This window comes from Streptomyces sp. NRRL F-525 (genome assembly GCF_000716605.1).
Classification (GTDB): Bacteria; Actinomycetota; Actinomycetes; order Streptomycetales; family Streptomycetaceae; genus Streptomyces.
Window position 1 is genome coordinate 1 of sequence record NZ_JNXE01000036.1, and the last position, 55,449, is coordinate 55,449.

Below are 55,449 nucleotides of genomic sequence, written 5' to 3' on the forward strand. Positions count from 1 at the left end.
GGGTGCGGGTTCGTGGGGGCTGGTCGCGCAGTTCCCCGCGCCCCTGAGGGGGGTGGGGGGCTTGGGATGGGTGGCGGGTGCGGGTGCGTGGGGGCTGGTCGCGCAGTTCCCCGCGCCCCTTAGGGGGTTGCCGCTGAGGGGGTTGGTCGTGAAGGGGGTGGTCGGGAGGGGGGTGGTCGGGAGGGCGGTCGTACCGTCTTCGGCGTTGGCCGCCAGGTCCTCGCCGAACAACTCCTCCGCTCGGGACAGGCGTGTTCCCCGGTAGAGGGTGCCTGGGTCTTGGTCGTGGTCGAGCCAGGTGCGGGTTGCTTCGGTCAGCATGCGGTGGTGGCGTAGGCGTTCGCGGTCCTGTTCTATCCAGTTGTGGAGGCGGGGCCAGCAGGTGATCAGGGCCTCGTGGGCGAGGTGGACGCCGGTCTCGTCGGCGGTGAGGAGGCGGGCTCGGGTGAGGCGTTCCAGGACCGCCGGGATCGCTGGGTTCGGCCAGTCCGACAACTCCGTGCGGGTCAGGGGGCGGCGGGTGTCCGGGGTGCCCTGGCCGGGGACGACCATGCGGAGGAGGAGGTGGCGGGCTGTGGTGGACTCGGTGGGAGACAGGGTGCCGTAGACCTGTTCCGCTGTTGCGGCGATCGCGCCCCTCACCCCGCCTGCCGCCTCGTAGCCGGACAGGGTCAGGAGGCGGCCCTTGCGGCGGCGCCAGGTTTCCGCGAGGGCGTGGGAGAGCATCGGGAGGCCGCCGGGTTCGTCGAGGATCTCCTCCAACAGGCGGGCGGTCAGGGTGCGTTCGACCAGGCAGCCGACCGCCTGGGCCGGGCCCACCACCGCCTCGCGCAACTCCTCCGCCGTCATCGGACCGAGCAGCAGCGCGGCCCGGTGCAGCGCGTCGGCCAGGCCTCGGTGTTCGGCGCAGCGGGCGTAGAAGTCGGCGCGGACGGAGACCAGGACGCGCAGGCGGGTGTCCTCGGCGCGGGCGGCCAGCAGCAGGTCGATGAAACGGGAGCGTTCGGCCGGGTCGTGGCAGAGGGTGAAGATCTCCTCGAACTGGTCGACCACCACCCAGCTCTCCGGTTCGGCGGGGGCGGGGGTGAGGAGGTGGGCGTAGGTGGTGGCGGGGGTCGGGCCGGGGGTCAGGATGCGCAGCCTCGCCGGGCAGGTGCCGGACGCTATCTCCTCCTGGAGGCATGCGATCAGGCCTGCCCGCAGCAGCGACGACTTGCCGCTTCCCGACGGGCCGAACAGGACCGCGAAACGGTGGTCGCGGACCAGCGCGTGGAGGTCGGCGATGACCCGGTCGCGGCCGAAGAAGAGGTGCCGGTCGGCGGGTTCGAAGCGGGCGAGGCCACGGTACGGCGGTGCCGGGCTGTTGTCGTCCGGGTCCGTCGCCTCGGCGGCGCGGTTCGCCTCCGCCTCGGCCTCCTTCCAGCGCGGGCCCCACTCGCCCGGGTCGCCGTCGCAGGCCCGCACGTACCCCTCGACCACGGCGAGCGTCGGCAGCCGTTCGCCGGCCGCGGCCTGGGACAGCGTGGTCGCCGAGAAACCCGCCGCCTTCGCCATCGTCCGGTACGACGGTCCGCCCGCGGCCTGGCGCAGTTCCCGCAACGCGTGCGCGAGCCCCTGCACGGCACCCGCCCCCGGGTCGACCGGTCGCTCGGGACGACCCATGCGCGTACCTCCGTAGACCTGACGAAAGCGACATCCGGAGCGACGACCATACGGATGATCAGGGAACGGCGGGGTTGCCCCTGGGTGACGTGTGGGTGACGCGGGTCCACCCATGTCCTTACAACGGGACTGATCGCCCTGGTGGGAGGGGCGTGGCATCGTCCATACCGGTCCCCGCCGGGGCTCCCGTACGCACATCCGGCGCGCATACGCTGCCCCCGTGACCACTTCCCCCGCCGCTTCGCCCGCCGCGCGCACCGCACTCGACCTCACCGCCGACCTCCCGGTCCCCGACCTGGAGGACTTCTACCGGGACCTGCACCGGCACCCTGAGCTGTCCGGCCGCGAGCACCGCACGGCCGCGAAGCTCGCCGAACGTCTCACCAAGGCGGGCTACGACACCGTCGAGGGCATCGGCGGCACCGGTGTCGCCGGGGTGCTCCGCAACGGCGACGGCCCGACCGTGCTGCTGCGCGCCGACATGGACGCGCTGCCGGTGCAGGAGGAGACGGGGCTGTCGTACGAGTCCTCCGTCCCCGGCGCGATGCACGCCTGCGGGCACGACCTGCACGTGACCTGGCTGGCGGGCGCGGCCCAGGCGCTGGCCGCCGGGCGGGACACCTGGTCGGGGACGCTGGTGCTGGTGGGGCAGCCCGCGGAGGAGACGGGTTCGGGTGCGGCGGCGATGGTGGCCGACGGGCTGTACGAGCGCGTCCCGCGTCCGGACGTGCTGCTCGCCCAGCACGCGGCGCCGGGGCCCGCCGGGTTCTACCCGCACGTGCCCGGTCTGATCATGTCGGCCTCGACGGACATCGACATCGTCGTCCACGGTCTCGGCGGCCACGGCTCCCGGCCCGAGGCCACGGTCGACCCGGTCGTCACGGCCGCGTACCTGGTGACCCGCCTGCAGACGGTCGTCTCCCGGGAGATCGCGGCCCGTGACTCCGCCGTCCTGACGGTGGGCCGGATCGAGGCGGGCACCCGGCACAACATCATCCCGACCGAGGCCCGGATCTCCCTCAACCTGCGCACCCAGTCCGACGACGTGCGGGAGCGGATGATCGCCGCGATCCGCCGTATCGCGTCCGGCGAGTGCCTCGCCGCGGGGTGCCCGCGCGAGCCCGAGGTGACCATCGGCACCAGCCTCCCGACGATGGTCAACGACGCGGACACCGACCGCCGCATCGCCGCCGTGCACACCGAGGTCCTCGGCGCGGGCACGGTCTTCGACCCCGGCCCGGCGACGGGCAGCGAGGACTTTCCCCGGCTGGTGCCGGAGGGCGTCCCGTACTCCTACTGGTTCGTGACGAGCACCCCGGCGGACGTGTGGGACGCGGCGCCCGGCACGGACCTGATGGAGAAGTTCCACGCCGTCCCCAGCAACCACAGCCCGAACTTCGCACCCGACCTGGTGACGGTCGTCCCGGGTGTACGGACCCTGGTGTCGGGCGCGTTGGAGATGCTGACGGTGAAGTAGTAGGCGCGGTCGCCGGGGTGGGCCGTGCGGGATTGGCTCCGCGTCAGGCGATGACCGCGTAGCCGTCGACCTCGATGAGCCATTCCGGCAGGCCTAGCGCCTCGACGCCGAGGTACGTGCTGGCCGGCAGCGGCCACTCGCCGTCGAAGGCCTTGCTGCCGGCGGTGAAGACTGTGTCGATCATCTCGGGGCGGTGGCCCACGACATGGATCGTCATCTTGACCAGGTCCGCCGGGGTGGCACCGGCCGCTTCGAGCGCGGCCCGGAGGTTGCGGAAGACCTGTTCGGCCTGGGCGGCGAAGTCGCCGGGGCCGACGAGCCGGCCTTCGGCGTCGATGGCGACCTGCCCGGCGATGGCCACGAACCGGGTGCCGGTCGCGGCGACGACCTGCGTGTAGAGGTTCATGACGGGCGGGGCGAGCGTCGGGGGGTTGATCATCTCCGCGGACATGTGTGCTCCCAAGGGCGTTGTGGAGAGGGCGAGTTGGGTCGTGGCGGCCGGGACCGTCACCGGTCGGCGCCGGTGAGGCCGGCCCGGTCGAGGGCCTCGCGGGTGGCGGTCGTGAGTTTTCCGGGGTCGTTCTCCTCGGTCGCCCAGGCCACGTGCCCGTCGGGGCGGATCAGCGCCGCGCTGACCTGGGCCCAGGGAGCGTGGTCCCCGGTGAGCGTGCCCGTGCGGGTGACCAAGGGGCCGTCCTCGGTGGTGGCCAGGGGCGTTGCCCGGTCGTCGTGGGGGCCGCGCAGGTCGAGCAGGACGTGGTGGGCGGTCCGGAGCAGGGCGAACACCGTGTCGCCGCCGTCGGTGAAGGCGAGGTCGGGCGCTCGTCGGCCGGTGAGCGGGTGCGCGTCGGCGGTGGGGGCGTCGTAGGCGACGTGCAGGCCGGACAGCCGCTCGGCGAGGGTCCGGCTCAACGACGGCTGTTCGGCGACGAGTTGGCTGAGCAGCGAACGCAGTCGCTGGCCGTCGGGGGTGAACGCGGCGATCAGGGCCGTCTGGGCGCGGGTGTGCTCCAGCAGGTCCGCGCCGACCGGGTGGCGCTCGTCGTGGTACGTGTCGAGCAGGCCCGCCGGCGCCCGGCCCTGGATGGTGGCCGCGAGTTTCCAGCCGAGGTTGGTGGCGTCCTGGACGCCGACGTTGAGCCCCACCCCGCCCGCGGGCATGTGCTGGTGCGCGGCGTCGCCGGCGAGGACCACCCGGCCCTTGACGTAACTCTCCGCCTGGCGGCTGGTGTTGCCGTAGCGGGACAGCCAAGTCGGCGAGTGCAGGCCGAAGTCGGTGCCCGTGACCTGCCGGACGTTCGCCCGCAGTTCCTCCAGGGTGAGGTCGCCGGGCCAGTCGGTGCGGACGTCGGCGGGCACGGTGCCCACGACGCGGTGCAGGCCGCCCGGCAGCGCGACGATCATGACGAGCCCGTCGATGCCGGTCTTGCTGAACGCCGCACCGGGCGGCGGCTCGTCCAGGACGACGTCGCCGAGGAAGCCCAGCACGGTGAAGTCGTCGCCCGGGTAAGGGATTTGGGCGCTGGTACGGACCGTGCTGCGGGTGCCGTCGCAACCGGCGACGTAGAGCGCTTCCTCGTCGTACGGGCCGTCGGGGCCCTCGATGTGCACGGTGACCGAGTCGGGAGTCTCGGTCAGGCCGGTGACGCGGTGGCCGCGGCGGATGTCCGCGCCGGCCGCCCGGGCGTGGATCTCGAAGAGTTCCTCGGTACGGCACTGGAGCAGCGCCAGGGTGAAGGGGTAGCCGGTCTCCAGCAGGCCGAAGTCGAGGCGGCTGTCGAGGACCGCGAAGTGCCCGCTGGGGATGTGCAGGCCCTCTTCGAGGAAGGGCTTCTCCAGGCCGCGGGAGGCCAGCAGCTCGATGGTGCGGGGGTGGACGGTGAGCGCCTTGGACTTCGGATCGGGCTCAAGTCGCGGCTCCACGACGGTGACCGTGATCCCGGCGAGCCGCAGCTCCGCGGCCAGCCAGAGCCCGACGGGACCCGCTCCCGCGATGACGACCTGTTGATTCATGGCGACCTCCCGACTCGTGGCGACCTGCTGGCTCTTGGCGACCTGCGGGCTCATGACGCTCCGATCCCGTGGGCGAACGCGGTCGTCCAGGCCGCCACGGCCCGGCGGCTCGCGCGGATGGCGGGGGCCAGGACGTCGAACATGTGCGGTACGCCGGGTACGAGGTGGAGCTCGACGGAGTTGCCGGCCGCGCTCAGCCGGGCGGCGAACTCCAGCGCCTCGTCCCGGGCCGGATCGACCCCGTCGGCCAGGATGTAGGCGGGCGGCAGGTCGCTCAGGTCCTTCGCCCGGGCCGGTACGGCGTAACCGGCCTCCGGGTCGCTCCCCTGGAGGTAGAACTCCCAACCGGCCGCCGCCCCTTGGCGGTTGAAGAGCTTCGGGTCGGTGACAGCCCGGGCCGACCCGGTCTCCAGGCGGTCGTCGAGGACCGGGTAGCCGAGGTGGAGGTACCTGATCCGCGGCCCCTGCCGGTCGCGCGCGGCGAGGGCCACGGCCGCGACCAGGGCGGCGCCGGCGGAGTGCCCGCCCAGGGCCAGCCTCGTTGCGTCGACGCCCAGGGCGTCCGCCTCGTCGACGACCCAGCGCAGGGCGGCGTAGCAGTCGTCGAACGCGGCGGGGTAGGGGTTCTCGGGGGCGAGCCGGTAGTCCGGGGCGACGACGGCGATGCCCAGCTCCGCGGTCAGCCGTCGGCAGGTGGCGTCCTCCGCGTTGGGCCCGCCGAGGACGAACCCGCCCCCGTGGATCCAGACCGCCACGGGCAGCGGAGCGGTGCTCCGGGACACGGGGGTGTAGATCCGCAGGCTCAGCGCGTGCCCGTCCACGCCCTCCACGGTGATCTCGCGGTCCTCGACGTTCACCTCGCCGTCCGACTTGCCGTCACCGCTGGCCGCGAGCAGGGCCGCGCGGGATCCCTGCACATCGGCGAACACGTCCATCTCCGGCAGCGACTCATAAACCGGAAGAAACTCAGGATCCAGGAACACAGCGCACTCCTCACCTCTCGGGCACTGAACGGTAACGCTCTCTTGTCCAGTGGACAAGAGCGTGCGGCTATATTGTTGGCCACCGGACAAGAGGAGTCGCGAGGGCAGTCGCGAAGGACGTCACGGAGGAAGGCGCACCATGGGCATCAGCCGTACGGCGGTCGTCGACGCGGCACTCGACGTGCTCGACGAGCAGGGCCTGGACAAGGTGACCATGCGCGCCGTCGCGGACCGGCTGGGCGTGCAGCACAACACCGTCCGCTGGCACGCGGAGAACAAGCAGCGCCTGCTCGTCCTCATGTCGGACGCCATCCTCGCGGGACTGGACGTCGACACCCTCCCCCCGCAGTGGGAGGACCGCGTCCGCACCCTCGCCCGCTGGTGCCGGCAAGCCCTCCTGGCCCACCGCGACGGAGCACGCCTGCTCGCAGGTCTCTCGACCACGGAGACCAACACGTACAGGTTGGCCGACACGATGATCCAGACTCTCCTGGACGCGGGTTTCCCACCCCGGACAGCGGCCTGGGCGAACTGGACCGTGTTCTACCTGATCCTGGGCATCACCCAGGAACAACAGGCCCAGTCCGCCGACGCGGCCCACCCCGTGCTGGCCTTCGACGACGACACGTTCCCGGCCCTGCGCAAGGCCTCCGCCTACGTCGTCGCCGGCACCTTCGACGAGCGCTTCGAGTTCGCCCTGGACATGCAGATGACAGCCCTGCAGGTGGAGTTGGACCGCACGGATTCCCCGTGAGCGTCCGGTCTGCCTAGCCCTGCGGCTGGAGTTGCAGCAACTGCTTCCGTACGTGGTCCAGCGCGCCCGCGCGACGCCCCGGCACCCGGCTCCTCAACTCGGCGAGCGTGAGGCCGAGTTCACGGGCGGTCGCGGGGTCGTGGATCTGCCCCCACTGATGATGAGCCCGGTCCACGGCCGCCTCGACGGCAGCTGTGCCGGGCGCCTGCCCGGCGGCCAGCCGCGCCGCAGCCACCGCGAGCCAGGCTCGGCAACTCCGCACCGGATCCCCGGCCAACATCGCCAGATCGGCCCGCACTTCGATCCAGTGCAGCGCTTCTTCGGAACCCGTGCCGTGGGCGCGTACGGCGGCTTGTTCGTGCTCGGCGGCGAGAGCGTCGGCGTCGGCGTGACGACCGGCTTGGACGGCATCCGTGATGGCGCTGTGAGGGTCGGCGCTCTGCTGCCGGCCTGTGCTGTTTCGACTGAGGCCGGCAAAATCCAGCCCGTCCGGCGTTTGAGGACGAGGCCCCTTCAGGGCCGACGGGGGTCTGGGGGCGGAGCCCCCAGGGACGCCCGCCCCCACGCTCCCCGGCACAGCAACACCCGCCGCGGACAACACCACATCCGCATACGCCTCCGCCCCCAGCCTCTCCACCGCCTGCTGATGCAACTGCTCAACCGGCGGCCGCCACCCACTGCGCAGAATCGTCGCGACCGCCTTCATGTACGACGGCACAGCCACCACCCGCCGAGCGGGAGGCGGTGCGATGCGACCGTAAACGGCGTTCGTACGGCCCGAGTCGAGCGGATGCGTGCGCAGCCACTGCCAGGTCTCCGCGTCCGCGTGCAGGTCGAGCAGCAACGTCGTCGTCCCCGGTGCCCGCAACCGCAGCTCCTCCCGGACCCAGGCCCACGGGAACGCGGTGTACCGGACGGTCGCCGGAGTCGTACGCGCCAGCGCCAGATGCGGAAGGTGCTGTTTCCGGTCGAGTTGGAGCTGGCCGGTGACGAACACGGTCAACGGACCCGGTGCCGTGGCGGCGGCCCGCAACCGGGTCAGTACGGCCTGCGGCTCCAACGGGTCGGCGAGTTCGACAACGTTGGCGGTGTCCGCGCCGGACAGCACGGCTGGGTCGACGGCCGCGAGCACGGGGAGTACCGACGCCGCGTCCACCAGGCGCCCCCTGCCCACCGGCGAGGCCGCGAGCAGCAACACCGTTCCAGGCATACGCCCTCCCCCGAACCGTCCAACACAGCGATCACATCATTCACTTCGTACCTCAGCACCGTAACCTCTGCTCAACCTCTGCTGTCGCAAAGGGTGATGTCAGGACCGCCGTACCGCGAAGATCGTGGTGTCGTCGGCGAGATGTCCGCCGCTGTGGCGCAGGGTGCCGTCACGGACGTAGGCGACGAGCCGGTCCGGGTCGGCGAGGTGCGGATCCGCCAACACCCCTTCCGTGACCAGGGACTTGAGCGGGTAGAAGACGCCCGCCCCGTCCCGCGCCTCCGTCACGCCGTCGGTGACCACGAGGAGGGTCTCACCGGGCGCGAGGGTGATCCGGACCGTCGGCGGCGGCCCGTCCATGTGGGCCAACTCGCCCAGGCCGAGCGGGAGTCCGTGCCCGGGCGGCAGCGACCGTACGCCGTGCGGGCCGACCACGAGCGGGGGTTCGTGGCCGAAGTTGACGACCTCGACGGTGTCCGGTTCGGCGACGGGGAAGCTCAGCAGGATGGCTGTCGCGAACCGGTCGATGCGGTCGTCGTCCTCGCGGTCGAGGGCGGCGAGATGCAGCCCGTGCCGGTGGATCCGGGTCTCCAGCCGCGCGGCGACGGTCGCGAGCTCCCGCTCGTGGTACCCCGCCTCGCGGAACGTGCCGAGCAGCGCGGCCGCCGCCTCCACCGCGCCGAGCCCCTTGCCCTGGACGTCACCGACGAGGGCGCGGGTGCCGTGCGGGCCGGGCTGGATGTCGTAGAAGTCGCCGCCGACGCGGGCGAAGGCGTCCGCGGCGAGATAGACGGCCGCGTGGTCGAGGCCGCCCCAGCCGGGCGGCAGCGGGCGCAGCAGCGTGCGGCGGGTGGTCTCGGCGACGTCCCGCATGCGCAGCATCCGGCGTTCGCCGCGGACCCGGACCACACAGGCCAGGACGGCGAGGGCGCCGCCGACGCCGACGAGGATGAAGTCGGGCAGCCCGGTCTGGTACTGGCGCGGCCAGGCGTGGTCGGCGAGGACGTAGGTGGCCAGGCCCAGCACCGCGAACACGGCCGTGCCCCGCACCCCGCAGATCGCCGCGGCGATCCCGGGCACGAGCACGATCCACGAGACGGTCCGGAACTCGCCGCCGGTGTACCAGTCGACCAGCAGGATGCTGACGAGCACCAGCAGCGGGGGTATCCAGGCCACGCTGCGCCCGCGCACCCGCAGCAGATGCTGCCGCCGGATCGCCTCGGGGTCGCCGTCGAGCGGGGAGCGCCCGAGGGCGCCGTAGCGCACCGGTCTGTGTCCGCGGCCGCTCACGGTGTCAGTATGCGACCGACATCCGGGTGCGCGGGTGCTCGTGCCGCTCCAGCTCGTCGACGAAGGCGACCGCGTAGTCCTCGGCGCTGATGAAGCTGCGGCCCTGGTCGTCGGTCATGAACTGGTCCCCGTCGACGCGGAAGCGCCCGGTACGGGTCCCCGGGGCGATCTCGGCGGCGGGGGAGACGTACGTCCAGTCGAGGCCGTCGTCGAGGGAGCGGTAGTAGGCGAGGACGTCGCGGTGGGCGCGGGCCTCCGGGAGGTAGGCCTCGGGGAAGCCGGGCTGGTCGCTGAGGGCCTGGCCGGGGGCGACCTCCAGGCCGCCGGCGCCGCCGACCACCAGGAGCCGTCCGACACCGGCCGCGCGGACGCCCGCCACGAGGGCCTCGTTCAGGGCGAGGAAGGGGCCGCGCGGATCGCTGCCGTCGCGGGGCGGCACGCACGCGGAGGCGACGGCGTCGGCGCCGCGCGCGACCTCGGCCACCTTCGCCGGGTCCGTCGCGTCGGCCGCCGTGGCGGTGACCCCGGGGACGGGCGACTGACCGGAGCGGCTGACCGCCAGGACCTGGTGGCCGCGGGCCGACGCCTCCGTCGCGATCCGGCTGCCGACCATGCCGGTGGCGCCGAAGAGTACGAGCTTCATGCGCCCCAGCGAAACACGCCGCAACGGAGGCCGCACGCCGACTTGCCACCGCCTCCGCCGGGGTGTGCATTGGTAGTACGGGGAGAGAGAGGAGTGCTCTCATGGCTCATGCGGCACCCACGCCCGGCGGAATGACCGGCCAGGGCAACACCACCGGCCGGGGCGGATTCACGAGCAATCTGCCCGACATCTTCGACGCACGCGTCCACCGCGTGGCGAAAGTCGCGATCCCGGTCGTCCTGGGACTCGTCTACGGCTACTGGGCGGCGGCCAACCGTCGCAGCGGCGGCCCCATCACCGGCTGGAACATCCTGTTCGGCTTCGTCACGGCGCTCGCGTTCATCGTGCTGTGCCTGGCGGTGGCGCAGTTCGCGCCGCTGCTGAAGCGCGAACTGCACTCGCTGGTCAAGTCCGCCTTCGCGGGCGCGGCGCTCGGCTTCCTCTACAGCCAGACCGGCGAGAGCGTGCTGCGCTCCGCGGCCATCGGTCTCGCGACCACGGCGGCCGTCTTCCTGGTCTTCTTCTACCGCTACTACACACGCGAGGACGGAGAGGGCAACCGCATCCGCTGACCCGCACGGACAGCAACACGTGGGCCCCGGCACCGAGTTGGTGCCGGGGCCCACGTAGTGCCTACTGCCTCCCTACGGCGCCCAGTTCCAGATGCCGCCGCCGGTCGACGAACCGGAGGAGCTCCAGCTCCACGTGCCCGAGGCGCTCCACGACCCGGAGGCCGAGGTGCTCCACGAGGAGTTGTTGTCGTTCCAGTTCGGGTCGTTGTTCCAGTTGGAGTCGCCCGAGTTGGAGTTGCCGCCGTCGCGCCAGCCCGGACACGGGTCCGAGCAGGACGGCACGCCCTGGCCGCCGGTGTCGACGAACGCGGCGCTGGCCCAGGCCTGCGCGCCGACGAGCCAGTACCAGTCGGGATTCCCGTTGACGCTCTGTCCCCTGACCACGCATTGGACGCGGTCCTGACTGCCGGGTGAGAGCGCGGCGACGACGGGTGAGTGGGTGGTGGGCGACTCCCGCACGTTCAGTTCCGTGCGGGACACGATGGTGCCCCAGATCGGACTGCCGCCACCGCCGCCACCGCCATGTCCTTCGGCGTACGTGGTCGGTGCTGCCGCTGCCGTGGTGCCCGCCGCCGCGACGGCGAGAGTGCCACCGGTGAGCAGGGCCGCGGCCAGAGTCCGCAGGGCCGGAGTGGTGCGCATGATCGGCCTCCTTCTCCCCAGCTCCAGGAAACACCCGTTCGGGTGAAGCCTCCACCCGAGAGCGGACTCCCCAGTTCCGCCAAGGGTTCCGCGACCCGGCCGAGGGGTTCCGCGACCCGGCCCACCCATTCGGTTCGACATTTGACCCATACGCAGTCAAAAACCGCCGACCCGCTCGCACAAGACGCCCCCCGGCCGTGTCCTGGGGAGGTGCCCCCACGTCTCCGGAGCGCCCTGTCGGCCGTCCTCGTCGCCCTCTCCTGCCTCCTCACGCCCTTCGGCGCGCTGGCGGCCTGGGCGGCGTACGGCCTGACCGACTCCGGCCGCTACGTCACGACGATGGCACCCCTCGCCGCGGACCCGGCCGTACGGAACGCGATCGCGGACACGGTCGGCGCGGGCATCCTGCGCGAGGTGCGGATCGGCGGGATCCAGGTCGGCGGAGCCAGGGTCGGCGGGGTCCGGATGAGCGCGACCCAGGGCGTGATGGCGCCGTTCGTGCACGACGCGGTGCGCTCCTTCACCAAGACCCAGGCCTTCCGCGTGGCCTGGGACGAGGGCAACCGGGTCACGCACGACGCCGTCCTGAACGCCCTTCAGGACGAGGGCCGGACCGACACGGTGACCGTCGACCTCGCCCCCGTCACCGCCAGCGTCAAACACCAACTCGCCCACGAGAACCTCCCGTTGGCGAACAACATCCCCGTCCAGCACACCCGGGTCGAGGTACTCCCGGCCGGTGAACTGGGCCCGCTCCGGAGGGAGTTCCACGTGCTCGAGGTCGCCGGCTTCTGGCTACCCGTGGCCGCCGCCGTCTTCGCCGTCACCGGCATCGCCGTCGCCGTACGCCGCCGTCGCGCCATCACGGCGACCGCGCTCGGCACGGCCCTCGGCGGCGCCCTGCTCGGCCTCGCACTCGCGATCGGCCGCCACTTCACCGTCGCCGACCTTCCGGCCGAACTCTCCGGCGCGGCGGGCGGCGCGATCTACGACGCCCTGACCGCGACCCTGCGCAAGGTCGCCTGGCTGCTGCTGGGCGTGGGCCTGACGGTGGCCGCGCTGGCCTGGCTCACCCGATACGCCCGTCCCGTACGGGAGTTCCTGCTCCTGCGCCTCCTGCGAGACCGGCGAGCGTCCGCAACGCCCGCCGCAGATCGGGCACAGCAGCCGACGCGAGCCCAAGTCTGACCGCGTCCGGGGTCACCTTCGGATCCACGCCGAAGGCGGTCCCGGGCGTGACCGCGATCCCGTGCGCCGCCGCGGCGGCGGTGAAGGTGTCGGCCCGCCACGGCGCGGGCAGCTCCCACCAGGCGTAATAGGTCAGCGGATCGGCCCGTAGCGAGAACCCGCCCAACTCCTCGCCCACCAGCCGCTGTCGGGCCGCCGCGTCCGCCCGCTTGGCGTCGACCAGCCGCGCCACGGTCCCGTCGGTCATCCACCGCACCCCGGCCTCCAGCGCGAACCGCCCCGCACTCCACCCTCCCGACCGGATGGCGGCACCCATGGCCTCGACCCGCCCCTCCGGCACGACAAGAAAGCCCACGGTGAGCCCCGGCGCGACCCGCTTCGACAGCCCGTCCACGACATGGACGAGCCCGGGCGCGTAGGCGGCGAGCGGCGCGGGGGAGTCCGGGTGGAGGAACGACCAGATGCGGTCCTCGACAACGGGCAGCCCCAACTCCCGTACGACACCGCCGATTTCACGCTTCCGCGCGTCGCTGGTCGTCACCGAGGTCGGATTGTGGAGCGTCGGCTGGAGATAGAGCGCGGAGAGGGGTGCGGTGCGATGCGCGGCGACGACCGACTCCGGGCGCAGCCCCTCCCCGTCCGCCTCCAAGGCGACCAGCACGACCCCGAGCCGCCCCGCGATCTCCCTGACCAGCGGATACGTCAAGGGCTCCACCCCGACCCGCCCTCCCGGCCGGACGAGGGAGGCGAGGGCCGCGGCGATGGCCTGCCGGGCGTTGCCGCTGAAGAGGACGCGGTCGGGGGCGGGACGCCAGGCGGGCGTGGCGAGCAGATCGGCCGCGGCCTCGCGCGCCGCCGCCGTACCCGTCGCGGCCGCCGGACGCAGGGCCTCGGTCAGCACGTCCGGGCGGAGCAGCGGCGCGAGCGCCGGGGCCAGCAGCTCCGACTGGCCGGGCGCGGAAGGGTAGTTGAGCTCCAGGTTCACCGGCGCGCTGGTCGCCGCCTCGACGATCGCCTGCCCGTACGGCCCCGCCGCCGCGGCCCGCACGAAGGTGCCGCGGCCGACCTCCCCCACCACCAGTCCCCGGCGCACGAGTTCGGCGTAGACGCGCCCCGCCGTGGACCCCGCGATCCCGTGCCGACGGGCGAACGCCCGTTGCGGGGACAGCCGTTGGCCCGGCCGGAGCCGTCCGGAGGCGATGTCGTCCGCGATGCGGTCGGCGATCCGCCGGTAGTCCGCCATCCGCTCTCCCCTCCCTGATCCCTTCCCTGCATTGCATTGCATTGCATTGCATTGCACCGAGGACAAAGATCCTATTGCACCGAGGAGTTGAGCGGACCTAGGGTCGATCACATGCCACCCCTTACTTCCCCTTATCTCCCGCTTGTCCTCATCCACGGCCACCCCTTCGACCACACGATGTGGACCCCGCAGATCGAGGCGTTCTCCCCCGCCCGCCGGGTCATCGCACCCGACCTGCGCGGCTACGGGCCTTCTCCCTCACCGTCCACCGTCACCCGTTTCTCGGACTTCACGACCGACATCGAGGCGCTGCTGGATGACCTGAAGGTGGAGACGTTCGTGCTGGCCGGGCTGTCGATGGGCGGCCAGATCGCGATGGACTGCTACGGCCGCTTCGGGGAGCGCGTCCGGGGTCTGGTCCTCGCCGACACCTTCCCGTCGGCGGACACCCCGGAGGCGGCCCGCATCCGCGAGGCGACGGCCGACCAGTTCCTACGGGAGGGCATGCGCGGTTACGCCGACGAGGTGCTGGAGCGGATGGTGGCGCCGTCGGCGGACCCGCGGGTCAAGGCGCACGTCCACCGCATGATGACGGCCACCGACCCCGGGTCCGCCGCGGCCGCCCTGCGCGCCCGTGCCCAACGCCCGGACTACCGCGACCTGTTGACCCGGGTCACGGTCCCGGCCCTGGTGGTCGTGGGCGCCGACGACACCTACACCCCCGTCTCCGACGCGGAGGCGATGCACGCGGCGCTCCCCGACTCCACGCTCCGGGTGATCGAGGGCGCGGCCCATCTGCCGAATCTCGAACGCCCCGAGGAGTTCAACGAGATGCTGGGGGAGTTCCTGACACACGTGGGATAACCCTGGAACACGTGAATGATCTCCCAACACGTGGGATGATTCGGGCACTTGCTCCCAAGACGGGAAGGCCAGCACGTGGGCACCGCGACCACCGAGTGGACCGCCGCCGACTTCGTGCCCGAACACCATCGCGCCCGCCGCTTCTGGCGATGGTGCGCCGGGCTGCTGTTCATCGGCGTGAGTGTGGTCATCGGCTGCCGCACGGCCGACACGGACGCCATCACTCCCGTCCCCCAACTCCTCGCGTTCTTCCCCTGGTTGCTCGCCCCGACCGGCGTCGGCCTGCTCCTCTCCCTCTTCACCCGCTGGCGGCTGGGACTGGTGTGGGGCGTCGCACTGCTGGGCCTGATGGCGTGGTTCATCGAGCCGTACGGGAAGAGCGCCGACCCGAGCGGTCCGGCGATCGCCGAGTTCCGCGTCCTGACCTCGAACGTCGAGTTCGGGCAGGGGACGGGCTCCCTGGTGCCGGTGATCCGGCGGGAGCGGCCGGACGTGGTGTTCGTGGAGGAGTGCGAGTACCGGTGCCAGGCCACGCTGTCGCGGGACTTCGGCACCGAGTTCCCGTACCGGCAGGCGGTGGCGGCGGCCGGTTCGCACGGTTCGGTCATCCTGAGCCGCTTCCCGCTCAAGGGCACGAAGGGCGTGGACGGCACGATGGGCATGCCGGGCGCGGTCGCAGACGTAGCCGGTCATTCCGTACGGCTCCAACTGGCGCACCCCATGCCCCCGTTGCCGAACCAGGTCGGTCTCTGGCGCCGCGAGCTGGGCAGACTCCGTACCTTCGCAGCCGCCGACCGCACCACCCCCACGATCCTGGCCGGTGACTTCAACTCCTCCCAGGACCATGCCGCGTTCCGCCGCATCCTGGACACGGGCCTGCGCGACGCGGCCCGCATGGCCGGGCACCCCCGCACGCCGAGTTGGCCGGAGCGGTTCACCCCCACCTTCGGCACCCAGATCGACCACGTCCTCCTGTCCCCGGACTTCTCCGCGAACAGCGCCCGCTTCCTCGACATCGCCAGCTCCGACCACCGCGCGCTGCTGGTCGACATCGCACTCCACCAGCACGAATAAGCGATGAGGCCGCTCATAATGGGCGCATGTCCCGCGAGTTCCCCATCGGCCTCACACCCCCCGACTGGCTGGTGAGGAACCTCCAACCCCAGCAGGCTCCCCTCAACTGGCCGGCCATCGCCCGCGCCGCCATCGCGATGGCCCTCCCCTTCACGATCGGCCTGGCCGTCGGACAACCGGCCTACGGCGCCCTCGCCTCCATGGGCGCCCTCTCCGGCGTGATCGGCGACACCGCCGACGCGTACCGCATGCGCATCCTCAACATCGCGATCCCCCAGCTCTTCGGCGCGATCGGCGTCACGCTCGGCTCCGCGGTGTACGGGCACGGCTGGTACGCGGTCGCCGCGCTCACCGGCATCGCGCTCGTCTCCGGGATGATCTCGACGATCGGCGCGGTGGCCTCCGTATCGGGCCTGCTGCTGCTCCTCAACTCGGTGATCGGCGCGGGACTTCCGCTCCCCGGCGCGTGGTGGCTGGCCCCCGCCCTGATGTCCGGCGGCGGCCTCCTGGTGCTCCTCCTGGCCCTGCTGGCCTGGCCGTTGCGTTCGGGAGTCCCGGAGCGATCGGCGGTGGCGAACACCTACCGCACGGTCGCCGACCTCCTCGCGACCTGCGGCGACGACCCCACGGCCGGCTACGACGCGGCCCGCCGGGCGGTCACCCAGTCCCTGAACCAGTCGTACGACCTCGTCCTCGCCCGCCGAGCCCGCCACCACGGCCGCAGCCCCGAACTCACCCGCCTGCTGGCCCAGTTGAACGCCATCACCCCGGTGGTGGAGGCGGCCCCCGCGGTCCACCAGTCGGGCCGGCCCCTCCCACCCCAGATCCGCGAGGCGGTCCGCCACCTGGCCCACGCCGTGGAGACGGGCTACACGGGCCCGATAGCCCTCGCCCTCCCCACCCCCACCGGCGAGACGACCCGCGCGGTCGACCACGCCCTGCGCCACGCGGCCGAGGTCGTCACGGCCCCGGACGTGGACCCGAGGGGCATCGACGACCGCCTGGGCCGCCCGGCCGCGCTGCGCATCCGCACGGCGAGGGCGGCGCGGAATGTCCTGCTGTCGTCGGGCTCCTGGCGCTACGGCCTGCGCCTGGCGGTCTGCATCGGCCTGGCGCAGATCCTGGTCTCGACCGTGCCGGTCGCGCGCTCGTACTGGGTGGCCCTGACCATCACCTTCGTCATGAAGCCCGACTTCGGTTCGGTGTTCTCCCGGGCGCTGTTGCGCGCGCTCGGCACGGTGGCGGGGCTGGTGATCGCGGCGGCGGTGCTGTCGGTGGTGCCGAGGGGTTGGTGGGAGGTCCTGGTCCTGCTCGTCCTTGCCCCCTTGATCCCGGCCCTCACCCCGCGCGGCTACGGCTATCAGACGATGGCGATCACCCCGGTGATCCTGCTCCTCTCCGACGTCCTGAACCACCAGGGCACGGCCCTGCTGCTGCCCCGGCTGGTGGACTCGCTGATCGGCTGCGGGATCGCGCTGGTGGCCGGTTATCTCCTCTGGCCGGAGAGCTGGCACACGCGGGTGGGAGACCGGTTGGCGGAGGCGGTGGCGGACACGGCGGCGTATGTGGAGTCGGCGTTCGGCACGGCGGAAGGTTCTGTCGGTGTTACGGGGTCGGAGGTGGGCAAGTCGGAAGGTCCCGTGGTGGGGGCGGGGGTAAATCCGGGGGTGGAGGCGGGGGTGGACCCGGCGGCCCGTGCCCGTATGCGCCGCCGTCTCTACCGCGATCTGTCCGTCATCCGTACGGAGTTCCAGCGCGCGCTCACCGAACCCCCGCCCACCGGCCGCCTGGCCGCCGGCTGGCTCCCGCTGGTCGTGGCCGTGGAGCGGATCGTCGACGCGACGACGGCGGCGAGGGTACGGGTGAAGCACGGAGCACCGGCGCCGTCAGCGGCCGAGGTGACCCAAGTGGCCCGCCAGCTCAGGGAGTTGTCGGAGGGCGTACGGGAGTCGGAGGTGCTGGTGGAGGTCCGTACGGATCTGACGGGGCCGGCGGAGAGTGTGCTGGAGCCGTTGCGGCAGGAGGTGGCGGCGGCACGGACGATCGCTTCGCCGCACTGAGATCACGTCGCGGCGTCACTGTGGTCACGGTGTTTCGCGGGCCGGGCGTGCGTCCGCCAGGAACAGGCAGGTGAACGGGCGAGCGAAGTGGTGGCTGAAACAGGGGGTGTTGACGAGACGCGCCTCACGCGCCTCGCCCATGCCTAAGATCGCCATCCGGGGCCGCTAACCTTACGTGTCCGTCCTGGCCAGGGATTGACGGCTTCAACTCACGCGAAGGGTTGCGCACATGGGCATTCTCACTCTCCTGCGGAATGCATTCGGCAGGTCACGCAAGGAGCGTGCCGCCGAAGCAGAGGGTGCGGAACGCACTCCTTCGCAAGAGCAGCCGACCGCGGTGGCGGTGGAACCGGACGCCAAGGTCCCGTCCCCCTCCACAGAACCCGACCTCACCTCGACCCCGAAGCCGTCACCGGCGGCGACGGCCACGGCCACGGTTCCGGAGCCCCGTCCGTCCTCTACGCTGGAGGACGACGAGCACGAGCTGGTGGCACTGGCCTTCGACAACGTGTCCGTGCCGAAGCCTGCGACGTCGGTGGAGGGGGTGGAGGGTAGCGGGGCTGCGGCTGAGGGGGAGCCGGCGGTTACGACGACGGCTGAGGCTGTTGCCGAGCCGACCTCCGAGGTGGTTGCCGAGCCGGTGACCGAGGTAACTGCTGAGCCGGTGACCGAGGTTGTAGTTGAGCCTGCGGCTGAGGCTGTTGCTGAGCCTGTGATCGAGGTTGTGGTTGAGCCCGCGGCTGAGGCTGTCGCTGAGCCTGTGGCCGAGGACGTGGTTGAGCCGGCGAGTGAAGCTGTTGCCGAGCCGGTTGTTGAGGCGGAGCCAGTTGTCGAGGCGAAGGTAGAAGCCGAGCCTGCGGTTGTTGTGACGCCGGAGGCTGAGGCTGAGCCGGTCGCGGAAGCTCAGCCGGTTGCCGAGGCTGAGGAGGCGGAAGTCGCGCCCGTGGCTGAGGTGACTCCGGAGGCGGAAGCTGAGCCGGTTGTTGAGGTAACGCCGGAGGCGGAAGCGGAGGCCAAGCCGGTCGCCGAGACCGAGGCAGAAGCCGAGCCTGTGGCTGCGGTGACGCCGGAGGCCGAGGCCGAGCCCGAGGTGGAGCCGGTCGCCGAGGTCACGCCGGAAGCGGAAGCCGAGCCTGTCGTAGACACCGCCCCCGAGGCAGAGCCGACCGTCGAGGTGGCTGAGCCGGTAGTCGATGAGGTGGCCAAGCCCGTCGCAGCCGACGCCACCGCCCCCGAAACCGTCGCGGAACCGGTGGCAGAACCTGTTGCCGAGCCCGCAGCGGAGCCGGTCGCCGCGGACGCGGACGCAGCCGTGCCCACCCCCCTGGCCGCGGCCGCCGACGGCGAGGACGCCCCACAGGGGCCACCCGCACCCGACGACGAGAGCGTCACGGGCGGTGCGGGTGGGGAAACCATCGGGGCCGAGGGCGTAGCCGAGGCCGTAGGGGCCGGTTCCGCCGCACTCGCGATCGCCAAGGCCAACCTCACCGGTACCCGAGCGAAGCTCTACCTCGTCCTGGACCGCTCCGCGAGCATGCGCCCGTACTACAAGGACGGTTCCGCCCAGGCCCTCGCCGACCAGACCCTCGCCCTGGCGACCCACCTGGACCCGGACCCCACCCCCAACGTCCACGTCATCTTCTTCTCCACCGAAGTCGACGGCACGACAGACCTCACCCCCACCTCCCCCGAGAACGCGATCGACAAGGCCCACGCCGGCCTCGGCCGCATGGGCCGCACCAGCTACCACGCCGCCGTAGAAGCCGTACTCACGCACTACGACAAGAACGCCACCCCCGGCACCCCCGCCCTCGTCGTCTTCCAGACGGACGGCGCCCCGGACGCGAAGACCCCGGCCACCCAGTCCCTCACGGACGCCGCGAAGTCCCACGCCTCCGTGTTCTTCTCGTTCGTCGCGTTCGGCGACCACGACAACAAGGCCTTCGACTACCTCCGCAAGCTGAAGACCGACAACACGGCCTTCTTCCACGCGGGCCCGACCCCCCTGGAGCTCACGGACGCGGAGCTCTACGACGGCGTACTGATCGACTGGCGCCCGTAACACCGAAACCTCTGTGCCGCCCGCTTCCCACCCCGTAAAACGGGAGGCGGGCGGCACACCCGTGTCGGCTACGATTTCAAGGTTCGCAATAACAGCAACACACCGACCTGGGAGCAGCCCCCCGATGGCTCGACACCTCATCACCAGCGCCCTTCCGTACATCAACGGGATCAAGCACCTGGGCAACATGGTGGGGTCCATGCTCCCGGCGGACGTGTACTCCCGCTACCTCCGCCAGCGCGGCCACGACGTCCTCTACATCTGCGCGACGGACGAACACGGCACCCCGGCGGAGCTGGCCGCGAAGGAGCAGGGCCTCCCCGTGGCCGAGTTCTGCGCGCAGGCGCACGACGCGCAGAAGGCGGTCTACGACGGCTTCGCGCTCGCCTTCGACTACTTCGGCCGCAGCTCCTCCCCCCAGAACAAGGAGATCACGCAGCACTTCGCCCGCCGCCTGAACGAGAACGGCTTCATCGAAGAGCGCGCGATCCGCCAGGTCTACTCGCCCGCCGACGGCCGCTTCCTCCCGGACCGCTACGTCGAGGGCACCTGCCCGCACTGCGGCTACGACAAGGCCCGCGGCGACCAGTGCGAGAACTGCACCCGCGTCCTGGACCCGACCGACCTGATCAACCCGCGCTCGGCGATCTCCGGCTCCACGGACCTCGAGGTCCGCGAGACCAAGCACCTCTTCCTCCTCCAGTCGAAGCTCCAGCACGAGGTCGAGGAGTGGGTCGCGGCCCACGAGGAGGAGTGGCCGCAGCTCGCGTCCTCCATCGCCCGCAAGTGGCTGACCGAGGGCCTGCACGACCGCGCGATCACCCGCGACCTGGACTGGGGCATCCCGGTCCCCGCCGACACCTGGCCGGAGCTGGCGGCGGAGGGCAAGGTCTTCTACGTCTGGTTCGACGCCCCGATCGAGTACATCGGCGCGACGAAGGAATGGTCGGACCAGGACCCGGAGAACCGCGACTGGAAGTCCTGGTGGTACGAGTCCGACCAGGGCGAGAACCCCGTCCGCTACACGGAGTTCATGGCCAAGGACAACGTCCCGTTCCACACGGTGATGTTCCCGGCCACGCAGCTCGGCGTACGCGAGCCGTGGAAGAAGGTCGACTACGTCAAGGCCTTCAACTGGCTGACGTACTACGGCGGCAAGTTCTCCACGTCCCAGAAGCGCGGCGTCTTCACCGACCAGGCCCTGGACATCCTCCCGGCGGACTACTGGCGCTACTTCCTCATCGCCAACGCCCCCGAGTCGGACGACTCGTCGTTCACCTGGGAGCACTTCACCGCCACGGTGAACAAGGACCTGGCCGACACCCTCGGCAACTTCGTCAACCGCGTCCTCTCCTTCTCGAAGAAGCGCTTCGGCGACGAGGTCCCGGCGGGCGCGGCGGCGGGCGAGCCGGAGACGAAGCTGGGCGAGCAGATCGCCGACCTCCTGTCGGAGTACGAGACCCAGATGGAGTCCCTCCAGTTCCGCAAGGCCGCGGCGGCGCTCCGCGCCCTGTGGTCGGCGGGCAACTCCTACCTGGAGGAGAAGGCCCCCTGGCTGGAGATCAAGACCGACCCGGAGGCCGCGGCCCTCACCCTCCGCACCGCGATGAACCTGATCCACCTCTACGCGGTGGTCTCGGAACCCTTCATCCCGTCCTCCTCGGCGGCCATGCGCGCGGCCTTCGCGCTCCCGGCCGACACGGCGACCTGGGTCTCGCCGGAAGAGGCGAAGTCCCTGACCACCGTCCCCGCGGGCACCCCCTTCACCGTCCCCCCGGTCCTCTTCGCGAAGCTCACGGACGAGGACCTGGAGACGTACAAGGAGCGCTTCGGCGGCGACCAGGCCTGACCTGCCTGGTCGCGGCCCCTCACCCGAGCACGCTGAACGTCTCCTCCGCCCGATCTCGCCGCGCCGCCAACTCCCAGGCGGCGTCGGCGATTTCGTCGGGGTCCAGCGTCCGGTCGCCGACGTTCCCGAACCGCTCGGGGTCCGCGGTGATCAGCTGGTGGATGTCGCCCCGCTCGATGAGCCCGCCGATGCACAGGTTGCCGACGTAGATCTTCTGGTCGGCGAGCGCGGCGTTGAGCGTCAGGGCGTAGTTGCGCAGGCCGGCGGACGACACCGCGAGCGCGCCGAGCGTGGGCATCGGCACTACGGCACTGAGCCCGCCCGCGAACACCAGCGCGCCCCCGCCCCGCTCGACCATGCCGGGCAGCACCTTGTTCACCACGTCCACGGCCGGATACATCCAGCTCATCGCCTCCCGGACGTCGGCGGAGTCGGTCTCGGTGATCGACTTGGGGCGCGCGTCCAGGTCGAGGGCGCCCGGCCCGTAGTAGACGACGTCGATGTGCCCGTACCGCTCGGCGACGGCGTCGAGAACCGACCCGAGCTGCTCGCCGTCGCGCACATCGGCGACGTGGGAGACGGCCTCGACACCCGCGGCGGCCAGCGACGCGACGTAACCGGCGTGCCGGGTGTCGCTGCGGGACACCAGCGCCACCGCGTACCCCTCGCGGCCGAAGCGGTGGGCGATGGACATACCGAGGCCGGGGCCGACCCCGATGACGACGGCGACCTTGGTTTCTTCCGATGCGGAGGGGGACATGACGGTGCCCTTCGGGTCGGGTTCAGGTTCGGGTGCACGTGCCGGTGAATAACTTGAGGGTTATCTCAACTTCACCTCTCCCGACCGTAGCACGGAACATGAGGGCAGCCTCAGGTTCCGTGCTACGGGTTCCGTATGATGAGGACATGCACGAGCCCGCGCCCGCCCCTACGGCCTCCACCCCCAAGCCCCTACGGGCCGACGCCGCGCGCAACCGGGCCAAACTCCTCGCCGCCGCAACGGAGTTGTTCGGCTCGCGCGGTCTGGACGCGCCGCTGGAGGAGATCGCCCGGCGGGCCGGGGTCAGCATCGGCACGCTGTACAACCACTTCCCGAACCGGGAGGCGTTCTGGGAGGCGATCTTCCCGGCGCGGCTGGCGGCGTTGGAGCAGCTCACCGAGACGGCGCTGGCGGCCCCGGACGCCTGGGACGGTTTCGTCGCGTACCTGGAGGGGCTGTTCGCGCTCCAGGCCGAGGACCACGGCCTCAACGACGCGCTGGCGCAACGGTTCCGGGCGGCGGGGGAGGTCGAACAGGCCTGCAACCGCGGGTTCCAACACGCCGAGCTGATCATCCAACGGGCCCGGGACAGCGGGCAGTTGCGCCCCGATTTCGAACCGCAGGATCTCGTCACGCTGATCTGGGCGATGTCCCAGGTGATCCGGGAGTCGATGGAGTCGGCGCCCGACACCTGGCGCCGTTGCCTGGCGTTCTTCCTGGACGGTCTGCGGGCCGGCGCCGCCCATCCGATCGGGGTCCCGCCCCTGACCGAGGGCCAACTCGCCGCGTCCATGCGGTCTCGCTGACCGACCCCGTCGCAGACGAGCCCGCGCCAACCCGTAAGGTGCCGCCATGGCAGTCCCCGAGGTCATTCCGATCGCCTACGAGCCGAACCAACGCAGCGGCGCCGTCGGCCGCTACGCGGACGGCCAGTTCCTGGCGTCGGTCACCTACGCGTTCCCCCAAGGCTTCCGTCCCGACGACGGCTGGGAAGAGCAGAAACGTCTCTACACGGTGCTCCACACCTTCGACGCCGCGGGCCGCTACCGCGACTCGGAGATCTGGTGCGCCGGCACCTGGGCACAGCAGCAGAGTGCCCCCGACGGCGACGGTTCGGTCCTCTCGCAGGCCCGCATCCACCTGGCGAAACTGCTCCGCGCCCTCCCCCGCCGCAGCTACACCGACATCGCGATCCGCCCGTTCCAACGCACCGTGGACGGCGTCCTGTTCGGCCTGCTGATCGAGGAGGACGAGGAGGGTACCTGGGCGGAGCTGTACCCGGACCGGCACTGCTTCGGCCCGCCGTGGGACGGCAGTTACGACAGCTGAGCCCCAACTCCATCGCGCTATGAGGGAGTTGGGGCTCGGGTACGAACAGTGACCGGCGACCGCTAGGACAGGACGCCGGAACCCGTGGTCGTGGCGAGCTCCGTCGGCAGATTCTTGGCGGAGGTCTCCAGACCGGCCGTGAGGGTCGGCGTCCAGTTCACGGTGGTCTTCAGCTTCTTGGAGTTGGCGGCGTTGTAGGCGGCGACGAGGTCGGTGGCCGTGCCGTTGACGAGGTTGCCGCCACCGGCGATGGACCCGGTCCCGTCACCGCTGAACAGCTTGCCGACCTTCTGACTGGCGGGAATCTTCCAGTAGTTGTCCTCGGCGACGACCTGCGCCTTGGCACGCGAGTTGACGCTGTACTGGAGGACGTACCCGTTGAGGTTCGTGGTGTCGTAGAAGTTGTTGTAGATGTGAATCTGCCCGATCCGGGCCAGCGGCGCCCGCTGCACGATGCCCTTCCACACGTTGTGGTGGATGGAGACGCGCAGCTTGCCGACGCTGTCGGTGTCGCTGCTGCCGATGAGCATCGTCTTGTCGTGGTTGGTGAACTGGTTGCGCTCGACGGCCACCAGGTCCGATCCCTTGGTGATGTCGAGGTCGCCGTCATGGATCTGGTACTGGCGCCCGTAGTAGGTGGGGTCGGAGGTGTCGAGCCCCGGCGCGTCCGTGAACGTGTTGTGGTCGGCCCACACATGCGTGGCACCGCGCAGGGTCACGGCGTCGTACTGCGAGTTCCAGTTTCCGCTGTCCCCGTCCGTCGGGTCCCACTGCGGGAAGCAGTCCTGGGTGGCGGCGAAGGTCAGGTTCCGCACGATGACGTTGTCCACGCTCTGTATCTGCAGCATCCCGCCGGTGATCCCGGCCTTGGTGCCGGGCACACCGACGACGGTGGTGTTGGCGGGCACCCGGAAGATGATGTTCTTCCCCTGCTTGGTCTGCGCGGCGGCCCGCGCCTTCTCCTGCGTACCGGAGGGCAGCTTGGAGGTGCCGTACGTGGCCGGGTCGAAGGCCTTGAGATACGCGGCCAGCGAATACCCGGTCCCGGAGGAGTAGTCGGCGCAGCTCAGCTTCTTCCCCGAGTCGTCGGTGTTGGCGTCGATGGTCCCCTTGATCTTGACGATCCGGGGGGTGGTGTCACTGGCGGACCCGAGCGCCTTCACGAGCTGCGCGCGCGTCGTGACAGTGAAGGTGTGCGCGGCATCGGCCTTCGCCCCACCGGTGGTACCGGTCCCGGACGACGCCCACCCGTCCTTCGCCGCGAGCGTCTGGTGGTACAGGTCGGCGGCGGTAGCGGTGGTACTGGCCGCGTTCGCGTTGAGCACGAGGATGCCGGCGCCGATACCCGCGGCCGCCGCGGCGGCGGTGACGACGATCGTGCGGCGCTTGCGGAGTGAGCGGCGGTGGGAGGGGGTTGCCACGGGGGAGTCCTTAAGTGCGGTGTGCGGTAAGGGGGTTACGACTCCTCAGTGGCCGCGCGGATCAAGAAGGTTGCCGTGGCTGCGGAAAATCTCAGGATGGGGGGGGTGGGGCACGAAAGTGTGACACTCCGGGCTGAAGTGTCACACTTCGGGGAGGTACTGCTTCAGGTTGAGGCTGTGTGCTGCCCGTGTAGGTGGTGGAGGAGTCCGGCGAGCGCGGTACAGGTGACGGAGAGTATTCGGGCGGGGTCGTCGCTCTCGCGGAGGAGCAACTCACCTTCAGAGGAAGCCACTTCCACACAGTTGGCCCCGTCGCTTCCGCTGGAGAAGGTCGACTTCTGCCACTGGATCACGTCTACAGCTCCTTCGCCAGACGATGGAGGTAGTCCCTGGACCGGGCCGGTTCGAGGGACACCGCTTCCACTTTACGAAAGAGCGTTCGCAGGGACAGGAGTTGAGCCGGTGCATCGATGAAGGCGGTCCCCTGGGGGGTGTCTCGTTGAGCCGTGTCCAGCGCGGACACTCGACCGCCTGCGTACAGGAGCTCCGCACTCGCGCCCGCGAAGCCGTCCACGTCAAACGGAATCACCCGTACGGTGACGCCTGGAGCGTCAGACCGTTCCAACACGGCATCAAGCTGAGCCCGCGCCACACGCCGGTTCGCGACGCGGGTTCGCAGCACTGGCTCGTGCAATACCGCCGTGTACGGGGCCGCCCCCAGGTCTGCCTGTCGCCGCATCCGGTGCTCGACCCTCAACTCCAGCTCACTTTCTGGTAGTTCAGGTCGCCAGTAGGCAAATACGGCACGCGCGTAGTCCTCGATCTGCAGCAGTCCCGGCACGTGAGCCGTGGCGATCTCGTGCAGGAACGTCGCATGGTGCTGCAACTCCGCCAAATCGAGGAACATGGGCGGGAGGCCGTCCCGGTACTCCTCCCACCATCCACCGGCACGCTCCGTCGCCATCTCCACCAGCGCATCGATCAACTGGGTGTCTGAGCAGGTGTATTGAGCCGCGATCCGCCGCAACCGTGCCTCACTGACACCGGCGACCCCCGACTCGATCTGGCTCATGGTCACCGAGATGGTGCCCAGCGACTCCGCCGCCTGGCGCGCCGTCAGACCAGCCGCCTCACGCAGCCTGCGCAACTCCCGCCCCAGCCGCCGCTGTCGGGCTGTCGGCTGCTTCCGTGGCACCTACGCCTCCCGCTTCCACCACATCGGGTGACCAGGTTACGACAACAGGTTGCGCCGTACTAACTTTATTCTCTACCGTCAGTGACGCGACGCACACCCTGCGGAACCCCGGGACCCCGGAAGCGCACCGCCCCGCCATGCCATGCCATGCCGGCCGCGACAAGCCACCGCCCGCCGACCCGCAACCCCCCCTCCCTGACCAGGAGTCACCCATGCCCGAACCCGAAGAACCGGCCGCTCAAGCCACCCAGGCCGCCCCCTGGGAGTACACCCTCACCATCCCCCACGACCTCCGCGCGGTCACCGTCTGCCGCCGCACCCTCCGCCTGATCCTCACGATGCACGGACTGATCGGCCTCGTCGACACCGCCGAACTCCTCGCGACGGAGCTGGTCTCCAACGCCGTACGCCACACGCAAGGCCCCGTCATCCTGCGGGTCTCCTGGAAACCCGGCACCCTCCGCATCGGCGCCTGGGACGCGAACCCCGAACCCCCTGAACCCCCAAGGGAGTTGGCCAAGCACCTCGACCTGGAGGAGGGCCGGGGTCTGGGCCTGGTCAAGGCCTGCGCCGACCTCTGGGGCTGGCAGCCGCTGTCCAGGAACGGCAGCAAGGGCAAGTACGTCTGGTGCGAACTGACCACGGCTGCCTGAACGTTCACTCGCCCCTCGAAAGAGTGAACCCCTCCCGATCGGCCGCACAACCCGGTCCTTGATCCACCTAGGTTGCGCACATGGTCACATCAACCCACGAGGCGACCCACCGGCTCTTCCAGGAACATCCGGAGGCCCTCACGCTCGTCTTCGAGTCGCTGGGCATCCCGCCGCCCGCGAAGTCGGACTTCGGCTCGATCACGCCCGACGCCACCGAAATCCGGCCCCTGGAACGCCGCGTGGACACGGTGCTCAAGTTCGAACCGGCCATGGGAGAGAGCTTCCTGCTCGCCATCGAGTCCCAGACCAAGAAGGACCCGGACAAGGCGAAGAGCTGGGCCTACTACGTGGCGCACCTCAGCGCGAAGTACGACATGCCGGTGCTGCTGGTTGCCGTCTGCCGGGACCGGTCGACGGCGAAGTGGGCAGCAGGCCCCTTCGAGTGCGCTGTCGGCCCGTGGTCGACCCAGGTCACGCGCCCGTTCGTACTGGGACCGGGCACCGTCCCGGTGATCAACGACGAGTCGACGGTGACTCAGCAGCCGGCCCTGGCGGTCCTCTCGGCCATCCTCCATAGCGACGACCGGCGAGCGCCCGCCATACTGGAGACGCTGGCCCGCGGACTCCAGTCATTCGACCCGGACACCACGGCGTACTGGTTCGAAGTAACGGAAGTCGGCTTGGAGAACACTCCGGCCAAGGAGAAATGGAGAGAGCTGATGTCGAACGTCATCACCCACTTCCCGGGCCACGGAACGATCTACGAGGAGAAGTACCTGGAGGGCAAGACCGAGGATCGCGCCTCGCTGATCCTGCGCGTACTGGAGAAGCACGGCATCGACGTCCCCGACGACATCCGGGAACGCATCACCTCTTGCTCCGACCTCGACACCCTCACCCTCTGGTTCGACCGTTCCCTGACCGCCTCCACGGCGGAGGACCTGTTCGTCGAGAGCCCCGAGGCATCTCAGCCCCAATCCCGCACCGACCAGCCCTGACGCCTCAAGGCTGTACGCGGGACACCGCCGTAGCTGAATCTCCTACGCCGCTACCGCCACCCCCAGCGCCGCCCGCGCCGTAGCGATATGGCCAAGGCCCTCCTTGGCCACCCGCGTCGCCTCGGCGTACTCCTCCGCCGTGTGGGCCGCGGACAGCTGGGCGCCCGCCGCGCGGTGGCACTCCGCCGCATCCGTCAGCGCCCGGGTCGCCGTCTCGCCGGCGCCCGCCCAGATCCGCGCCTCGGGCACCGACAGGCTCGCGCCGAGGCGGAGTACCCAGCCGCTGGCCTCGACCTCCGCGTCCAGGTCCGACAGGTCGGAGTCGCCGCGGGCCCGGCGCGAGCGGCGCTGTGCGACGACGGCGAACGCCGCCCCGGCTATCAACAGCAGTGCGAGCAGTACGGCGTATCCCATCGCTTCCTCCAGGCCTTCACATGGTCACGGGCCGGGCGGATCCGGCCCCGTACGTCCATGACACGCCCTGCCTCTGTGCAGGCACATCGATATTCCTGTGTGTCCGCTGCGAGGTTTCCATGGCGGTGAGCCGGAAGGGGTGCGGGAGACGTGGGAGACGTACGGGGTCGGGATGAGGCCTTGCCTCCGTCAGCTCGCTGAAGCCGACGGTGACGCCGACGCGCTCGGTCCCCCCGGTCCGCCCGGCCCCCCGCCGCCCTCCCCGTCGTTCGTCTCGTCCGGCGCCACCCCCAGCGTCAGCCGCGCCCGTACGCCCCGGCCGATGTGCCGCCGGTCGTACTGGAGGTACAGCAGGCCGCCCGCGTGGCCGTTCTGGGGGTAGATGCCGTCCTCCGTCAGCGTCGTGCGGGTCGCCGTGTTCGAGACGTACGGTTCCAGGACCGAGGTCGCGATGACCGACTTCTCGTCGAAGAACAGCTGGCCCGTGTGGCAGGTGTGGCCGCCCTCGTAGCCCGCGTCGGTCCACTCGCCGTCGACGTGGACCTTGACGTGGATGTGGACGCAGCGGCCCTGGTACCAGCCGGGGAAGACCGTCCTGAACGTCACCTTGCCGTGGCGGTCCGTGTGCCAGGTGCCGCGCAGGAAGCGGTCGTCGTCGGTCGGTTCCTGGTGGCCTCCGCCGCCACCGGGCGGGCCGCCCGTGGGGGTGCCGGTCGGGGTGCCGGAGGGCGGTGCGCCCGTGGGGGCCGGGCCGCCGCCACCGCCGGTCGACTCGTAGCCCGAGTAGACGCCCGTGGCGTTGCAGTGCCAGATGTCGATGGCCGCGTTGCGCAGCGGTCTGCAGGTGTCCGCGTCGATCACCTTGAGGTCGAGGGTGAGCGGGATGCCCTCCTGGTCCTCCGTGACGTCGCGGCGGATCTTGTCGGCGTCGATGTAGTACGGGCCCTCGACCAGTTCCGAGGTGAGCGTGTAGCAGGTGTCATCGGTCGAGGTCGCTGCCGCGGCCGCCGGGGTGGCCTCCTGCGCGGAGGCGTTCGCCGACAGCACGCCGCCTACGCCGACCGCCGTCACCGCCGCGCCACCGGCCACCAGGACCGTGCGGCGGGCCAACTGGCCTGCGGGTTCCGGGACTTCGGAAGCCGTGGGGGGTTGAGAATCCGTGGGGGGTACTCGGGAATCCGTCATGCCGGGGACGCTAGGGGCGCCCGACATGACATGAACATGAGAATGCGCTGTGAATCCTGTGGGCAAGCGAAAGGGCTCGAAACCGATGCCGGTTCCGAGCCCCAACTCCCGCCGGATGTCGATTACTTCGGCTGCGGCTTCCGCACCGACAGGTGCAGCTCGCGCAGCCGCGTCTCGTCCAGCTCCGTCGGCGCGCCCATCATCAGGTCCTGCGCGTTGCCGTTGAGCGGGAACGCGATCGTCTCGCGGATGTTCGGCTCCTCCGCGAGCAGCATGACGATGCGGTCGACGCCGGGGGCGATCCCGCCGTGCGGCGGGGCGCCGAAGCGGAACGCGCGCAGCATGCCCGCGAACTGCTCCTCGACGGTGTCACGGTCGTAGCCCGCGATCTCGAAGGCCTTGAGCATGATGTCGGGCTCGTGGTTCCGGATCGCGCCGGAGGACAGCTCCACGCCGTTGCAGACGATGTCGTACTGCCAGCCCAGGATGTCCAGCGGGTCCTGGGTCTCCAGGGCCTCCAGACCGCCCTGCGGCATCGAGAACGGGTTGTGCGAGAAGTCGATCTTCCCGGTCTCCTCGTCCTTCTCGTACATCGGGAAGTCGACGATCCAGCAGAAGCGGAAGACGCCTTCCTCGAAGTGACCGGCGCGCTTGGCGGCCTCGACGCGGACCGCGCCCATGATCTTCGAGACCTCGTCGAACTCGCCCGCGCCGAAGAACACGGCGTGGCCGGGGGCCAGCGACAGGCGCTTCGTCAGCTCCGCGATGTTCTCCTCCGTGAGGAACTTCGCGATCGGGCCCGTCAGCGAGCCGTCCTCGGTCACGCGGACCCAGGCCAGGCCCTTCGCGCCGAGGGTGACCGCGAAGTCGCCGAGCTGGTCGAAGAACTTGCGGGACTGAGCCGCCACGTCCGGCACCGGCAGCGCGCGGACGTGCTTGCCGGCGAACGCCTTGAACTCCGAGCCCTCGAACACGTCCGTGATGTCGGTGAGTTCGAGCTTGGCGCGCAGGTCCGGCTTGTCGGAGCCGTACTTCACCATCGACTCGCGGAACGGGATGCGCGGGAAGGGGGAGGTGACCGGCTGGCCGCCGCCGAACTCCTCGAACAGCTCCGTCATCAGCTTCTCGATCGGCTGGAAGACGTCTTCCTGCTCCACGAAGCTCATCTCGACGTCGAGCTGGTAGAACTCGCCCGGCGAGCGGTCCGCGCGGGCGTCCTCGTCCCGGAAGCAGGGCGCGATCTGGAAGTAGCGGTCGAAGCCGGAGATCATCAGCAGCTGCTTGAACTGCTGCGGCGCCTGCGGAAGGGCGTAGAACTTGCCCGGGTTGAGGCGGGACGGGACCACGAAGTCGCGTGCGCCCTCGGGGGAGGTCGCGGACAGGATCGGGGTGGCCATCTCGTTGAAGCCGAGGGCGACCATCTTCGAGCGGATCGAGGCGATCACGGAGGACCGCAGCATGATGTTGCGGTGCATGCGCTCGCGGCGCAGGTCCAGGAAGCGGTACTCCAGGCGCCGCTCCTCGTTGACCCCGTCCTCGGTGTTGATCGTGAAGGGGAGCGGGGCGGCCGCGCCGAGCAGCTCGACCTCGCCGACCTCGACCTCGATCTCGCCGGTCGGCAGATCCGGGTTCACGTTGTCCGTGCCGCGGGAGACGACCTTGCCGTCGACGCGGACCGTCGACTCCTTGGTCACCTTGTCGAGGGCCTCGTACGCGGGCGTGCCGGGGCGGGCGACGAGCTGCGTGATGCCGTAGTGATCGCGCAGATCGATGAAGAGGATGCCGCCCAGGTCTCGGCGATTGTGCAGCCAGCCGCTCAGCCGGACGTCGGTGCCGACGTCAGAGGCGCGGAGCTCGCCGCAGGTGTGGGACCTGTACCGATGCATCGTCGTTCATCCAGCCTTCGCGGATCGGGGAGTGTTTCACGTGAAACGTCCGGGGCCGGAGCCCGGACGTCCCAAGGGTACCGGCCACCCATGGAGTGCCTCCCCACCATTAACGCAAGGCTCCCTCGGTGGCAGGTTTCGATCTCCTCTTCTTACAGTGGGGCAATGCGCACTGGTGAGCCCCTGCCCGCCGTGGGGGAGGTACTCGCCGCCCTCGCGACCGGTCTGTGGCATTGGGACACCGCCTCGGAGCTGGTCACGGTGGACGCCGAGGCCGCACGGCTGCTCGGGCTGCCCCCCGAACAGACCACCCTCACGGAGGCCCAGACCCGGGCCCGACTCCACCCCGTGGACTGGAACGAGATCACGGGGGTCGTCGGGCTGGCCGTCGCCGAGGGCACCCTCGCCGAGGTCCGCATCCGGATCATGGACGAGCGGGGCCGGGTCATCCGCGTCGTCCGCAGCCGCTCCAAGCCGTCCTACAACCCCGAGAAACGGTCGTACGAGCTGATCGGCACCCTCCAGGAGGTCGCCGAGCCCACGCCGGGCACCCCGGCCGGGCGGACGGCGGTCACCGGTGACTGGCGGCGCTCGCGGGAGGCGTTCCTGCTGGACGCGGGCCGGGCGCTGGCGGAGGCGCGGTCCACGGCGGAGGTGCTGCGGGTCGCGGCGGGCCTGTCGATGCCGGGCTTCTCACCGGACGGCCTCGCGGTGTTCGGCGTATCGGGCGACCGGCTGACGATCGTCGGCCATCACGGGCATCAGCCGGGCGACGAGGACCCGTTCTCGCACATGTCGATGGTGACGGACTACCCGGCCGCCGAGGTCGTCCGGACGGGCCGTGCCGTCTATCTGTCCACGCCCGAGCAGTACAAGGAGCGCTACCCGGTCACCTGGCCGCTCGCCCAGCACTTCCACCGGCAGTCCTGGGCGTTCCTGCCGCTGACCGTGGCCGGGCGGACGATGGGCGCCTGGATGGCCGCCTTCACCTACCCGGTCGCCTTCACGCCCGACGAACGGTCCGTCCTCACCACGGTCGCCCGCATGCTCGCCCAGGCCCTCTCCCGCGCCGGTGTCGCCGAGTCCGAGCGCGAGCTGACCGACGGCCTCCAGCGCTCGATGCTGCCCACGCTGGGCCCGGAGATCCCCGGCATGAGCGTCGCCGCCCGCTACATACCGACCGGGGGCGGGCTGCAGGTCGGCGGCGACTGGTACGACATGATTCCGCTGCCTGGGGGCACCCCCTCTGGGGGAGGCAGGATCGCGCTGGTCATCGGTGACGTACAGGGCCATGACGTGCGGGCCGCCGGGCTGATGGGCCAGCTCCGCATCGCCCTGCGCGCCTACGCCTCCGAGGGCCACCGCCCGGACGCCGTCCTCTCCCGCGCCTCCCGCTTCCTGCACGGCATCACCAACGGCGACGCGGAGAAGGCCGACCCGCGGTTCGCGACCTGCCTGTACGTCGAGGCCGACCCGGCGACCGGGGTCCTGGAGATCGCCCGCGCCGGTCATCCCGACCCGGCGATACGCATGGCGGACGGCACGGTGCTGATGCGGCCCACGGCGGGCGGACTGCCGCTCGGCATCGACCCGGACGCCGACTACCCGACGACCACGCTCGCGCTGGAGCCCGGCGAGACCATGCTGATGTGCACCGACGGGCTGATCGAGACCGGCGGCCACGACCTGGAGACGGGGTGGCAGCGCATCCGGACCATCCTGGAGGAGCACAAGGGCGACCTGGAGGAACTCGCCGACGCGCTCGTCCAGGCCGTCCACGGTCCCTCCTCGCACCACACCACCGGCCCGCTCGCGGACCGCCGCGAGGACGACATCGCCGTACTCCTGCTGTCCCGCGAGGGCGAGGCCTGCGGCTGCGGCGACACGACGACCGTCCCGCCGAAGATCCGCCGTACGGTGCTCACCGTCGCGCAGGCCGAGCCCGAGCGGATCGCGGTGGCCCGGCAGCAGCTGCGCGAACTCCTCCACGACTGGACCGGAGCCGACCAGGTCGACTCGGCGGTCCTGCTCGTCTCCGAGATGCTCACCAACGTCCTCGTCCACACCGACGCCGACGCCCTGCTGACGGCGGAGGTGACCGGTGACACGGGTGAGCGGCGGATGCGGGTCGAGGTCACGGACGCCGGCGACGACCTCCCGCACAAGCGGCACCCCGGTGAACTGGCGTCCTCCGGGCGGGGGTTGCTCCTCATCGAACTCCTCGCCGAGACCTGGGGCGTCGACCCGAGGGGCGAGGGCAAGAGCATCTGGTTCGAGCTCTACGAGTCCGACGGCGACGGGGCCAGTCCCGGTGAAGCCCCGGAGTTCGGGTCCTGGGACGCGTAGCGCTCCCGCAGTTCGTGGACGACCCCGAAGGCGGCCGCGGTCAGCGGCACCGCGAGCAGCATGCCGAGGATTCCGGCCACGGACGCGCCCGCGGTGATCGCGATCATCACCACCGCCGGGTGCATCTGCACGGTCCGGCTCTGGATCATCGGCTGGAGGACGTGTCCCTCGAGGACCTGCACGGCCAGGACGACCCCGAGGGCCCACAGCGCGATCACGAAACCCCGGTCGGCGAGCGCGACCAGCACGGCGACGGCGCCGGAGAGGAAGGCGCCGAGGTAGGGGATGTAGGCCCCGACGAAGACGAGCGCGGCCAGGCCGAACGCCCCCGGCACGTCCAGGACGAGCAGCCCGACGCCGATGCAGAGGGCGTCGATGAGGGCGATGACGGTGGTCCCCCGCATGAATCCCTCGACGCCCTCGAAGGCACGGCGGGCCATGGCCTCGACGAGGTCGGCGTTGTCGTGGGGCGCGAGGGAGCGCAGCAGCCCGGCGGCCCGGTCGGAGTCCCGCAGGAAGAAGAAGACGAGGAGCAGCGCCAGGACGGCCATGGCGATGGTCTCGCCGACGACGCTGACCCCGCTGATGACGTTGGACGCGGCCGTCCCGCCGAACTTGGTGAGCAGTTCCTTGGCGTTGGAGGCGAGGTCGTCCACCGAGGTGCCGGCGGCGCCGAAGTGGTCGGCGAGGGAGTTGCCCGCGTCCTTGAGCGAGGACACGATCTGGTCGCCGGTGTCGATCAGCGCAGCCACCACGATATACACGGCCCCGCCGACCACGGCGACGACCGCGACACAGGTGATCATCGCGGCCACGGACCGGTTCACGTGCGCCTTCACCAGCCGCCGGTACAGCGGCCCGAGCAACGCGGTCCCGAGCAGCGCGAGCAGCACGGGCGTCACCGCGGTCTTCAGCTCGGCGCAGAGCCGGATCCCGACGTAGCCGACCCCTGACACGAGCAGCAGGACGACGCACCAGGCGGCGAGCCGTCGTACGGGAACGGGGAGGAGCTGCACGGTCCCACCGGATCACGCATCGGGCGGCCGGGCCCGGCGGGGCGGGCCGCCCGGGTGACGGGGGGTCAGGGCGGGTGACCAGCCGTATCCGCGGGCTCCGGCCCGTCGTTGCCGGTGCATGAAGAAGATCATGATGCTGGCCATGCTGCCCGCCGCCGCCCTGGCTCTCGCCGCTCCCGCCGCGCACGCCGACAACGACTCGAACTTCGGGCCCGGCGTGAACGCCGCGAACAACTGGAACTTCAGCGCCGCGTCCGTGTGTTTCCAGGAACTCGCTGCGGTGCCGGTGGGCGGCGCGTGGGCGGGCGACACCGTGAACAACTGCGTGAACGGCAACGTCCTGGACCCCTCCTGACGGGACAGGCCGACAGCCCTCCCCCCACCGTGGACCCCGGCGGATCGTTCGCCGGGGTCCACGGCCGTCATTCCCCCCGCGGTCGGTCCGTGCCCGCGCGGTAGGTGCCGGGGGTGACGCCGACCGTCTGGGCGAAGGTCTGGACGAAGGCGCTGGTCGTCGCCCAGCCGCACGCGTGGGCGGTGTCGGTGACCGTGGCGCCCTCGGCGAGCATGACCATCGCGGTGAAGACGCGGACGCGGGTGCGCCACTGGGGGAAGGTCAGGCCGAACTCGTCGCGGTAGAGGCGGGAGAGGGTGCGCTCGCTGGTGTGCACGCGGGCGGCGAGCTGGGCGAGGGTGCGGGGCTCGTGCAGGTCCTCCTCGACGAGGCGGCAGGCGTCGGCCAGCCGTCGGTCGCGGGCCGCGGGCAGGGCGACGGGCTCGGTCGTCACGCGGCGCAGCCGGTCGCGCAGCACGGTTTCGATGTGCCGGGTCTCGGTCTGGGTGAGGGTGGTGCCGGCGAGCGCGATGAGCAGTTCGCGCGTCAGGCTGTCGACGGCGATGACCGTGGGGCGTTCGGCGTCGAGCAGGGGCGCCCTGCCGTGGGCGGGGAAGCCGATGGTGTGGAAGCGGCTCCGGCCGTGGAAGCGGTGTTCGTGCCAGGTGTTCGCCGGGATCCACACGGCGCGGTCGTCGGAGGCGATCCAGGAGCCGTGTTCCGTGGTGATCGCGAGGACGCCCGAGCTGACGTAGATCAGCTGGTGGTCGTCGTGGCGGTGCCGGGCGATGGTCTCGCCGCCGCCGAGGAACCGGGTGGTGGTCGGCGCGACGGGCTCATGGCGGGTCTGCGACATGGATAGGCAGAATACGGGAAGCACGCCCGGGGTGTTCCCGCCCATCGTGGACGTGTGACAACCATCCAGGACACAACCACTTCCCGTGAGGCGGGTGGTCCGCCCGGGCACTGGCGCCGGATGCGGATCTGGGCGAGCGCCCACGCCGTCGACGACTTCTACCAGGGCCTCGTACCGGCCGCGGTCCCCTACTTCGTGCTGCAACGCGACTTCAGTTACGTCCAGGCTTCGGGGCTGGCACTCGCGGCGACGCTCGGCAGCGCGTTGCCGCAGGTGCCGATCGGGCTGCTCGCCGACCGGTTCCGGCTGCGCTGGATGTCGCCGCTGGGGGTCAGCCTGGCGGGGATCGGGGCGGGCCTGTCCGGGCTGACGCCCTCCTACCCGCTGGTCTTCGCCCTGCTGCTGACGGCGGGCGTCGGCATCGCGATGTTCCATCCGCCCGCGGGGCGCGACGCCCGCCGCGCCGCCGGGGGCAGTGCCACCGCGATGAGCTACTTCGCCGCGGGCGGCAGCGTGGGCTTCTTCGTCGCCCCGGCCCTGGTCACACCGGCCCTGGACACCCTCGGGATGAGCGCGACGGCTCTCTTCATCCCGCCCGCCGTCCTCATGGGCTTCGTCCTGTTCCGCCACCACAACCGCACATCCGCCACGGCGGCCAAGGCGGTCCGACGCCAGGGCAGGGACCGGCCGGGCCGGTTCGCGGCGCTGACCGCCGTCGAGATCGTACGGTCCACCATCTCGACCGGGCTGAACACCTTCATCTCGCTGTACTGGATCCGCCACCTGGACGCGAGCAGCGGCCTCGGCGGTCTCGCCCTGACCCTCGAACTCGGCGGTGGTGTCGCCGGCACCCTGCTCGGCGGGCGGCTGGCGGACCGCATCGGCATGGTGCGCACCGTACAGATCGGCAACGCGGCGATGCTGCCCGCCCTCTGGCTCATGCTGATCTGCGACGACAAGTACGCCGCGCTGCCCCTCGCGCTGCTGGTCGGCCTGATCTCGAACATCCCGTTCGCCGTCCTCATCAAGCTTGGCCAGGACTACCTCCCCAGCCGCCCCGGCACCGCCGCCGGCGTCACCCTCGGCCTCGCGATGAGCGCCGGCGGGCTGTTCATGCCGCTCCTGGGCCTCATCGCGACGCACTACGGTCCCCGGGGCGCCCTCGCGGTACTCGCCACGGTGCCGGTGCTCGCGATGCTGCTCTCCGCGTTCCTGCGCGAGCCGGTCGAGGAGGAACCGGTGGCCGCCGAGGACGTGCCTCTCCCTGCGCCCTGAGCGGCTGGATCCAGGGGTCTAGCGCGTGAGCATGCGGCGCTTCACTGCTGAGGGGCGTCGATGAGGACGTACACGCTCTTCAGGACGCCGTCCTGGACGGTGATGACGTCCCGCCCGGTGGCCACGGGTGCGCCGCCGGCCGGCCCCAGGGTCCAGGAGTACGTCGACAGGTCCTGAACGGTCTGAATGGGGCCGTCCAGTTCGAGCCGCGTCCCGGGCAGGGCGGCCTGCAGTGCGTCGATGGCCTTCTCGGCCCCCTCGTAACCGTGGTTCACGGCGTCCGCCTCGGCGACGAGCACGTCGTCCGAGTACGTGGCGGCGATCGAGCGGCTCCGCTCCTCACCGGCAGGGGAGTTCCAGATGGTCAGGTGCTCGGCGACGATGTCAGCGATGGGCTTGGTCATGGACATCCCTCGATCAGAACCACCGATATGAGACGTTCACGACTTTAACGGCGGGTCAACCGCGGCGGCAATCGAGCGCACGCGCCGCACCCGCCCCCATCCGCAGACCCGCGACGTGCCGTCACCGCCGTGCGAAAGGGGGTCTGCCGGACCCCCGGACCAGATGGGTCTCCCGCCCCCGCCACCTGCGGTGTTTGACTCGACGAGAAGCAGCCGATCCCCGGCGGACCGCACCAGGACAGACGGTCCGGCCAGGCGGAACGGTGTCTGCTGGAGCGGTGTCCGCGAGCGACGTGACGGGCACCGGGTCGACCACTCACGTGAGGACAACACCATGGCAGCGAGGACCGACACGATTTTCGACGGCGCGTACGCGCTCGTCACGGGAGGCGGCAGCGGAATCGGCCGCGCCGCCGCAATAGCGCTCGCCGCGCAGGGCTGCACCGTCACGGTGGCCGGCCGCACCGCCGCGACCCTCAAGGAGACCGTCGGGCTCATCACCGACGCGGGTGGCACCGCCCGGTACGCCGTCGCCGACGTCCACGACGAGGACACCGTGGAGCGGGCGGTCAAGGCCGCCGCGTCACCCGAGGGGCAACTCCACGTCGCCGTCAACAGCGCCGGCGTCGACGGCGGCAACAATGCCTCCGCGCTGGCCGACTACCCCGTCGAGACCCTTGACCTGATGCTCGCGACCAACGTGCGCGGGATGTTCTTCTCCCTGAAGCACGAACTGGCCCGCATGGTGCCGTACTCCACCGGCGCCATCGTGAACATCTCCTCGGGCGCCGGGCTGGTCGGCGTCGGCGGATACGCGGGCTACGTCGCCTCCAAGCACGCCGAGATCGGCCTGACCAGGAGCGCCGCGCTCGACTACGCCGGCGCGGGCATCCGCGTCAACGCCGTGTGCCCCGGCCTGGTCGACACCCCGCTCGTCGCCGGCATGGTCGACGAGAACCCCGCCCTGCACGCCGAACTGGCGGCCGCCCACCCGCTCGGCCGGATCGCGGAGCCGGAGGAGATCGCCGACGCCGTGGTGTGGCTGTGCTCGGAGCGGTCCAGCTATGTCACCGGCATCGCGCTCCCCGTCGACGGCGGCTACACGGCCCGCTGAACCTCCCGACCACCTCCTTGAGGTCCGTAGAAACGAAAGGCTGGAGAGAACCATGAGCGCAAGCACATCAGGCGCGGCGAACGCCGAGGTCAGCATCGGTGGGCGCCCTCCGGTGAACCGCATCGGCTACGGCGCGATGCAGTTGACCGGCAAGCAGGTCTGGGGCGAGTACCCGGACCGCGAGGGCGGCATCGCCCTGCTGCGGCAGGCGGTGGACTCCGGCGTCGGCTTCATCGACACCGCCGACGTGTACGGCCCGCACACCAACGAGACCCTGGTCCACGACGCGCTCCACCCCTACCCGGACCACCTGGTGATCGCGACCAAGGGCGGCTTCGTGCGCGGCGGCTTCGACTACTCGACCCTGGACGCGGTGGGCAACCGCAACTACCTGCGGCAGAGCGCCCACTTGAGCGCCCGGCGCCTGGGCGTGGAGCAGATCGACCTGTACTACCTGCACAGCGGCCGGGCCACCGACGCCCCCTTCGAGGAGCAGGTCGCCACGCTCGCCGAACTCCGCGACGAGGGCGTGATCGGCAGTATCGGCCTGTCCAACGTCACCGTCGAACAGTTCGAGGCCGCCCGCGCCATCGTCGACATCGCCGCCGTGACGGCGCACTACAACATCGCCGTACGCACCGGGGCGGGCCTGCTGAAGGCCGCCGAGGACCACGGCGCGGTGTTCTCGCCCTGGCACCCGGTCACCCTGAACGAGACCGGCCAGGGCGATCGCATCCGCGAGGTCCTGGAACCCATCGCCCGCCGCTACGGCGCCACCGTCCAGCAGACCGCCCTGGCCTGGCACCTGCACCACTCACCGGCGGCCCTGCCGATCCCCGGCACCACCAGCCCCGCCCACCTCCAGGAGAACCTCGCCGCCGGGTCGATCCACCTGACCCCCGAAGAGGTCGCGGCGATCGACGCCCTGACCCCCGACGCCTGAGCGACCCCGCCGGCCACGGTCGCCGACCGTCAGCCCAGTTGCTCGGCCAGTCCGACGATGATGCCCTCCGGCCCGCGGACGTAGCAGAGCAGATAGCTGTCCTCGAACTCGGCGATCCCGCCGACGAGTTCGGCACCGTGCGGGCGCAGTCGGGCGACCGTGTCCTCGATGTCGTCGACGGCGAACATCACGCGGTGCGTCCCCAGGATGTTGTGCGGCCGGTCGCGAGGCCCGCCGCTGACCGCCTCGGGGCTGCGGTACTTCGCCAGCTCCAGCCGACTGTGACCGTCCGGCGTCCGCACCATCGCGATGTCGCACCGGACACCGTCGAGCCCGGTGCACCGGTCGGCGACCGGCCCCTCGACCTGCGCCCTGCCCTCCAGTTCCATCCCGAGCTCCACGAAGAACGCGACGGCGGCGTCCAGGTCGTCGACGACGATGCCCACGTTGTCCATCCGCTGAATCGCCATGGCGATCGCTCCTTCTTCCCCGTACGGCCGCTGATGTCCCTGGGACGGAGCGGGGCGCACGTTCTCGACATCCGCACGGGCGCCGACGGCGCTCACCGCCGGGCTGTGGTGGGAGCCGCTTCGGCGGCGGGGGCGTCGCGCAGACCGAGCCGCAGGTGCTCGACGTGGAAGAGGGCCTGCTCCAGCAGCTCGGCGACGTGGTTGTCGTAGAGGGCGTAGACGATGGAGCGGCCCCGGCGCTCTCCGGTGACGAGCCCGAGGTTGCGCAGCAGGCGGAGTTGGTGGGAGCAGGCGGAGGCTTCCATTCCCACCGCGTCGGCCAGGTCGCCGACCGCGCAGGGGCCTTCCTGGAGGCGGGCCAGGATGTACAGCCGCGAAGGGGTGGCCAGGGCCTGGAGGGTGGCGGCGACATCGGTGGCCCCCGCCGCGTCCAGGCGCTCGCGAGGGGTGGCGTGGTGCTTGTCGTCGGCTCCGTGACCCATGGCGTCCATCCTACTGACCACATGTGAAGACCTGTTCAGATGTTCCTGTACGGTGGACGCATCGCCGCCTCCCACCCCGAAAGGGCTGTTTTGTCATGCCTTCCGACCTGATCCAACGGCCCGAACGGACGGCCCCGGCCGTCTCGCGCACGGCGCCGAGAAGGCGTACCCGGGTGTTGGCCCTGGCCGAGGCGCGCTGGGCCACCGCGGCACTGGTGCTCTTCCTCGTCGCGCTGCCGTTCCAGCTGACCGGCGCGCCCGCCTGGTCGTGGGGCCCGCTGTACGCCGCCGCCTACGTCACCGGCGGGTGGGAACCGGCGTGGGCGGGACTGACGGCGCTGCGGGAGAAGACCCTGGACGTGGACCTGTTGATGATCGTGGCCGCGATCGGCGCGGCCTCGATCGGCCAGGTGATGGACGGGGCCCTGCTGATCGTCATCTTCGCCACCTCCGGCGCTCTGGAGGCCCTGGCCACCGCCCGCACCCAGGACGCGGTGCGCGGTCTGCTCGACCTCGCGCCCGCCACGGCCACCCGGCTCGACGTCGACGGGAGCGGGTCGACGGTGCCGACCGGGGATCTGGTGGTCGGTGACACCGTCCTGGTCCGCCCCGGCGAGCGGGTCGGCGCGGACGGGAGGGTGCTGACCGGGGCGAGCGAGGTGGACCAGGCCACGATCACCGGGGAGCCGCTGCCGGTCGCGAAGGAGGCCGGGGACGAGGTCTTCGCGGGCACCCTCAACGGCACGGGCGCCCTGCGGATCAGGGTCGAACGGGACGCCTCGGACTCGGTGATCGCCCGGATCGTGGCCATGGTCGAGGAGGCCTCCGAGACCAAGGCGCCCACCCAGTTGTTCATCGAGAAGGTCGAGCAGCGCTACAGCCTGGGCATGGTCGCCGCGACCCTGGCGGTCTTCCTGGTCCCCCTCGCGTCCGGCGCGGACCTGACCGGCTCGCTGCTGCGGGCGATGACCTTCATGATCGTGGCCTCGCCGTGCGCGGTGGTCCTGGCGACGATGCCGCCGCTGCTCTCCGCGATCGCCAACGCCGGGCGGCACGGCGTCCTGGTGAAGTCCGCCGTGGTCATGGAGCGCCTCGGGCAGGTCGACGCGGTCGCCCTGGACAAGACCGGCACCCTGACCGAGGGCACCCCCCGCGTCACCGACATCCGCCCCCTGGACGGCTCCGGGCTGACCGAGTACGCCCTGTTGGCGTTGGCGGCCGCCGCCGAGCACCCCAGCGAACACCCCCTCGCCCGCGCCGTCGTCGACGCGGCCCACACCCGCGGCCTGCGCATCGCCGGTATGCGCGACTTCGCCTCCACGCCCGGTGTCGGTGTCCGTGCCACCGTCGACGGCCACACGATCGCGGTCGGCGCACCCGCCCGCCTCCTCTACGGCGACGACGACACCGACACGGTCCGCGCCGCCAAGTTCGCGGCCGACCTGGAGGACGGCGGACGCACGGCGGTCCTGGTCCTGCGCGACAGCGTCCCCGTCGGAGTGCTGGGCATCGCCGACCGGCTGCGCCCCGAAGCCGCCGCGACCGTCGCCGCCCTGACCACCCTGACCGGCGGCACCCCGATGCTGCTGACGGGCGACAACCCACGCGCCGCCGCCCGCCTGGCCGCCGAGGTCGGCATCACCGGCGACGAGGTCCACGCGGGCCTGCTGCCTCAGGACAAGGTCGAAGCGGTACGGCGCCTGGAGGCCCGGGGCCGCAAGGTGCTGGTCATCGGTGACGGCGTCAACGACGCCCCCGCCCTGGCCGCCGCCCACAGCGGTATCGCCATGGGCCGCGCGGGCTCCGACCTCGCCCTGGAGACCGCCGACGCCGTCATCGTCCGCGACGAACTCGCCACCGTCCCCAAGGTCATCGCCCTCTCACGCGCGGCCCGCCGCCTGGTCATACAGAACCTGGCCATCGCCGCGGTGTTCATCTCCGGCCTGGTCGTCTGGGACCTGGCCGGCCACCTGCCGCTGCCCCTCGGCGTCCTCGGCCACGAAGGCTCGACCGTCATCGTCGGCCTCAACGGACTGCGCCTGCTGCGCGACACCGCCTGGACCCGCGCCGTACAGAACACACAATGAGCCACCCCGACCAGCGGCGAAGAACCGACCTCGGCAGGTGAAGCCCCTGCCCGTCGCTGTACGTGCTCTTGCCCCACACAAAGCCGCAGGGGGCGGGGGCGTTACCCATCTGGCGTGCCCCTCCATGATCGAGTGGATCAGGGCCAGGGAACACTTCTCGGACTCCGCTGTCGCACGTAGCCGGTCGTAGGTGGCCGCCCAGTCCCGCACGGCGTGCGTGCGCGAAATCCCCTTCGCCGGGCACAACACCTACGTGCCGTCCGGAGTGCGGGGAGCGGAGACCTCGTCGACGACCCTGCCGGAGGGCGTGTTCACCGGGGGCGCATTCGATACGGCCGTATTCGCGATCGGCCTTCGTGTTCCGCGGTGCACCCACAGCGTCGCCCCGAAACGCGAGGGCGCCCGACCGGTCTGGTTCTACGGACTCGACGACACGTCCTGGGCCTGCGCGTTCTTCCGCGAGGACCGCCCCGAGACGACCGTCTATCAATCGGGACCGCGCCGACTGTGGGACGAGGTGGAGTCGGCCTATGCGTGGTGGGAGGGCGTAGGCAGGCCAGGGCATGAGCGGTTCGGGCTCACGGTCGACGCGGAAGGGCAGACCGCTTGGCTGGACCCGGGGTGCCGGTGAGGCCTCAGTCGGGCGGATCCGTGGGGGCCTTGGGCTCCCGGTTGGCGACAAAGGTCCCGCGCCCCGCCACCGTATAGACGTAGCCCTCCATCGCGAGCACAGAGAGCGCACGCCGGACCGTAGGGCGGGAGAGCCCGTACTCGCCGGCCAGCGTGTTCTCGCTGGGAATGGCCCGGTTGATCCTCCAGTCCCCCCGCTCCAAACGTGCTCGCAGGATCGCCGTCAACTGCTCGAACGGCGCGTCGGGAGTGTCGCGCTCCACCTGGTCATCGGGCCCGTACTTCATGTGCTGAAGGTATCCGGCCGACGAAACACAGCCAAGACCTGGCAGATACCTACAGGCAGCTACAAGAACCCATCGGCCTTTACAAGTAATTACAGGTAAGGCTAATCTCGCCCACGAAAGACCCCGGCGACGGTTGCAGCCGTCCCGGGGCATGGCCCATCAGCTATCGAGGAGCTGACGAACGTGAAAGACCTTATCGCGCGGGCTCTCCATGCCCTCTGCGCACTCCTGTTCCCCGCGACCGGTTCGCGGCGCGCCGGCGTATCGCCCATCCCACCCCCGGCCGCGCACAAGCCCGCCGCCCGCAGGCCCCTCCCACCCCACAAGAGCCCCTACGCGATCGACGCAGCCGCCAACCTGCCATTCGTCGACACGATCAATCCCGTACGGCCCTACCTCGACGCCCCGCCCCGCAATCGCCCCACCACACCGGAACAATGGGCCCAAGCAGAACGACTCTGGGCCCTGGACATGGCCACCCGCGGAATCGACGTCGGCCCCTACGTCATCCACGGCGTCCACATCAGCCCCCACGGCCGCACGATCCCCGTCCCCGTGGGCATCGCCATGGACGTAGCCGTATGAGCGCACGAAGCCCCGTCCACACAAGGTGCTGTTGGCGAATCCGGCGCGGCCCGGGCACCCTTCCGAAAAAGCGTGACACTTCTCACGAAAGTGTCACACTTTCTCAGCAGTACAGGGTCACCCAGGCCCGCTGACGGGACTGGCCAACAGCGTCACACAAGGACGGGGCTTCGGTAACTTCCGCTCCGGTGGGGCTTACAGGCCGCCCTCACCCATCCCATGAACCGCCGGAATCGTCCCCAGCCGCCCCTTCTGGAAGTCCTCGAACGCCTGCTGGAGCTCCTCGCGGGTGTTCATGACGAACGGGCCGTAGTGGGCCATCGGCTCGCGGATCGGCTGGCCGCCGAGGATCGCGACCTCGAGGTCGGGGGTGTTGCCGTCCTGCTGCTCGTCCGCGCGGACCGTCAGGGACGAACCCGCGCCGAAGACCGCGGTCTGGCCCATGTGGATCGCGCGCCGCTCCGCACCGACCGAGCCCTTGCCGGCCAGGACGTACGCGACACCGTTGAAGTCCTCGCGCCAGGGCAGCGTGACCTCCGCGCCCGGCGCCACCGTCGCGTGGATCATCGTGATCGGCGTGTGCGTGATACCGGGACCCTGGTGACCGTCCAGCTCACCGGCGATGACCCGCAGGAGCGCGCCGCCGTCGGGGGTGGTGAGCAGCTGGACCTGGCCGCCGCGGATGTCCTGGTAGCGCGGGGGCATCATCTTGTCCTTGGCCGGGAGGTTCACCCACAGCTGCAGGCCGTGGAAGAGCCCGCCGGACACGACCAGCGACTCCGGCGGCGCCTCGATGTGCAGCAGGCCCGCGCCCGCCGTCATCCACTGGGTGTCGCCGTTGGTGATGGTGCCGCCGCCGCCGTTCGAGTCCTGGTGGTCGAAGACGCCGTCGATGATGTACGTCACCGTCTCGAAGCCGCGGTGCGGGTGCCAGGGGGTGCCCTTCGGCTCGCCCGGCGCGTACTCCACCTCGCCCATCTGGTCCATCATGATGAACGGGTCGAGGTGGCGGTAGTTGATCCCGGCGAACGCGCGGCGCACCGGGAAGCCCTCACCCTCGAAACCGCTGGGCGCGGTCGAGACGGCGAGCACGGGACGTGCCACGGCGTCGGCCGGCGCGGCCACGCGGGGCAGGGTCAGCGGGTTCTCTACGGTCACTGCAGGCATGTCGGGACCTCCTTGTGCGTCGAGTTTAGTTGAGCGTTGAACTTTCTGCTACCCCACAACAGAAGAAGCCCGGAGGGCATTCCCTCCGGGCTCCACAGGGGTCGGACGACTAGCCGTACATCCTGCGCATCGCGAACTCCACCATCTGCTCGACCGCCTTCGCGTCGAACACCATCCGGTGCTCGCCCTCCATGTCGACGACGAAGCCGTACCCCGTCGGCAGCAGGTCGATGACCTCGGCGCCGGTGATCACGAAGTACTTGGACTCCTTGCCGGCGTAGCGGCGCAGTTCCTTGAGCGAGGTGAACATCGGGATCACCGGCTGCTGGGTGTTGTGGAGCGCGAGGAAGCCCGGGTTGTCGCCGCGCGGGCAGTACACCTTGGAGGTCGCGAAGACCTGCTGGAAGTCCTCGGCCGCCATCTGCCCGGTGGTGAACGCGCGCACCGCGTCCGCGAGCGAGGGCGGCGACGGCTCGGGGTAGAGCGGCGGCTGCTGGCCGTAGCCGCCCACGCCACCGGCCATCTGCTGCTGGGGCGGGACGTACCCCTGCTGAGCGCCCACGTTCTGGTCGTAGCCGTACATGCCCGCAAGAGTAACGAGTCACAGATGGACGGCTTGGGGTTGCGTCTTATTACCGACGGGTAGCATCATCGTAGCTACTGCTCAGTACAAGTCTCGTCGTACATATCTTTCTACGGAGTCGTCGCCATGGGGCACTACAAGTCGAATCTCCGCGACATCGAGTTCAACCTCTTCGAGGTCCTCGGGCGCGACAAGCTGTACGGAACCGGTCCGTTCGCGGAGATGGACACGGACACCGCGAAGAGCGTCCTGGAGGAGCTGACCCGGCTCGCGGAGAACGAGCTGGCGGAGTCCTTCGCCGACGCCGACCGCAACCCGCCGGTCTTCGACCCGGAGACGAACACCGCGCCGGTGCCCGCCTCCTTCAAGAAGAGCTACAAATCCTTCATGGAGTCCGAGTACTGGCGGCTGGGACTGCCCGAGGCCATCGGCGGTACGACGGCTCCCCCGTCCCTGATCTGGTCGTACGCGGAGCTGATCCTCGGCGCCAACCCGGCCGTGTGGATGTACTCCTCCGGGCCGGCCTTCGCCGGGATCCTCTACGACGAGGGCAACGACGTACAGAAGAAGATCGCGCAGCTCGCCGTGGAGCGGACCTGGGGGTCCACCATGGTGCTGACCGAGCCCGACGCGGGTTCCGATGTCGGCGCGGGGCGGACCAAGGCGATCCAGCAGGACGACGGCTCCTGGCACATCGAGGGCGTCAAGCGCTTCATCACCTCCGGTGAGCACGACATGGAGGAGAACATCCTTCACTACGTGCTCGCCCGTCCCGAGGGCCACGGCCCGGGCACCAAGGGGCTCTCCCTCTTCCTCGTGCCGAAGTTCCTCTTCGACGTCGAGACCGGCGAGCTGGGCGAGCGCAACGGCGTGTACGCGACGAACGTCGAGCACAAGATGGGCCTCAAGGCGTCCAACACCTGCGAGATGACCTTCGGCGACCGCCACCCGGCCAAGGGCTGGCTGATCGGTGACAAGCACGACGGCATCCGGCAGATGTTCCGGATCATCGAGTTCGCTCGCATGATGGTCGGCACGAAGGCCATCTCGACGCTGTCGACCGGCTACCTCAACGCCCTCGAGTACGCCAAGGAGCGCGTCCAGGGCTCCGACCTCGCGGCCTTCGGCGACAAGACCGCGCCCAAGGTCACCATCACGCACCACCCGGACGTGCGCCGCTCGCTGATGACGCAGAAGGCGTACGCCGAGGGCATGCGCGCCCTCGTGCTGTACACCGCGTCGATCCAGGACGCGATCGCCGTCAAGGAGGCCGAGGGCGAGGACACGTCCACCGAGCACGCGCTCAACGACCTCCTCCTGCCGATCGTCAAGGGCTACGGCTCCGAGAAGGGCTACGAGCAGCTCGCCCAGTCGCTGCAGACCTTCGGCGGCTCCGGGTTCCTCCAGGAGTACCCGATCGAGCAGTACATCCGGGACGCCAAGATCGACACCCTGTACGAGGGCACCACCGCGATCCAGGGCCAGGACTTCTTCTTCCGGAAGATCGTCCGCAACCAGGGCGCTGCCCTCAACTCCCTCGCCGAGGACATCAAGAAGTTCCTCGCGCTGGGCACGGGCGGCGAGGACCTGGCCGGGGCGCGTGAGCACCTCGCCAAGGCGGCCGTCGAGCTGGAGGCCATCGTCGGCCTGATGCTGACCGACCTCGCGGCGACCGAGCAGGACGTCAAGAACATCTACAAGGTGGGCCTCAACACCACCCGCCTGCTGCTCGCCTCCGGTGACGTGGTCGTCGGCTACCTGCTCCTCAAGGGCGCGGCGATCGCCGCGGAGAAGCTGGAGACGGCGTCGGCCAAGGACAAGCCGTTCTACACGGGCAAGATCGCGGCTGCGAAGTTCTTCGCGGCCAACGTCCTGCCCGGCCTGACCCTCGCCCGGAAGGTGGCCGAGGGCGTAGAACTGGACCTGATGGAGCTGGACGAGGCAGCCTTCTAGACAGCCTCGCACCAGCCCCGCGTCAGCACCGCACCACGTTCCGGGACAGACCGGAACAGCTTCGCGAAACCCCACATCGCCCTTGCGAGGGCCCGCTCCCGGCGCCGGGAGCGGGCCCTCGTACGTCGTTAAGGTGAACCCCATGAGCGAACCCTCCCGCTTCGACCGCGGCCACACCGACGACCTGTTGTCCTTCCTGGCGGCGAGTCCCACGCCGTACCACGCCGTGGCGAACACCGCCGAGCGGCTGGAGAAGGCCGGATTCAGGCAGGTCGCCGAGACGGACGCCTGGGACGGCACGAGCGGCGGCAAGTACGTGCTGCGCGGTGGCGCGATCGTGGCCTGGTTCGTCCCCGAAGGTGCGGCCCCCCACACCCCCTTCCGCATCGTCGGCGCGCACACCGACTCCCCGAACCTGCGGGTCAAGCCGCGTCCCGACACCGGCGGCCACGGCTGGCGCCAGGTCGCCGTCGAGATCTACGGCGGCCCGCTGCTCAACTCCTGGCTGGACCGGGATCTCGGTCTGGCCGGCCGGCTGACCCTGCGGGACGGTTCGACGCGGCTGGTGAACGTGGACCGGCCGCTGCTCAGGGTGCCCCAACTCGCCATCCACCTGGACCGTTCCGTGTCGGCGGACGGGCTCAAGCTGGACAAGCAGCGGCACCTCCAGCCGATCTGGGGCCTCGGCGACGACGTCCGCGACGGCGACCTGATCGCCTTCCTGGAGGAGGAGTCGGGGCTCGAGCCGGGCGAGGTCACCGGCTGGGACCTGATGACGCACTCCGTGGAGGCACCCGCCTACCTGGGCCGTGACCAGGAGCTGGTCGCCGCTCCGCGCATGGACAACCTGCTGTCCGTGCACGCCGGGCTGGCGGCCCTCGCGTCCGCCGCGGCCCGCGAGAACCTGCCGTACATCCCCGTGCTCGCCGGTTTCGACCACGAGGAGAACGGCTCGCAGTCCGACACGGGCGCGGACGGGCCGCTGCTCGGCGGGGTCCTGGAGCGCTCGGTGTTCGCGCGCGGCGGGTCGTACGAGGACCGGGCGCGCGCCTTCGCCGGGACCGTCTGCCTGTCCTCCGACACGGGTCACGCGGTGCACCCGAACTACGCGGAGCGCCACGACCCGACGCACCACCCGCGGGTCAACGGCGGACCGATCCTCAAGGTCAACGTCAACAACCGCTACGCCACGGACGGTTCGGGCCGCGCGGTGTTCGCCGCCGCCTGCGAGAAGGCCGGGGTCCCCTTCCAGACCTTCGTCTCCAACAACTCCATGCCCTGCGGCACGACGATCGGCCCGATCACCGCGGCCCGCCACGGCATCAAGACCGTCGACATCGGCGTGGCGATCCTCTCCATGCACAGCGCCCGCGAACTCTGCGGCGACCGCGACCCGTTCCTGCTGGCCAACGCGCTGGTGGCGTTCCTGGAGGGCTAGCCAACTCCCGCCCGGCGCATGGGCGTTGCCTTCCCGGGTACCCGGAGGCGGACCGGGCCGACCGGACCGGACAGGGAGGCAACACTCATGGGCCTGGGCGGATGCATCATCCTCATCGCCGTCGGCGCGATCCTCACGTTCGCGACCGACTGGCACATGCAGGGGGTCAACCTCGACCTGGTCGGCGTCATCCTCATGGTCGTCGGGCTGATCGGGGTCGTGACGTTCAGCAGCATGGCCCGGCGCCGTCGCGTGGTGATACCGGGTCAGACGACCGTCGTCGAGGACGACGAGACGCGCGGCTACCGCGGCGGCTACGGCGCCTGAGCCACACCCGACCGGATCCTTCGGCGGTGGATACACGGGCGTAGTCCACACTCGGGCCGAATCGCCCGCACAGGACATCCACAGACAACCGTGAGCAATCCGTGACGCGGTGCGCATTGTGCGGTTGTGTGAACCTCGTGAAGACTTCGTGCAGTTGAGGGCCCGGGGAGAGGCAGCCCCGGGCCCGCTCACGATCTTCACGAGGGGGGCCGCTGCCGTGCTCGAACCACGGCTGGTGGTCCTCATACCGGCCCACAACGAAGCGGACCGCATCGGCGCCGCGATCGAGGGCCTGTGGCGGCAGACCCGCAAGCCCGACCTGATCGTCGTCGTGACGGACAACTGCACGGACGACAGCGCCGCCGTGGCCGCGTCTCACGGGGCGGAGGTCTTCGCCACGCACGGCAACGCGCACAAAAAGGCCGGCGCCCTCAACCAGGCCATCGACTGGGTCCTGCCGCACCTCGACGAACGCGACCTCCTCCTCGTCCAGGACGCGGACACCGTCCTCAACCCCTGGTTCAGCGAGACGGCGACGGCCACCTTCAACCGCAAGGTCGGCGCCGTAGGAGGAGTTTTCTACGGCGAACAGGGCGGCGGGCTCCTCGGCCTCCTCCAGCGCATGGAATTCCAGCGCTACGCCTGGGAGTTGAACCGCACCGGCGGCAAGGCGCAGGTTCTCACCGGCACCGGCACGATGTTCCGCGCCCGCGTCCTGCGCGAGGTGCGCCAGGCCCGCCTCGACGGTCTCATCGGCGGCGGCGACGGCTACTACAGCCTCGCCTCCCTCACCGAGGACGACGAGATGACCAAGGCGGTCAAGACCCTCGGCTACCGCGCCATGTCCCCGGCGGGCTGCGCGGTCACCACCGAGGTCATGACCAGCCTCCCCAAACTCTGGCACCAACGCCTCCGCTGGCAGCGCGGCGCCCTGGAGAACCTCCGCGACTACGGCTGGACCAAGGTCACCGCCCGCTACTTCCTCCAGCAGTTCCTGATGGGCTTCGGCGCCCTGTCGTTCCTCGTCTACCTGACCTTCATGGCCACCTACACGACGGTCTACGGCTTCCCGGGCATGTCCCCGTTCTGGACCGCCATCGGCCTGATCTTCGTCGTCGAGAAAACCGTCTCCGTCCGCCGCGCCGGACCCGTCGCGGTGCTGGTCGCCGCGCTGATGATCCCCGAGATGCTCTACGACCTCTTCCAGCACGCCGTCTACTTCACCTCGCTGTGGGGGCTGGCCCGCCGGAGCGAGGAGAAGTGGGTGGCGACCTAGCCCCAACCCCCAGCCCACCCCTCACACCGCAGGACGCTTGACCGGAACCCTTTAGGAGAAACGTTTATGTACGGAAGAGTCGTCGGCGCCGGTACCACCGGCGCCGGAGGTGCCACGCTGGCCGCGACGGGCCTGTGGATGAACAGCATGGCGATGATGGTGGCGGCGACGACGCTGGTGGCGGCGGGGATGGCGCTGTACAAGCTGGCGCCGAGGGCGCGGCGGCGCTGAGCCTGTCCGTCCCCGTTACGGATCTCCCGTTTCAGGCGTCCTGGTCATCCATGCCGGCCAGCACGAGGGGGAGCCGGTCCGCCCCGCCCTCGGTGAGGCGGACCGGGACGCCCCAGTCCTGCTGGTGGACATGGCAGGCGGGGTATTCGTTGGACGGGTCGTCATCGCAGGAGGCGGCCATCGCGGAGACGTGCAACACGCCTTCCGCCACGGCCGAGTTGAGGGCCAGGGTGCGGTTCAGGTCCGTGCCCGCGCCCTCACCGCCGACGAGCAGCTCGGGCGGGGTCGCGGAGACGAGGAGCCGGGTCGAGGGGCCGTAGCGCGTGTCGAGCTTCTGCCCGGCCGGGGCCTGGAAGATGACGTCCAACTTCAGCTCGCCGGGGGCGACTTCGGTGGCCGCGCGCCGGGTGCGATGGGCGACGGACTCGACGCGTACGGCCTCTTCCGGGAGGCGCAGGCGGGTCAGCCGGTGCCGGGCGGACTCGACGACCAGGATGTCGTCGCCGACGAGGACGGCGTCGCTCGGCTCCCTCAAGTCCGTGGCCAGCGTGGTGACTTGACCGGTCGCGGGGTCGTAACGGCGCAGGGCGTGGTTGTACGTGTCGCTGATCGCGACCGAGCCGTCCGGGAGCGCGGTGACGCCCAACGGGTGCTGGAGCAGCGCCTGTTCGGCGGATCCGTCACGGTGCCCGAAGTCGAAGAGTCCGGTACCTACGGCGGTGTGGACGGCGCCGTCAAGATCCACCCAGCGCAGGGCGGACGTCTCGGAGTCGGCCAGCCACAGCCGGTCGGCGGTCGCGGCGAGCCCGGAGGGCTGGGCGAACCAGGCCTCGGGTCCGGGTCCGTCGACGAGGCCTTCGTTGGTGGTACCGGCGGTGACGGCGACGGTGGGGTCGGCGGGGTGAGTGGGGTCGGTGGAGTCTGCGGCGGGGTCGTAGGCCCAGAGTTGATGCACGCCCGCCATGGCGATCCACACCTTGCCCTGCCACCAGGCCACGTCCCAGGGGGACGAGAGGCTGACCTCGCGGGCGGGGCCGGAGGTGGGCTCGCCCTGCATCCACTGGCGGCCCGTGCCCGCGAGGGTGGTGACGGTGCCGGTGGTGAGGTCGAGTCGTCGTAGCGCGTGGTTCACGGTGTCGGCGACGACGACGGAACCGTCGTCGAGGAGGGCGAGGCCCTGAGGTTCGTTGAAGGTGGCGGAGTCGGCCGAACCGTCGTGAAGACCGCGCGCCCCGGACCCGATCCGCCGTACGACCGTCTCGCCGTCAGCCGCCAACTCGACCAGCTGGTGCCGGGTGGTGTCGCTGACGAGGAAGGTGCCGGAGGGCAGGGCGAGCACCTTCCCCGGGAAGCGCAGCACGGTCGGCTCCGGCTCGGGTGCGACGTACGGCCCGTCGCCGCGCCGGAGGGTCCCCTTCGCGGCGTGCTCGGTCTCCAGCTCCTCCACCAACCGCTCGATGGCGTGCGCGTGGCCCTCGCCCGCGTGCTGTGCGACGACGTAACCCTCAGGGTCGATGACGACGAGCGTCGGCCAGGCGCGGACGGCGTACTGCTTCCAGGTCGCCAACTCCGGGTCGTCCAGCACCGGATGCTCGACGCCGTACCGCTCGACCGCGTCCACGACCGCCTGGTGCTCGGCCTCGTGCACGAACTTCGGCGAGTGCACGCCGATGATCACGACCGTGTCCCGGTGCTTCTCCTCCAACTCCCGCAGCTCGTCGAGGACATGCAGGCAGTTGATGCAGCAGAAGGTCCAGAAATCCAGGATGACGATGCGTCCCCGCAGGTCGGCGAGGCTGTACTGCTTCTCACCCGTGTTCAGCCAGCCACCCTTGCCGGTGAGCTGGGGGGCGCGGACGCGGGCGCGTCGGGAGGTGCGGGGCGAGGATGCGTCGGTCATGGATCAAGGGTGCCACCGTCGGCTCGCCCTACGACACGGCCGTCGCGGCCGGCTCCGCGGCCGGGTCAGCCCGGCTTGACCGCCAGCGTCGCGAAATAGTGCGACATGTATTGAGCGGACGCGTCGGACTGGTGCGGCGCTTCCGCGAAGCCGGTGAGGAAGAACCCCGCGGCGAGTTGGCCGCCGATCTGGTCGGTGAGGGTGTGGCTGTATTCAAGAGGGGCATCCGCGCCGAACTTCGTGGCGCGTTCCTCGGCGGAGTACTGCGTGACATCGCTGTAGGGCAGCTTGTGCACGACGATCAGCTCGCCGCGCTCGTCGAGCGCCTCGGGGTCGAACAAGTACGCATCAGGGTTGAGGAAGCCCGCGAGCAGAGTTCCGCCCGGTCGCAGGACGCGGAAGCACTCGCGCCACACCGGTGCCAGGTCCGGTACGAAGACGTTGGAGACCGGATGGAATACGACGTCGAATGTGGCGTCGCCGAAGGCGCCGAGGTCGCGCATGTCGCCCAGGACGGTGTGCAGTTCGAGTCCGTCGCGCGCCGCCACCATCCGGTCCTGGCCGAGCTGGCGGGGTGAGTTGTCGAATACGGTGACCCGCGCCCCCGCGGCGGCGAGGATCGGACCCTGCTGGCCACCGCCGGAGGCCAGGCACAACACGTCCTTGCCGGTCAGGTCCGCCGGCAGCCAGGAGCGGTCGACCGGCTCATGCCCGATGAGAACGACCGACCAGTCGCCCATGCAGGCGCGCTCGACGTCCTCAGCACTCACCGGCCTCGACCACTCGTTGCCCTCTTGGACGTACTTGTCCCAGGATGCCCGATTGTGGGCAACGGGGTCGACACCACTGTCCTGCACGTTCAACTCCCTGCTACTGCCGAGCAGACACCTGCGGTACTGAGAGTCCGGTGCCGCCAGCCAACACGATCGCGGAGTGCGGGCTCAACGGAATTAGCGGGCAGAACTCAATCGTCACCGGTCGGGAGGTCACGGCCGGCCAGCTCTGCGGGCAGGTCGAACCACACCCCCTTGCCCTCCGGGTGCGATTGCCCGCCGTACGGGATGTCCGGGCCGTGCCCCCAACGGCCCTCGGTGACGGCGTCCACCAGGTACAGCCCCCGGCCACCGCCTCGCTCATCTGGTTCAGCCGTCAACTCCCTTATCACCGGCGGGTTTTCGTCCCCGTCGTACACCACGACCCGCAACCGCTCCTCCTCCACCGCCAGCCACAGCACCGTGCCGTCACCGCCCTTCGCATGGACACAGGCGTTGGTGACGAGTTCCGAGGTGCAGAGGATCGCGTCGTCGACCAGGGCGCGGTCCAGCTCCAGCGTGCGCAGGACGGTGGCGACGAAGTCGCGGGCGATGTGGGGGGAGGTGTCGAGGGGTGGGCAGATGAGGGTGTATGAGGGCATGGGGCATCAACTCCGGTGAGGTGATGGGGGTTTGCGTGATCCCGGGCTCGTTGCTGTCCGGCGCCCCGGTGTCGACGGTCGGGGTGGCGCGTCCAACGGGCGTTGGGCGTGCGGGAGTTGCGGATGGGTGACCGTATTGGCACCCTCCGTGAGGTACGTTACGACCATAGCGACTCAGCCTGATACGCACCAACCGTTCAAGGAAAGTGCACCGAACGAGGAGACCTCCATGCCGCCGAGGGCGAACCCCACCGCACGCCAAGGGCGACTCGGCGCCGAACTACGCAAGCTGCGCGAGGCGACGGGCATCGAGTCGCGGGACGCCGCCGCCTTCCTCGGCGTGAACCAGACCCAGATCAGCCACATCGAATCTGGGCGGTTCGGAATCGGCGAGCAACGGCTGCGCGGACTGGCCAGGTTCTACAAATGCGACGACAGCCAACTCATCGACGCATTGGTCGAGATGGCGACGCCGCGGTCCAAGGGCTGGTGGGAGGAGTACCGCGGCGTGCTGCCGCCCAAGGCACTCGACCTCGCCGAGTTGGAACACCACGCCTTGTACGTCCGCGTGTTCCACATGGTGCACATCCCGGGAGTTCTCCAGACCGAGGAACATGTACGCGCAGTCTCGATGTTCGCCGCGCCGAGTCTCACGGAGGAAGAGTGCGAGACCCGCGTCGCGTTCCGGATGCGCCGTCAGCAGGTCATCGCTTTGGGGACGCCGTACGACGTGATCGTCCACGAAGCCGCACTACGGATGCGGGTGGGCGGCTCCAAGGTAGCTCGCGCCCAACTCGACCATCTTCTTGAGGCATCCGACCGGAAGTCGGTCACTCTTCGCGTCATCCCCTTCGCTGCCGAGGGGTTCGCGGGGGCGGAATTTTCCATGCAGTACGTTGGCGGC

The 55,449-nt window shown here is 70.5% G+C and carries 55 protein-coding genes (1 of these 55 only partly in view); 28 read left to right on the plus strand and 27 right to left on the minus strand.

What is annotated here, in order from left to right; genetic code table 11:
- The coding region (locus tag OO69_RS36905; RefSeq protein ID WP_234444631.1) for an XRE family transcriptional regulator at nucleotides 1-1,662 on the minus strand (1,662 nt) is incomplete at its 3' end.
- A 220-nt stretch (nucleotides 1,663-1,882) separates the two neighbouring features.
- On the opposite strand from OO69_RS36905, the gene OO69_RS36910 reads away from it, so the two are divergent.
- Entirely contained in the window at nucleotides 1,883-3,139 is a 1,257-nt protein-coding gene (locus OO69_RS36910; protein ID WP_033285287.1) for an amidohydrolase, read from the plus strand.
- Nucleotides 3,140-3,182: 43 nt separating this feature from the next.
- Here OO69_RS36910 and OO69_RS36915 read toward each other — a convergent pair whose 3' ends face one another.
- Genes OO69_RS36915 through OO69_RS36925 form a run of 3 tightly spaced genes read right to left on the minus strand, consistent with a single transcriptional unit; the run spans nucleotide 3,183 to nucleotide 6,135 of the window.
- Complete coding sequence (locus tag OO69_RS36915; protein ID WP_033285288.1) at nucleotides 3,183-3,590, minus strand: RidA family protein; 408 nt, start codon at nucleotides 3,588-3,590, stop codon at nucleotides 3,183-3,185.
- A 56-nt stretch (nucleotides 3,591-3,646) separates the two neighbouring features.
- Nucleotides 3,647-5,206 (minus strand): FAD-dependent monooxygenase, encoded by a 1,560-nt coding sequence (locus OO69_RS36920; protein ID WP_234444632.1) that lies wholly within the window; start codon nucleotides 5,204-5,206, stop codon nucleotides 3,647-3,649.
- Nucleotides 5,203-6,135, minus strand: a complete 933-nt coding sequence (locus OO69_RS36925; RefSeq protein WP_033285289.1) for an alpha/beta hydrolase — start codon at nucleotides 6,133-6,135, stop codon at nucleotides 5,203-5,205. Before OO69_RS36925 ends, OO69_RS36920 begins: the two co-directional genes overlap by 4 nt.
- A gap of 139 nt (nucleotides 6,136-6,274) precedes the next feature.
- On the opposite strand from OO69_RS36925, the gene OO69_RS36930 reads away from it, so the two are divergent.
- Entirely contained in the window at nucleotides 6,275-6,889 is a 615-nt protein-coding gene (locus tag OO69_RS36930) for a TetR/AcrR family transcriptional regulator C-terminal domain-containing protein (RefSeq protein WP_033285290.1), read from the plus strand.
- Nucleotides 6,890-6,902: 13 nt separating this feature from the next.
- Here the strand turns inward: OO69_RS36930 and OO69_RS36935 are convergent, their stop codons facing one another.
- The 3 genes from OO69_RS36935 to OO69_RS36945 all read right to left on the minus strand — a co-directional run bounded on the left by OO69_RS36935 (nucleotide 6,903) and on the right by OO69_RS36945 (nucleotide 10,032).
- Nucleotides 6,903-8,099, minus strand: coding sequence for a hypothetical protein (locus OO69_RS36935; RefSeq protein ID WP_033285291.1), 1,197 nt, complete (start codon nucleotides 8,097-8,099; stop codon nucleotides 6,903-6,905).
- A gap of 99 nt (nucleotides 8,100-8,198) precedes the next feature.
- The gene (locus OO69_RS36940) at nucleotides 8,199-9,389 is read right to left on the minus strand and encodes a PP2C family protein-serine/threonine phosphatase (protein WP_033285292.1); all 1,191 of its coding nucleotides are present in this window, start codon (nucleotides 9,387-9,389) and stop codon (nucleotides 8,199-8,201) included.
- Nucleotides 9,390-9,393: 4 nt separating this feature from the next.
- Nucleotides 9,394-10,032, minus strand: a complete 639-nt coding sequence (locus OO69_RS36945) for an NAD(P)-dependent oxidoreductase (protein WP_033285293.1) — start codon at nucleotides 10,030-10,032, stop codon at nucleotides 9,394-9,396.
- Nucleotides 10,033-10,133: 101 nt separating this feature from the next.
- Here OO69_RS36945 and OO69_RS36950 point away from each other — a divergent pair, with 101 nt between their 5' ends.
- The gene (locus tag OO69_RS36950) at nucleotides 10,134-10,604 is read left to right on the plus strand and encodes a hypothetical protein (RefSeq protein WP_051801483.1); all 471 of its coding nucleotides are present in this window, start codon (nucleotides 10,134-10,136) and stop codon (nucleotides 10,602-10,604) included.
- A 72-nt stretch (nucleotides 10,605-10,676) separates the two neighbouring features.
- Here OO69_RS36950 and OO69_RS36955 read toward each other — a convergent pair whose 3' ends face one another.
- The gene (locus OO69_RS36955) at nucleotides 10,677-11,246 is read right to left on the minus strand and encodes a hypothetical protein (protein ID WP_033285294.1); all 570 of its coding nucleotides are present in this window, start codon (nucleotides 11,244-11,246) and stop codon (nucleotides 10,677-10,679) included.
- A 210-nt stretch (nucleotides 11,247-11,456) separates the two neighbouring features.
- Here OO69_RS36955 and OO69_RS52165 point away from each other — a divergent pair, with 210 nt between their 5' ends.
- Nucleotides 11,457-12,434: a hypothetical protein gene (locus OO69_RS52165; RefSeq protein ID WP_033285295.1), complete on the plus strand. Its 978-nt coding sequence runs from the start codon at nucleotides 11,457-11,459 to the stop codon at nucleotides 12,432-12,434.
- On the opposite strand, the gene OO69_RS50740 is transcribed toward OO69_RS52165, so the two are convergent.
- Nucleotides 12,316-13,677: a PLP-dependent aminotransferase family protein gene (locus tag OO69_RS50740; protein WP_078652734.1), complete on the minus strand. Its 1,362-nt coding sequence runs from the start codon at nucleotides 13,675-13,677 to the stop codon at nucleotides 12,316-12,318. The two genes, OO69_RS52165 and OO69_RS50740, sit on opposite strands and share 119 nt — an antisense overlap.
- 111 nt (nucleotides 13,678-13,788) lie before the next feature.
- Here OO69_RS50740 and OO69_RS36970 point away from each other — a divergent pair, with 111 nt between their 5' ends.
- From OO69_RS36970 to metG, 5 genes are all read left to right on the plus strand, one after another.
- Entirely contained in the window at nucleotides 13,789-14,541 is a 753-nt protein-coding gene (locus tag OO69_RS36970; protein ID WP_033285297.1) for an alpha/beta fold hydrolase, read from the plus strand.
- Nucleotides 14,542-14,616: 75 nt separating this feature from the next.
- Complete coding sequence (locus OO69_RS36975) at nucleotides 14,617-15,615, plus strand: endonuclease/exonuclease/phosphatase family protein (protein ID WP_033285298.1); 999 nt, start codon at nucleotides 14,617-14,619, stop codon at nucleotides 15,613-15,615.
- Nucleotides 15,616-15,641: 26 nt separating this feature from the next.
- Nucleotides 15,642-17,675 carry an FUSC family protein gene (locus OO69_RS36980; protein ID WP_033285299.1) on the plus strand — a complete coding sequence of 678 codons (2,034 nt, stop codon included), beginning with the start codon at nucleotides 15,642-15,644 and terminating at the stop codon, nucleotides 17,673-17,675.
- A gap of 943 nt (nucleotides 17,676-18,618) precedes the next feature.
- Nucleotides 18,619-19,737 carry a VWA domain-containing protein gene (locus tag OO69_RS54000; protein ID WP_420707940.1) on the plus strand — a complete coding sequence of 373 codons (1,119 nt, stop codon included), beginning with the start codon at nucleotides 18,619-18,621 and terminating at the stop codon, nucleotides 19,735-19,737.
- 124 nt (nucleotides 19,738-19,861) lie between these two features.
- Nucleotides 19,862-21,586, plus strand: a complete 1,725-nt coding sequence (metG, locus tag OO69_RS36990) for a methionine--tRNA ligase (protein WP_033285301.1) — start codon at nucleotides 19,862-19,864, stop codon at nucleotides 21,584-21,586.
- A gap of 19 nt (nucleotides 21,587-21,605) precedes the next feature.
- On the opposite strand, the gene OO69_RS36995 is transcribed toward metG, so the two are convergent.
- Nucleotides 21,606-22,346: an SDR family NAD(P)-dependent oxidoreductase gene (locus OO69_RS36995; RefSeq protein WP_033285302.1), complete on the minus strand. Its 741-nt coding sequence runs from the start codon at nucleotides 22,344-22,346 to the stop codon at nucleotides 21,606-21,608.
- A 146-nt stretch (nucleotides 22,347-22,492) separates the two neighbouring features.
- Between OO69_RS36995 and OO69_RS37000 the strand changes: the two genes are divergently transcribed.
- Together OO69_RS37000 and OO69_RS37005 are read left to right on the plus strand one after the other, a co-directional pair.
- Complete coding sequence (locus OO69_RS37000) at nucleotides 22,493-23,152, plus strand: TetR/AcrR family transcriptional regulator (RefSeq protein WP_033285303.1); 660 nt, start codon at nucleotides 22,493-22,495, stop codon at nucleotides 23,150-23,152.
- Nucleotides 23,153-23,198: 46 nt separating this feature from the next.
- Nucleotides 23,199-23,675 carry a hypothetical protein gene (locus tag OO69_RS37005; protein WP_033285304.1) on the plus strand — a complete coding sequence of 159 codons (477 nt, stop codon included), beginning with the start codon at nucleotides 23,199-23,201 and terminating at the stop codon, nucleotides 23,673-23,675.
- Nucleotides 23,676-23,737: 62 nt separating this feature from the next.
- Here OO69_RS37005 and OO69_RS37010 read toward each other — a convergent pair whose 3' ends face one another.
- The 3 genes from OO69_RS37010 to OO69_RS37020 form a co-directional block, all read right to left on the minus strand.
- Complete coding sequence (locus OO69_RS37010; RefSeq protein ID WP_033285305.1) at nucleotides 23,738-25,096, minus strand: pectate lyase family protein; 1,359 nt, start codon at nucleotides 25,094-25,096, stop codon at nucleotides 23,738-23,740.
- Between the two features lie 164 nt (nucleotides 25,097-25,260).
- A complete protein-coding gene (locus tag OO69_RS37015) occupies nucleotides 25,261-25,449 on the minus strand; it encodes a DUF397 domain-containing protein (RefSeq protein ID WP_033285306.1) in 189 nt (62 codons plus the stop codon).
- Nucleotides 25,450-25,451: 2 nt separating this feature from the next.
- A complete protein-coding gene (locus OO69_RS37020) occupies nucleotides 25,452-26,234 on the minus strand; it encodes a helix-turn-helix domain-containing protein (protein ID WP_234444633.1) in 783 nt (260 codons plus the stop codon).
- Here OO69_RS37020 and OO69_RS53210 point away from each other — a divergent pair.
- The 3 genes from OO69_RS53210 (at nucleotide 26,167) to OO69_RS37030 (ending at nucleotide 27,942) form a co-directional block, all read left to right on the plus strand.
- Nucleotides 26,167-26,322 (plus strand): hypothetical protein, encoded by a 156-nt coding sequence (locus OO69_RS53210; RefSeq protein ID WP_234444634.1) that lies wholly within the window; start codon nucleotides 26,167-26,169, stop codon nucleotides 26,320-26,322. The two genes, OO69_RS37020 and OO69_RS53210, sit on opposite strands and share 68 nt — an antisense overlap.
- A 181-nt stretch (nucleotides 26,323-26,503) precedes the next feature.
- Nucleotides 26,504-26,944 (plus strand): ATP-binding protein, encoded by a 441-nt coding sequence (locus tag OO69_RS37025; protein WP_033285308.1) that lies wholly within the window; start codon nucleotides 26,504-26,506, stop codon nucleotides 26,942-26,944.
- 80 nt (nucleotides 26,945-27,024) lie between these two features.
- Nucleotides 27,025-27,942 (plus strand): hypothetical protein, encoded by a 918-nt coding sequence (locus OO69_RS37030; RefSeq protein ID WP_033285309.1) that lies wholly within the window; start codon nucleotides 27,025-27,027, stop codon nucleotides 27,940-27,942.
- Between the two features lie 42 nt (nucleotides 27,943-27,984).
- Here the strand turns inward: OO69_RS37030 and OO69_RS37035 are convergent, their stop codons facing one another.
- From OO69_RS37035 to aspS, 3 genes are all read right to left on the minus strand, one after another.
- On the minus strand, nucleotides 27,985-28,356 hold the full coding sequence (locus OO69_RS37035) for a hypothetical protein (RefSeq protein WP_051801485.1): 372 nt from the start codon (nucleotides 28,354-28,356) through the stop codon (nucleotides 27,985-27,987).
- 189 nt (nucleotides 28,357-28,545) lie between these two features.
- Nucleotides 28,546-29,541, minus strand: a complete 996-nt coding sequence (locus tag OO69_RS37040) for an intradiol ring-cleavage dioxygenase (RefSeq protein WP_078652735.1) — start codon at nucleotides 29,539-29,541, stop codon at nucleotides 28,546-28,548.
- A gap of 122 nt (nucleotides 29,542-29,663) precedes the next feature.
- A complete protein-coding gene (gene aspS, locus OO69_RS37045) occupies nucleotides 29,664-31,427 on the minus strand; it encodes an aspartate--tRNA ligase (RefSeq protein WP_033285311.1) in 1,764 nt (587 codons plus the stop codon).
- A gap of 165 nt (nucleotides 31,428-31,592) precedes the next feature.
- Between aspS and OO69_RS37050 the strand changes: the two genes are divergently transcribed.
- Nucleotides 31,593-33,773: a SpoIIE family protein phosphatase gene (locus tag OO69_RS37050; RefSeq protein ID WP_033285312.1), complete on the plus strand. Its 2,181-nt coding sequence runs from the start codon at nucleotides 31,593-31,595 to the stop codon at nucleotides 33,771-33,773.
- Here the strand turns inward: OO69_RS37050 and OO69_RS37055 are convergent.
- On the minus strand, nucleotides 33,707-34,789 hold the full coding sequence (locus tag OO69_RS37055; protein WP_033285313.1) for an AI-2E family transporter: 1,083 nt from the start codon (nucleotides 34,787-34,789) through the stop codon (nucleotides 33,707-33,709). The two genes, OO69_RS37050 and OO69_RS37055, sit on opposite strands and share 67 nt — an antisense overlap.
- 118 nt (nucleotides 34,790-34,907) lie before the next feature.
- On the opposite strand from OO69_RS37055, the gene OO69_RS37060 reads away from it, so the two are divergent.
- On the plus strand, nucleotides 34,908-35,144 hold the full coding sequence (locus OO69_RS37060; protein ID WP_033285314.1) for a hypothetical protein: 237 nt from the start codon (nucleotides 34,908-34,910) through the stop codon (nucleotides 35,142-35,144).
- 67 nt (nucleotides 35,145-35,211) lie between these two features.
- On the opposite strand, the gene OO69_RS37065 is transcribed toward OO69_RS37060, so the two are convergent.
- Nucleotides 35,212-35,979 (minus strand): AraC family transcriptional regulator, encoded by a 768-nt coding sequence (locus tag OO69_RS37065; RefSeq protein WP_033285315.1) that lies wholly within the window; start codon nucleotides 35,977-35,979, stop codon nucleotides 35,212-35,214.
- Between the two features lie 120 nt (nucleotides 35,980-36,099).
- Here OO69_RS37065 and OO69_RS37070 point away from each other — a divergent pair, with 120 nt between their 5' ends.
- Nucleotides 36,100-37,254, plus strand: coding sequence for an MFS transporter (locus tag OO69_RS37070; protein WP_033285316.1), 1,155 nt, complete (start codon nucleotides 36,100-36,102; stop codon nucleotides 37,252-37,254).
- A gap of 41 nt (nucleotides 37,255-37,295) precedes the next feature.
- Here the strand turns inward: OO69_RS37070 and OO69_RS37075 are convergent, their stop codons facing one another.
- Entirely contained in the window at nucleotides 37,296-37,658 is a 363-nt protein-coding gene (locus tag OO69_RS37075; RefSeq protein ID WP_033285317.1) for a nuclear transport factor 2 family protein, read from the minus strand.
- A gap of 334 nt (nucleotides 37,659-37,992) precedes the next feature.
- Between OO69_RS37075 and OO69_RS37080 the strand changes: the two genes are divergently transcribed.
- Both OO69_RS37080 and OO69_RS37085 read left to right on the plus strand, forming a co-directional pair.
- Nucleotides 37,993-38,772 carry an SDR family NAD(P)-dependent oxidoreductase gene (locus tag OO69_RS37080; protein ID WP_033285318.1) on the plus strand — a complete coding sequence of 260 codons (780 nt, stop codon included), beginning with the start codon at nucleotides 37,993-37,995 and terminating at the stop codon, nucleotides 38,770-38,772.
- Between the two features lie 52 nt (nucleotides 38,773-38,824).
- Nucleotides 38,825-39,715, plus strand: a complete 891-nt coding sequence (locus OO69_RS37085) for an aldo/keto reductase (protein WP_033285319.1) — start codon at nucleotides 38,825-38,827, stop codon at nucleotides 39,713-39,715.
- A gap of 29 nt (nucleotides 39,716-39,744) precedes the next feature.
- Here the strand turns inward: OO69_RS37085 and OO69_RS37090 are convergent, their stop codons facing one another.
- A complete protein-coding gene (locus OO69_RS37090) occupies nucleotides 39,745-40,185 on the minus strand; it encodes a VOC family protein (RefSeq protein WP_033285320.1) in 441 nt (146 codons plus the stop codon).
- Nucleotides 40,186-40,277: 92 nt separating this feature from the next.
- Nucleotides 40,278-40,667, minus strand: coding sequence for an ArsR/SmtB family transcription factor (locus OO69_RS37095; RefSeq protein ID WP_033285385.1), 390 nt, complete (start codon nucleotides 40,665-40,667; stop codon nucleotides 40,278-40,280).
- A 95-nt stretch (nucleotides 40,668-40,762) separates the two neighbouring features.
- On the opposite strand from OO69_RS37095, the gene OO69_RS37100 reads away from it, so the two are divergent.
- Entirely contained in the window at nucleotides 40,763-42,754 is a 1,992-nt protein-coding gene (locus tag OO69_RS37100) for a heavy metal translocating P-type ATPase (protein WP_033285321.1), read from the plus strand.
- Nucleotides 42,755-42,944: 190 nt separating this feature from the next.
- A complete protein-coding gene (locus tag OO69_RS49040; protein ID WP_051801486.1) occupies nucleotides 42,945-43,385 on the plus strand; it encodes a hypothetical protein in 441 nt (146 codons plus the stop codon).
- Between the two features lie 4 nt (nucleotides 43,386-43,389).
- Here OO69_RS49040 and OO69_RS37110 read toward each other — a convergent pair whose 3' ends face one another.
- Nucleotides 43,390-43,671 (minus strand): GntR family transcriptional regulator, encoded by a 282-nt coding sequence (locus OO69_RS37110; protein WP_033285322.1) that lies wholly within the window; start codon nucleotides 43,669-43,671, stop codon nucleotides 43,390-43,392.
- 183 nt (nucleotides 43,672-43,854) lie between these two features.
- On the opposite strand from OO69_RS37110, the gene OO69_RS37115 reads away from it, so the two are divergent.
- Nucleotides 43,855-44,256 (plus strand): hypothetical protein, encoded by a 402-nt coding sequence (locus OO69_RS37115; protein WP_051801489.1) that lies wholly within the window; start codon nucleotides 43,855-43,857, stop codon nucleotides 44,254-44,256.
- 195 nt (nucleotides 44,257-44,451) lie between these two features.
- Here the strand turns inward: OO69_RS37115 and OO69_RS37120 are convergent, their stop codons facing one another.
- Both OO69_RS37120 and OO69_RS37125 read right to left on the minus strand, forming a co-directional pair.
- Nucleotides 44,452-45,423, minus strand: coding sequence for a pirin family protein (locus OO69_RS37120; protein WP_078622785.1), 972 nt, complete (start codon nucleotides 45,421-45,423; stop codon nucleotides 44,452-44,454).
- Nucleotides 45,424-45,532: 109 nt separating this feature from the next.
- Nucleotides 45,533-46,006: an SseB family protein gene (locus OO69_RS37125; protein WP_019073480.1), complete on the minus strand. Its 474-nt coding sequence runs from the start codon at nucleotides 46,004-46,006 to the stop codon at nucleotides 45,533-45,535.
- A gap of 126 nt (nucleotides 46,007-46,132) precedes the next feature.
- On the opposite strand from OO69_RS37125, the gene OO69_RS37130 reads away from it, so the two are divergent.
- The 5 genes from OO69_RS37130 to OO69_RS52635 all read left to right on the plus strand — a co-directional run bounded on the left by OO69_RS37130 (nucleotide 46,133) and on the right by OO69_RS52635 (nucleotide 51,231).
- A complete protein-coding gene (locus tag OO69_RS37130; protein ID WP_033285323.1) occupies nucleotides 46,133-47,959 on the plus strand; it encodes an acyl-CoA dehydrogenase in 1,827 nt (608 codons plus the stop codon).
- A 142-nt stretch (nucleotides 47,960-48,101) separates the two neighbouring features.
- Complete coding sequence (locus OO69_RS37135; protein ID WP_033285324.1) at nucleotides 48,102-49,397, plus strand: M18 family aminopeptidase; 1,296 nt, start codon at nucleotides 48,102-48,104, stop codon at nucleotides 49,395-49,397.
- A gap of 87 nt (nucleotides 49,398-49,484) precedes the next feature.
- Nucleotides 49,485-49,724 carry a DUF6458 family protein gene (locus OO69_RS37140; RefSeq protein WP_033285325.1) on the plus strand — a complete coding sequence of 80 codons (240 nt, stop codon included), beginning with the start codon at nucleotides 49,485-49,487 and terminating at the stop codon, nucleotides 49,722-49,724.
- A gap of 217 nt (nucleotides 49,725-49,941) precedes the next feature.
- A complete protein-coding gene (locus tag OO69_RS37145; protein ID WP_033285326.1) occupies nucleotides 49,942-51,000 on the plus strand; it encodes a glycosyltransferase in 1,059 nt (352 codons plus the stop codon).
- A 66-nt stretch (nucleotides 51,001-51,066) separates the two neighbouring features.
- Nucleotides 51,067-51,231, plus strand: coding sequence for a hypothetical protein (locus OO69_RS52635; protein WP_199811102.1), 165 nt, complete (start codon nucleotides 51,067-51,069; stop codon nucleotides 51,229-51,231).
- 31 nt (nucleotides 51,232-51,262) lie between these two features.
- Here the strand turns inward: OO69_RS52635 and OO69_RS37150 are convergent, their stop codons facing one another.
- The 3 genes from OO69_RS37150 to OO69_RS37160 form a co-directional block, all read right to left on the minus strand.
- Entirely contained in the window at nucleotides 51,263-53,131 is a 1,869-nt protein-coding gene (locus OO69_RS37150) for a thioredoxin-like domain-containing protein (protein WP_033285327.1), read from the minus strand.
- A gap of 65 nt (nucleotides 53,132-53,196) precedes the next feature.
- Entirely contained in the window at nucleotides 53,197-53,988 is a 792-nt protein-coding gene (locus OO69_RS37155) for a class I SAM-dependent methyltransferase (RefSeq protein WP_033285328.1), read from the minus strand.
- A 107-nt stretch (nucleotides 53,989-54,095) separates the two neighbouring features.
- A complete protein-coding gene (locus tag OO69_RS37160; protein ID WP_033285329.1) occupies nucleotides 54,096-54,545 on the minus strand; it encodes an ATP-binding protein in 450 nt (149 codons plus the stop codon).
- A 229-nt stretch (nucleotides 54,546-54,774) separates the two neighbouring features.
- Between OO69_RS37160 and OO69_RS37165 the strand changes: the two genes are divergently transcribed.
- A protein-coding gene (locus OO69_RS37165; RefSeq protein WP_033285330.1) for a helix-turn-helix domain-containing protein crosses the window boundary here: on the plus strand, nucleotides 54,775-55,449 show its 5' portion. It continues 171 nt past the right edge of the window; 675 of the gene's 846 nt are visible here — the first part of the coding sequence; it begins with the start codon at nucleotides 54,775-54,777; its stop codon lies off the right edge, out of view.

Excerpts from the sequence above, each read along its gene's own strand:
- OO69_RS37095 (WP_033285385.1), bottom strand. The coding sequence starts at position 40,667 with ATGGGTCACGGAGCCGACGACAAGCACCACGCCACCCCTCGCGAGCGC.
- OO69_RS37120 (WP_078622785.1), bottom strand. The coding sequence starts at position 45,423 with ATGCCTGCAGTGACCGTAGAGAACCCGCTGACCCTGCCCCGCGTGGCC.
- OO69_RS37085 (WP_033285319.1), top strand. The coding sequence starts at position 38,825 with ATGAGCGCAAGCACATCAGGCGCGGCGAACGCCGAGGTCAGCATCGGT.
- OO69_RS37080 (WP_033285318.1), top strand. The coding sequence starts at position 37,993 with ATGGCAGCGAGGACCGACACGATTTTCGACGGCGCGTACGCGCTCGTC.
- OO69_RS36930 (WP_033285290.1), top strand. The coding sequence starts at position 6,275 with ATGGGCATCAGCCGTACGGCGGTCGTCGACGCGGCACTCGACGTGCTC.
- OO69_RS37090 (WP_033285320.1), bottom strand. The coding sequence starts at position 40,185 with ATGGCGATTCAGCGGATGGACAACGTGGGCATCGTCGTCGACGACCTG.
- OO69_RS37050 (WP_033285312.1), top strand. The coding sequence starts at position 31,593 with ATGCGCACTGGTGAGCCCCTGCCCGCCGTGGGGGAGGTACTCGCCGCC.
- OO69_RS37040 (WP_078652735.1), bottom strand. The coding sequence starts at position 29,541 with ATGACGGATTCCCGAGTACCCCCCACGGATTCTCAACCCCCCACGGCT.
- OO69_RS37125 (WP_019073480.1), bottom strand. The coding sequence starts at position 46,006 with ATGTACGGCTACGACCAGAACGTGGGCGCTCAGCAGGGGTACGTCCCG.
- OO69_RS37140 (WP_033285325.1), top strand. The coding sequence starts at position 49,485 with ATGGGCCTGGGCGGATGCATCATCCTCATCGCCGTCGGCGCGATCCTC.
- OO69_RS37135 (WP_033285324.1), top strand. The coding sequence starts at position 48,102 with ATGAGCGAACCCTCCCGCTTCGACCGCGGCCACACCGACGACCTGTTG.
- OO69_RS36945 (WP_033285293.1), bottom strand. The coding sequence starts at position 10,032 with ATGAAGCTCGTACTCTTCGGCGCCACCGGCATGGTCGGCAGCCGGATC.
- OO69_RS37035 (WP_051801485.1), bottom strand. The coding sequence starts at position 28,356 with ATGGGATACGCCGTACTGCTCGCACTGCTGTTGATAGCCGGGGCGGCG.
- OO69_RS37000 (WP_033285303.1), top strand. The coding sequence starts at position 22,493 with ATGCACGAGCCCGCGCCCGCCCCTACGGCCTCCACCCCCAAGCCCCTA.
- metG (WP_033285301.1), top strand. The coding sequence starts at position 19,862 with ATGGCTCGACACCTCATCACCAGCGCCCTTCCGTACATCAACGGGATC.
- OO69_RS36980 (WP_033285299.1), top strand. The coding sequence starts at position 15,642 with ATGTCCCGCGAGTTCCCCATCGGCCTCACACCCCCCGACTGGCTGGTG.
- OO69_RS37110 (WP_033285322.1), bottom strand. The coding sequence starts at position 43,671 with ATGAAGTACGGGCCCGATGACCAGGTGGAGCGCGACACTCCCGACGCG.
- OO69_RS37075 (WP_033285317.1), bottom strand. The coding sequence starts at position 37,658 with ATGACCAAGCCCATCGCTGACATCGTCGCCGAGCACCTGACCATCTGG.
- OO69_RS37100 (WP_033285321.1), top strand. The coding sequence starts at position 40,763 with ATGCCTTCCGACCTGATCCAACGGCCCGAACGGACGGCCCCGGCCGTC.
- aspS (WP_033285311.1), bottom strand. The coding sequence starts at position 31,427 with ATGCATCGGTACAGGTCCCACACCTGCGGCGAGCTCCGCGCCTCTGAC.
- OO69_RS36950 (WP_051801483.1), top strand. The coding sequence starts at position 10,134 with ATGGCTCATGCGGCACCCACGCCCGGCGGAATGACCGGCCAGGGCAAC.
- OO69_RS36935 (WP_033285291.1), bottom strand. The coding sequence starts at position 8,099 with ATGCCTGGAACGGTGTTGCTGCTCGCGGCCTCGCCGGTGGGCAGGGGG.
- OO69_RS53210 (WP_234444634.1), top strand. The coding sequence starts at position 26,167 with ATGGTCACCGAGATGGTGCCCAGCGACTCCGCCGCCTGGCGCGCCGTC.
- OO69_RS37070 (WP_033285316.1), top strand. The coding sequence starts at position 36,100 with ATGCGGATCTGGGCGAGCGCCCACGCCGTCGACGACTTCTACCAGGGC.
- OO69_RS37130 (WP_033285323.1), top strand. The coding sequence starts at position 46,133 with ATGGGGCACTACAAGTCGAATCTCCGCGACATCGAGTTCAACCTCTTC.
- OO69_RS37005 (WP_033285304.1), top strand. The coding sequence starts at position 23,199 with ATGGCAGTCCCCGAGGTCATTCCGATCGCCTACGAGCCGAACCAACGC.
- OO69_RS37160 (WP_033285329.1), bottom strand. The coding sequence starts at position 54,545 with ATGCCCTCATACACCCTCATCTGCCCACCCCTCGACACCTCCCCCCAC.
- OO69_RS37030 (WP_033285309.1), top strand. The coding sequence starts at position 27,025 with ATGGTCACATCAACCCACGAGGCGACCCACCGGCTCTTCCAGGAACAT.
- OO69_RS37065 (WP_033285315.1), bottom strand. The coding sequence starts at position 35,979 with ATGTCGCAGACCCGCCATGAGCCCGTCGCGCCGACCACCACCCGGTTC.
- OO69_RS37025 (WP_033285308.1), top strand. The coding sequence starts at position 26,504 with ATGCCCGAACCCGAAGAACCGGCCGCTCAAGCCACCCAGGCCGCCCCC.
- OO69_RS36920 (WP_234444632.1), bottom strand. The coding sequence starts at position 5,206 with ATGAGCCCGCAGGTCGCCAAGAGCCAGCAGGTCGCCACGAGTCGGGAG.
- OO69_RS36970 (WP_033285297.1), top strand. The coding sequence starts at position 13,789 with ATGCCACCCCTTACTTCCCCTTATCTCCCGCTTGTCCTCATCCACGGC.
- OO69_RS36915 (WP_033285288.1), bottom strand. The coding sequence starts at position 3,590 with ATGTCCGCGGAGATGATCAACCCCCCGACGCTCGCCCCGCCCGTCATG.
- OO69_RS50740 (WP_078652734.1), bottom strand. The coding sequence starts at position 13,677 with ATGGCGGACTACCGGCGGATCGCCGACCGCATCGCGGACGACATCGCC.
- OO69_RS52635 (WP_199811102.1), top strand. The coding sequence starts at position 51,067 with ATGTACGGAAGAGTCGTCGGCGCCGGTACCACCGGCGCCGGAGGTGCC.
- OO69_RS37150 (WP_033285327.1), bottom strand. The coding sequence starts at position 53,131 with ATGACCGACGCATCCTCGCCCCGCACCTCCCGACGCGCCCGCGTCCGC.
- OO69_RS36995 (WP_033285302.1), bottom strand. The coding sequence starts at position 22,346 with ATGTCCCCCTCCGCATCGGAAGAAACCAAGGTCGCCGTCGTCATCGGG.
- OO69_RS36955 (WP_033285294.1), bottom strand. The coding sequence starts at position 11,246 with ATGCGCACCACTCCGGCCCTGCGGACTCTGGCCGCGGCCCTGCTCACC.
- OO69_RS37060 (WP_033285314.1), top strand. The coding sequence starts at position 34,908 with ATGAAGAAGATCATGATGCTGGCCATGCTGCCCGCCGCCGCCCTGGCT.